This window comes from uncultured Campylobacter sp., from assembly GCF_938017775.1.
Classification (GTDB): Bacteria; Campylobacterota; Campylobacteria; order Campylobacterales; family Campylobacteraceae; genus Campylobacter_B.
Genome location: NZ_CALIIU010000009.1, coordinates 1 through 57,671 on the forward strand (window position 1 = coordinate 1; position 57,671 = coordinate 57,671).

Genomic DNA, 57,671 nt, shown 5'->3' on the forward strand with positions numbered 1-57,671 from the left:
GGTGTTAAAAAGCTCCAACGCTATCGATTGATGAGGCGTGGAATTTCGTAACTTGCGGGCTTTGCAACCCATAAAATTTTGCAGTTTGTTAAATTTTAAAAATTGTGGAATTTTATAGCGCTAGAAATTTATGCCACATTTAAGCCTTATCACCAAAAGGTCGCGATGAGGTTTAAATTTGAAAAGAAAGAAGGGCGAAGGCTCGGGTAAGTTTTAAAATTTAACTCGCGCCTCGCCCGTATAAGCTTAATCTAAAATCTTACTTCCAAATCGACGTAGAAATTTCGTCCAGCGCCTACTGCTACAGTATCGCGTGTGCGGTTTGCGTTGATATAATGCTTATCGAAAATATTATTTACGCCAAAGCTCACGTCCGCGCCGTCAAGGACCGGGATAATGCCGTTTTTGATCTTGTAGCTTCCTCTGAAATTTGCGATCGTAAAGGACTTATCTACATAAAAATACTCCCTCCCGCGTGCAAAATATGAAGCGGGTTTGGAGTGAGGTTTGAAATAGTGGCTCACCTGAAATCCTAGACTCAAATCTTGCAGCGGCGAATAATCTATGTTCGCGCTTAGTTTTTTGGCGTGGTTATTGATGTTTTCGTGCGTCTTTTTATTGTAAATTCTAAGTCGCTCGAAGCTCGCGCCGAAATCAAAGTCCTGCGTTTGGTAGTTTGAGCTTAGCTCAAAACCATGCCTTTTGGCTTGATCGATATTTTGATACTGCCCGTATTGTTGCGAAAAGCCGCCCGGCGGCACGCCTAGATGTGGTAGCGGCTTAACGTCAATCATATCTTTGATATTGCCGTTAAAGTAGATAAATTTCATATCGAAGTGATCATCCGTAAAAATTTCATCCTGTTTAAAGCTAAATCCGACCTCGTATTCCTTGACGGTCTCGGGCTTTAGATCGGGATTTGGGATGTAATAATACATTCGGTTGATAGGCCCTGATTGCGATGTTTCGTGCGGCGTAGGCGCGCGGAAACTCTCGCTATATCCCGCTAAAAGAGTAAATTTATCAAAGAGCGTATAGGCAATTGCCGCGCGTGGAGAAAATCTGGAATCTTTAAATTTAGCGGGTTTGCCTTTGATGTCACGATCGAATCTATCGTATCTACCGCCCAAGGTAAGCTCTAAATCATCGTGCAAGCGGATCAGATCCTGCGCAAAAAGTCCGTAGCTATTGTATTCGTTCGGAAAGGAGGCAAAATCTCTTAGCGCTCCATTTTGGATAAAGATCGCATCCTCCTGCCTATTTTCGTAATCGCCGCCGAAAGCGAAGCTATGATTTAAAAAGCCCGTATCAAATTCCGAGATATTTTTGATCTCTAGTCCCTTACGATCGTCTTTGTTCGTGTAGCTGCCGGTATCTGCGCCGTCGATGTAGCCGCGTTTATACTCAGCTCTGCTTTTATAGGCCTTAAAAGACATATCCACTAGCGGGCTTTGCGGCGTGAAATTCCAATCAAAAACATAATCCCTTTGGCTTAAATTTCCGTGCACAAAGAGATCTTCCTCGTTTTTCCATAGCGTTTGCCAGACGGTGTGTAAATTTTCGTCGTAATCAAAGGCGCTGAAGCTGATACGGTGATCGTCTAAATTTGCGCCGATCTTAAAAAATCCAGTATCGATATGCTCGTTATTAAAGCTCTTGTCATACCCCTCGACATAGTGCGTGCCGCCGTCTGCAAACTTGACGTTGCCGTAGCTTGCGCGCTTGCCGTAGAGTAAAACGTCGATCGGAATTTCCTCGCCCTTGCCGTAGACCGCGCCGCGCGTGCTATGCATATTGTTTGATTCAAGCCTCTGTCCTAGCATCAAACCTACGCTTTTACCCTCGCTTAGATAATCGCTCGCGCTTTTTGTCTGCATATTTACGATACCGCCGATCGCGCCCGAGCCGTGAAGCACGGACGAGGCGCCCTTTACGACCTCGACGCGCTTTAGGATGTCGCTATCGGTGCGGAAGGATGAGATCATATTCGAGTACATTCCCGCGCTTCTGCGCACGCCGTCTTGTTTGATGATGACGCGCTCATCGCTTTGATATCCGAATCCGCGGATCTGAAACTGCCTGCCGATTTGCCGCCCCATATCCATACTGCCGTCGACGCCCGGTATCTGCATGATCGAATCGATCACGTTGGTTTTGGCTTTCATATCTTTGGGGGTTAAAATTCCGGCCGAGCCCGCGTATTTTAGGTTATCGACCGCGCTTACCGTCGCTTGCACGACGATTTGGCCTAGATCTTGCGACTTCGTGGCGTTATTTTCGGCCGCATTCGCTCCGCCTATCGCGCCTATTGCAAGCGGCACCAATAAAATTTGCTTTTTCATGCCCCGACCTTTAAAATAAAATTGAAATACATTATTATATATCTACATACTTAAATAAGGTTGAAATTTAATTTCAAAAATATTTGAAATTTGTTTTTATTGGCGGCAAGTATTGTGCCCTGTCTGAGCCGCTTACGCGTTTTGGCTACGTCATGTCTACACTCTATTTGCGCCGTTTCTGTCCCCTCGACTCTGCTCTACCTGTATCCGTTTGTATCGCGTTTCGTCTGACTGCCTCTACGCCATGGCTTCTCGTTGCGATCCGTCTGCGCCGAAATCGAGCGGCTAAATTCGGCGCTTCTATCACAGCAAAGAGTCTAAATTTAAACGCTCGCGATTTGTTTGCGTCTAAATTTAGCGGTCGCCCGCGCGATTTTAAAATTTCGCTTTTCGCAAATTCAGATCGGAATTTATTTGCTTTTTATTTTACAAAGGATAAAATCGCGCCTAAGAGATCGGTCGATCTAGATTATTTCAGGATCTTTTCATGAATAACGTTAAATGGTACATCATCGCAGGCGCCGTGCTGGGCGTGCTGGGTGCGACGCTGGTGCATTTCGGAAACCCGGGCAATATGGGCGTTTGCGTCGCTTGCTTTTTGCGCGACACCACCGGCGCGTTGGGCTTTCACCGAGCTAGCGCGGTGCAATACATCCGCCCGGAGATCATAGGGCTCGTGTTCGGCGGCTTTTTGGCAAGCGTGCTTTGGACGCGCGAGTTCGCGCCGGTTGCGGACAGCTCGCCGTTTGCGAAATTTTTCCTAGGGATTTTCGCGATGATCGGCTGCCTTGTATTTTTGGGATGTCCGTGGCGCGCGTTTTTGCGCCTAGGCGGCGGCGATTTGACCGCGCTAGCCGGATTGGCGGGTCTGATCTGCGGCGTACTCATTGGGTTTTTGCTTAAAAAGCGCGGCTACGAGGCGAGCAAAGAGGCAAGACTTAGCGGCCCGATCGGAATTTTACCCGTGATACTGGGTGCGGCGCTGCTTGCAGCCTTGGTCTTCGGACTCAAAACGGGCGAGGGCGGCGCGCTTTTTATCTCCGCTAAAGGCCCCGGCGCGCAACACGCTGCGGTAGGCATCTCGCTGGCTGCGGGCATTATCGTGGGCGCGGTGATGCACAAGAGCAAATTTTGCAGCGTCGGCGCGTTCGGTAGAATTTTCCGCGGCGATTTCTCGATGTTCTGGGGCGTGCTAAGCGTCATCATGTTTGCTAGTATCGCAAATATCGCGTTTGGACAATACAAGCTCGGCTTCGAAGGCCAGCCTATCGCGCATAACGATTTCGTTTGGAATTTCTTGGGTATGGTGCTCGCAGGTCTTTGCTTTAGCCTAAGCGAGGGCTGCCCGGGCAAGCATCTGGTGCAGGCCGGCACGGGAAATTTAAGCTCGGGCATATTCGTCATCGGCATGGCGGCGGGCGCTGCGGTCGCGCACAATTTCTTGCTCGCAAGCTCGGCTAAAGGTATCACAGAGTTCGCTCCTTACGCGGTCGCGATCGGTTTTATTTTCGCGCTTTACGTGGGGATTTTTCAAAGGCGCAGCGCTTAAGGCTGATATTTAATCTCGGAGATCAATCTATACAGAGGCGGCGTATCTGATCAAGCTCTGGTGGCGTACTTATAAAGAAATACGCTGCCAGAGCGGAGCGCTCGCTGTAAGATTGGCGCAAGCAGCTAGAGATGGAATTTAAAAATTTGTAGCCGTATTCATAACGCGATAAAGCAAATGATAAAATAGATTCCGTGCAAGAAAGATTACGATCAATTTTTAAGAGTCGCTCCTTTAAATTTTAAAATTTAAAGGCTTCTCTGATTACGGTTTCTTTCATCTAAAACTTTTAATTGCTAATTAAAATCCAGCCACACGTGGCGCTGGGTCTTATCCAAATCAATACCTTTTCTCTTTATAAAAAATTCTTTTATCCTAATGTAATCGTCCATAGTTTCTATCGTAAAGGCGATATCTTTATCCTTGCCTCGGATTATTATATTATCGTAGAATATAAATCTAAGTTGAAATTTAAAAACCAAAAAATATATAAATTTTGAGATGAATAAAAACAAAAATGCAAGTATAGATATGAAAAATACTCTGGAACTACCTGTTTCTATATATTTTCTTACGCCGATAGCTAATACCAATATGCAGATCAATAAAAAAGCGATTATCGTAGCATACGGATCAAATTTTAAGAAAAATCTATAAAAAGCGCCTTGCCTCCTAAGCCACTCATTATCTCTTGCGAAATAGGCTCTTTGTACATCCTTAAGGTCATCTAAGAATATAGTTTTTTCGGGCATTTTGTTTGTACAATAAGTAACTCGATCATTATAAAATTTTACAAATTTCTTATTGTAAAAATTTGTAAAATATTCCATTATTATAGGCAATCCGAAAAATGGAAATACTATAAAAAGCTGATTATATCTAGTTTGATTGGGTTCGTATGAATACATAAAAATCATAATCGCAAGCGTGCATACCGTAGCAAGAACTATATAAAAATTCGTCCTATCTTTGAGCACTAAAGGCTCTTTATTGTAATCACGAGCATAACTCGGATTTTGTCTGAACTTAGTAAGACTTATGCTTTCGTTTGAATTTATAGCGGAGTCATCCGTGAGTTTTTCAAATTTAAAATTTTTACTGTCAGAATTTTCGGCATCAAAATTCCGCCCTGAACCCCGTTCTAAATTTTGACGCCGTTCATTTAGAATTTTCTTTAGCTTTTCGAGGCTCTATTTTTTATTCATCTTTTATTCTTTATAGCCTACACAAAAATTTGCGGCGGGATTTTATCTAAATTTTTCCCTGTTTTGAGTAGAAAATAGGCTTTTAGCTCTTTGTATTCTTTGCTTGTTAATATGCTGCTTCGATATAATTACCATTGCTCATAAAAATAAGGCTGTCGTTTCCTATATCAAATCCCAAATTTTTCTTAAATCTAAATATGATTAAGGGCGCAAACGCCAAAAATAAGGAGATCGGCACAATTAAAATTCCATAAGGAATTCTATTTTTAAAAGTTACTACCAAAGATAAAAGGATTATCCACGTAAACGCGACAAAAAATGTTGAAATTTTACCTTTTTCCGTCATTTTTAAAGTGGATGGCCCAAAGGTGCGTTTTATTGCAATTATTTCGGATAAATTTATAGAGTATAGGGTCACTCTCTTTTTCTCGGAATAATATTCGATAACTGAATTTTTAAATTTTATATAACAGGTGCCAAATTTATCCGAAAGTTCTAGCCAGCGTTTAATGGATCTTGGCGAGTCTTGCCTTGTTCCAAAATCTATAAAATTAAGAAAATACAGAAATGGCGAATAAAATTTAATCATCTCTATTGAATTATCTTTTATGATTATCGGCTCTTTGTCGTAATTTCTAGCTTGAGTTTTAAAATTTTGCGAGAGTGTATCAGCGGCGCAAGAGAGATTGCTTTGCGATTTTTGTTCAACGGCATTCGTAAAATTTTGCTCGCTGACATTTATAGAATTTCGCCTGCCATCGCTCGTAAATTTTAGCCCACCACCCGCTAAATTTCGCTTATCGCAATTTTTATCTTGCAAGAAATCCTTTATATTTTTATCATACCGCGTTTTGTTTATGCCAAACCTAGCAATTTCGTCGTTATGCATTTTTTCTCCTTTTTAAGGCGCCATATTTCTGTTTCAAATATAAAGCTCGCACGCAAAGTAGGCCGCGATTTAGCTTCGCGCATCTATGATTTTTAAAATTTCACAAATTTTTTGTGGATCTTTAATGCCTCGCGCGTCCTCCACGCGGCTGTTTAGATCGATAGCGTATGGGCGCAGTGCGAGTGCCTCACGGATATTTTGCGCGCCGATGCCGCCTGCAAGAATAAAAGAGATCGCGCCGCCTTTGGAAGCAGTGCTACACTTATCCGCACTATCATCCTTTGCGGCACCCAACTTGCCCACCTCACTGCCGTCATTTGAAATATTTGGCGCGCCCGCCTCATAGTCGTTTGCACCTTGATTATTGACGCCTTCGCTTGTGGGTCTTACACCACTCAGCCTAGCGGTAGCACACGCACTAAATTTGCACCCATCGTCATTCTTTGCGGCGCGACGATCGGCACTCGTTTCTTGTGTTGTATTGCCCGATCTAATAACAATATCATGTGCGCGTTTTCTCACTTCATTGCTATTAGAGGCACAGCATACGTTGCTTACCATCTTGAGCTTCAAATTTCCGTTTTCGCTATGCTCCGCGCAGGAATTGTTGTAGTCGCCGTTTTTATCGCGCTTCAAATTCCCCTCGTTATATTCGTTACAGATAGCGCTATGTTTAAGATAGCTCCTTGCGCCGTCTGAGTCTTGAGCCATGCCCGCTACATAGCATTTTTCGTCACTTGATGCGTTATTTTTCGTATCGCAGCGCCCGCTAGCCGAGTCGTATTTTGTACCGCCTATGCTTTGAATCGTGCTGCCCGCGCAGTATTTTTCTTCACAGCCAAGCCTTGCGCGTCTCAACAGATCCCAGTCGAAGCTCACGCCGTTGCCGCCCAGGCTCGCTCCTTTGGCATCGAATAAGATTCGATCGCAGCTCAAACCCTCAAGAGGCGGCATCTCAGCGCCGATGCTTAGCACCTGCCACGCCTCGATGCCCGCCGCGTTAAGGCGCGCTTTGAAATCCGCACTTATGCGTCCATAAATCTGAGCGCAGTCTAGCTCACAAATCTCACAAATTTTTAAAATTTGCCCCTCGTTTAAAGCTTCCGCGCCAAAAATTTCAGAATTTAGATCTTTTATCGAAGCAGGTGCGTCAGGGTTTGCGTTTAAATTTACGCTCAAATCCTCGCGCTGCTTTTCGCAGAATTCCGCGGCTTCATAAAATTCTACGCTTCCGCTAGTGCCCGCGTAAAATTTATTTTCACAAATTTCTTCGCCGCGAGTTTTGCCGCTAAAATTTTTACATTCACACGTGGCGGCGCTGTGTTTTTCGGAGCTCAAAGCAAAAACTCCGACGCACTTTGCGCCGTTTTTATGCGCGATGCGTGCAATCTCACGCGCCGTTTCTACGCTAACGCGGCGCTTGGAGCTTGACACAAAAATTACGCCTAAAAATTCCACGCGCGCACCCGAGCCGTCGCCCAGATTTTGTGAATCGCTACTGAAATTTTTATCGCAATCGGAATTTTGCTCGGACGTAAAATTTGCATGATTTTGTGCGTGGCAGGTAAAATTCTCGCCGCCCTGATTAAAATTTTGAGCAAAATTCTTGCTACTGGAATTTCGCGTAGCATTCTCGGCATCCGAATTAAAATTCCGCTCAGAATTTTCGCCGCAAAAATTAGAATTTTTTATTAAGCTCTCGCTACCTGATTGCGGTAAATTTTTGGCGCCGTCCGTGCGCTCTAAATTTACGCAGAAAGCCGAGCCGCACGCCAGCACCGCGCGGGCTTCGGCGGCGCTTTTGATGCCGCAAATTTTGATCTTACTTCTGTACGACATATAAAAATTCAGTCACGTAAAGCTCGCGCGCGTTTAAATTTCTGCTCGCGCGGTAGGTCGGATAGCGGATCTCTATCGTGCGTACAGAGCCGATTTTCGCGAGGTTTTTTAAAAATTCCGCCTTCGAGATAAAGCCCTCGGAATTAAAAGAGATTATTAAAAATTTCGCCGGAAATTTCGCCAGCAGCGCGAAAAATTCCTCGGCAGCGCTTGATTTTTTATTATACGCCGAGCGGTTCCAGCCTGCGGGGATTCCAGAAACTCTGCTAAGCCCCGCAGCATTTGGGCGCTTGCCCTCGTTTATAAAATCCGTGATCAAATTTAGCATAAAATAGTTCGAGCCGTAGGGGTGCTGATTGTAGGGCGGATCGAAATACGCGACGTCAAGCTGCGAAAAGCGCTCGCGCGCGCTCTGTGCAAAGCGCGAGGCGTCCTCTTGAAAGACCGCGCTTTCGCAGGCGAAATTTGAAAGCACGGGCAGGCGCAGAGAAATTTCGCCCATTATGCGAGCCAGCGCGTTTTCGCCGCTGCCGCCGAACTTGCCCACGCCAGCTTTGTCCTTGTAAAACCCCTTAAAAACGCCGCCCGTGTTTGAGTGGATGCTCGCCTCGCTAAGCAGCGGCGCTGTAAAAAAATCGCGAAACCGCTGCGGGATTTTGCTAATCTGTTCGCAAAGCCCGCCCAAAATCAGGGCATTTCGGCGCGTGTAAAAAGCGCGCTCGCCCGCCTTGATATTCTCATCGTCCTTCGGCGCGTACAGCTCGCTAAAAAAGCTCTCCTTCGGCGTAAAATTTCTTAAAATTTCAGCGTGCAGCTCGCTCAAGTCTCGCCACAGCTCATCACTAAAATTTGAAAGATAGCAGGAGTTTATCGCGCGCGAGTAGCCCTCCAGGTCGTTTGCGATCACGAGGCTTGAGTGCGCTTTAGCCAGGCGCGCGACGATGCCGCTGCCGCTAAAGACGTCTGCGAAGCTGATCTTGTCCCGCCCAAGCTCCGCCTTAATCTCGCAGATCGCCCGCTCTATCGGCGCTAGCAGCGAGCGCTTATTGCCCAGATAGCTGATGAGCTGCTCGCTTAAAAACTCCCTCTTTTCGCCACTAGCCATCTAAGCTCTCGCCCCTACGTAGTTTTCGTAAAATTCCCACGTTTTGCCCGATCTGATCGCCTCTAAAATGAGCGGCTTAGCCTCCGCAGGGCTTGATACGACATCCGCGCAGTACAGCGCAAACATCGCGTTTAGCACGACGATATCAAATTTCGGCCCGCTAAGTTCGCCTTTTAAAATTTGCTTTAAAGCTTCGGCGTTAGCCTCGCCGTCGCCGCCTTCGATATCGCTGTGAAATGCCCGAGCGAAGCCGAACTGCTCGGGATCTACGCGGTATTCTAAAATTTTGCCGTCCTTGACCTCGTGGATTAGCGTCTCGTCGCACAGACTGATCTCGTCCATACCGTCCATTCCGTGTACCACCAGAGCGTGCTTGCGCCCCAAAATCATCAGAGTTTCGGCGATGAGCCCGTTTACTTTCTCCAGATAATTGCCCACGATCTGATTGCTTAGGCTTAAATTCGGATTTAGAAGCGGCCCCATTATATTAAAGACGGTGCCGATTTTTAGGCGGTCGCGAACCTCTTTGACCTCGGCAGTGATTTTGTGAAAAAACGGCGCGTGAAAAAACGCTAGCCCGGTGCGATCTAGCAGCGCTCTGATCTGTGCCAGATCGCTAAGTAGCGGCACGCCCAAAGCATCCAGCGCATCGGAGCTGCCCGATCTGCTGGTGATAGCGCGGTTGCCGTGCTTGGCGACGCGCACGCCGAAGCTTGCCGCGATAAAGGCCACGGTCGTGGAGATATTGATCGTCTTTAGCCTATCGCCGCCCGTGCCCACGATGTCAAACATCGGGCTCGGATCGTCGTAGGTGATCGAATATTTTAATATACTGCGCACGAGCGCCGTAAGGCTGCTTGGGTAGAGCGATTTTTCGCTGATCAGCACGAGCAGCCCCGCAAGCTGCACGATGTCGTAATCCTGCTCATAAAGCGCCTTGCAAATGACGGCGTAATCGTCGCTATCTAGCGGGAAGCCCTTTTGTAGCTTCAACATAAACGGGGCGAAATTTACCACGAGTTTCTCCTTTAAAATTATCTTTTTGCCGTAATTGATGAAATTTTCGATGATTTTTTTGCCGTATTGAGTAAAAAAGCTCTCGGGATGAAATTGAATGCCGAAAATAGGCTTACTTCGGTGCTTAATCGCCATTATAATGCCGTCATTTTCGCTCTTTGCTAAAATTTCAAACTCGCGCGGCAACGTCGCTTCGTCCACATAAAGCGAGTGGTAGCGCATTACTTCAAATTTACGCGGCAGCCCGCTAAAAAGTACACCATCTGCGTAAATTTCGATCGCCGAGCTCTTGCCGTGCAGCGGCACCTCCAGCTGCTTTATCTCCGCGCCTGCCGCATATCCGATCGCCTGATGCCCCAAACACACGCCCAAAATCGGCACATCCAAATCCGCGCGCAAAATTTCTAAGCAAACGCCGCTGTCTTTTGGGTGATTTGGCCCGGGGCTTAAGATTATGTGCGATGGGGCAAGCTCGCGCACCCGCTCTAGCGTTATCTCGTCGTTGCGGAAGTAGCGCACCTCCTCGTCGCTTAGCTCCAAAATGTATTGATAAATATTAAAAACGAAGCTGTCGTAATTATCTATCATTAAAATCAAAATTTTATCCTTTTTTAGGGCGTTTACGCCTCTTTAAAATTATAAATAGTTTAAATTTAACCGCTTTGCAGCGGCTAAATTTAGCGCCGTTTTAGCGTCTCTTGCGTGCTAAATTTAAAATTTCGCCCGCGGCTGCGGCATTGCCGCGTCGCGACGTTGCGCGGCTTTACGGCGCCTAATGAAGCTAGCCGTAAATTTTAACGCTCTCACAGCGAACACGCTTTAAATTTAGCCGAATCAAACTCGCACCGAAGCAAACGGCGCGTCTGAGCCGATAAGCTTAAGCGTCTAAACTTCCTCGCATAGTTCCTCGATCACCTTGAGCGGGCTTTTGCGCTTTTTGCAGATCTCTGCGTATTCGCTCTTTGGCGAGCTGTCGTAAACTATACCCGCGCCCGCTCCGATAAATACGAGATTGTTTAGCCCTTCGCAGCCGAAATTCTCCGCGCTAAATTTGGCAGTCTCAAACCGCATCGCGCGGCTAAAACGCGGCTCGCTTTCTAAATTTAGCGCTCCGCAGCCTGCGCGAGCTTCTAAATTTAACGTCGCGTCGCGTTTGCTTGCGCGAGCTGGTAAATTTTGCGCCTCGCTGCCGCCCTTTTGCGCTGCGAAATCACAAAGCCCCGTCGCTTCGGACTTCTCCTCGCCGCAAGCAGCGTTTAAATTTAAGTTGGAATTTCGCTTAGAGTTCTCGTCCGAGCAGGAATTTTGCGCGTCGCGATTTACGAAGATCGCCGAGCGAATCAAGATCGCTTGCATCACGTCGCCACTAAAGCGCCAAAATCCGATTCCGCCGCCGTAGATGCCGCGCTCGTAGCGCTCCAGCTCATTTATGATCTGCATCGCGCGGATCTTCGGGCTGCCGCTTAGCGTGCCCGCAGGAAAGATCGTGCTAAGCACCTCAAACGCGCTTACCCCGCGCGGCTTGCTGCCGTAGACCTCGCTTACGATATGCATCACGCTTTCGTAGCGCACGACGCGCATCGCATTTTGCACCCGCACCGAGGCTGGAGTGGCGAATTTGCCGATGTCGTTGCGAGCTAGATCGATCAGCATCCGATGCTCCGCAAGCTCCTTTTCGTCGCTTAAAAGCTTGCGCTCGAGCGCCGCGTCGGCCTCGGCATTCGCGCCTCTGCTGCGTGTGCCCGCGATGGGAGCGACGAAAATTTCGTCCTTTTTGATCTCCATAATCAGCTCGGGGCTGGAGCCCGCGACGCAGCCGTACGGCGTCGGGAAGTGAAACATATAGGGGCTTGGATTGTTCTTTTTAAGCCGCTCGTAAAACTCCAGGCTGCCCATATTCGTGCCGACTTCTAAAATTTCGCCCAGCACGACCTGAAACACGTCGCCGCTTTTTATCTTTTCTTTTGCGGCTTCGACCATCGCGCTAAAATGAGACTCCTCGGCGCCAAGATCGGTTAAAATTTTAAATTTAAGCTCTTTTTTCTGAGGCTCGGGCTCAGACGCGTCTTGCGATTTCGATCCGCCTTTTATCGCAGCGTCCGCTCTTGCGGCGCTCTGCGGTGCAGCTCCCTCTTCGGCGGAGCTTTGCTGCGAGGCTTGCAAGCTAAGCTCGCGCAGGCTTTCATAAATTTGGGTATCTTTGCCGTAAAAATCGTAAATTTTGCTGATTTTATCGTAGTGCAGGTAGTTTGCGGCGTCGGCGTAAAAAAACGGCGGGAAGTCATACAGCGCCTGCTTCGGCGCGCCGATATTTTCAAACGCGCGCACGATGTCGTAGCCCAAAACGCCGAAAAGCCCGGCAAAGCTCGCGTTTTTAAACTCGCTTGCGCCCGCTTTTGCGCCCTTTACCTCATCAAATTTAAGCCTCAAAGCCTCAAAACTCATCTTAAATCCATCGAAATAATCGCAATCGATGCCGATGATGACCTGAGCGTCGTCCTCTGCGAGGTAGCTTTGCGGATGCGTCTTTAAAATTTCGCGGTAGTAAAACAGCGGCTCTTCTAAAAGCATTTTCGTCCTTGGAATTTTTAGCGCCATTATACGCTGCTTAGCTTAAATTTGAGCGGGCGGCGCGAGCCTAGACGGGCTTAATGCAAGCAAAATTTTAGTAAAATGAGCAAATTTTAAGGAGAGCGTATGAAAATTTTATTTTCCCCAAGCGAGACGAAAAGCGAGCTAGGCGGCGACACGCGCATTTGCAAGCGAAATTTTATCTTTACAGAGCTTTACGAAAAGCGCCTGCAGATGTTGCGCGCTTACGCGGATTTCGTGGATAAAGCGAGCGAGGCGGAGCTTTGCAAGCTTTTCGGGCTGAAAAAATGGGATGCCTCTTTGCGCGAAAATATCTTTGAAAAAGGCTGCGCGAAGGCGCTTTTGCGCTACACGGGCACCGCGTATCGCGCCCTAGGCTACGCGTCGCTAAGCACTGCGGCGCGGGAGTTTGCGGAGCGAAACACGATAATTTTTTCAAACCTTTTCGGCCCCGTGCTGGGCGGCGACGCGCTGCCGAACTACAAGCTCAAGCAGGGCGAAAAATTCGGCGGCATAGACGCGGCGAAATTTTATCGCGACAGCTTCTCCGCCGCGCTGGATCGGTATCTGGCGGATGAGTGCGTCGTGGATCTGCGCGCGGGATTTTACGAAAAATTTTATGAGATGAAGCGCGAATATTTGAGTTTTAGTTTCATCAAAGGCGGCAAGGTGCTAAGCCACTACGCTAAGGCCTGGCGCGGCAAGGTGCTGCGCGAAATAGCTCTGACAGGCGCTTGCAGCGAGGCTGAGGTGCTTGCGCTGCGCTTGGGCGGCGCTTCCGTGCTAGAGATCAAACAGATCGGGCTAAAAAAGGAGGTCGTGCTGGAAATTTCATAAGGCGCGAAAACCACTCGGAGAAATTTACGATAAATTTTGCAGGTCTAATGCGGATTTTTGCGTAAAATTTAGCTCGGAAAAATTTGCCGCGAGTTCAAACCCCACCCTATCCGAAGCAATTTTTCCGGGAGAAATTTGCGGACGAAATTTTATCGTGAGGATTTTGCGGCGGCTTTTTGGTCTTTTGGCACTCTTTTAGCGAACTTTGAGCGGCCTTAAACGAGCTTTTGGCGGTGAAATTTCGTCGTAAATTTTGCAAAAAATTCGCGCTCTTTGCGTTTGCCTGCTCCGCATAAAATTTTGCGGCGATCTTGCCGTGACTTTGCACCGATTTCGCGGCGATTTTTAGAATACAGAGCGCGGAAATTTCGCTGTAGAAATTTTGTCTAAAATTTTACTTTACGGAATTTCGCCGCGATAGAACCCTATCGAAAATTTAATCGCGGCAAAAATACTGCGCCCGCGATCTAAACGTAAAATTTTATTTAAAATTTAAACCGAACCGTGCAGTATAGGCATAAAATTTTGATCCAAAATTCTACTGCAAAGCTGCGATAAAACAGACATAGATCGGGATAGCTCCGTATAAAATTTTAAGCTGAAATTATGGCTTGCGTTCCGTTGCGATAAAATTTTGAGCCAAAATTTCATGCTTTAAAATTCCAAAAATCCGCAAACGCGGCAAAAATACGCCATTGCTGCAAACTCTAGTAACTCCAGTGCATTAAAGTTTCTAGCCGAAATTCTGCAATTAAAATTCCGCGCTCTGAAATCTCGCGCTTTAAAATCCCGTAAATTTCCAAATTTCACAAATCCCACACATAAAATTTCAAACCGAAATCCCGCGATCAAAATTACCCGCCTCAAAACCCCGCAAATCCCCGCTTCCAAATTCAAAATTCCGCAAATTTAGCGAGCTTTAAATTTTAAAGCTATAAACTTCATCTCAAATTTCAAGGATTATAAATGCTAGAACTTCCATTTATCGGCGCCATCGTTGGCTTCATATCGGGCTTTTTCGGTATCGGCGGCGGCACGGTCGTAATGCCCGTGATGATGGCTCTGGGATACGACGTCAAGACCGCCGCGGGCATCTCGGTGATGCAGATGTTCATCGTCTCGCTTTTTGGCTCATATCTGAACTACCGCGCGGGCAAGCTTCGCCTAGATAGCGGCATCGCAGTGGGGCTCGGAGGGCTGTGCGGCGCGAGCATATCGGGCTTCATCGTAAAATACTCGCCAGAAATCATGCTTGAGATCGGCCTCCTGCTGACGCTTGCGATCTCATTTCTCAAACTCTTTAGCACGAACGTAACAAGTGGCGGCAACGCCGATCCCCACGGTGCGGTGCTGTTTTTCATCGGCTTTGCTATCGGCGCGATCGCGCTTAGCATGGGCGTGGGCGGCGCGGTATTTCTGACGCCGATTTTGGTCGGATTTTTGGGCGTCGATATCAAAAGAGCGGTCTGCATGGGGCTGTTTTTCATCGTTTTCGGCTCATTTAGCGCGCTTTTAAGCCTTTCGTACAACGGCCATGTAGATTACGAACGCGGCGCGCTGCTAGCCGTGGGCGGGCTTTTGGGCGTGTATTTCGGCACCTCTCAGGCTCGCCGTGCAAAGCGCGAAACGCAGAAAAAATGGCTGCTCGTCCTCTACGTCGTGCTATTTGCGCTGGCGCTAAAAAAGGTACTACAGTAGCGCTACGGACGATTTTACTACGCTACGTTTTGTCTCGCCTCAGTTTTGCTACAAGCGCGGTTTAGGCGCCTGCTACGGGCGCGTCAGAGCGGTTCTATGTGCGCTGTTTTGCTACGCCGCCCTTTTGCGTCTCGTAGTTTTTGCCTTGCCGTCCTCTTACACTGCGCGCGCTTAGTCGCTATTTTGCGGCGGCGCGTAAAACGTCGCGTTTCGTCGCGCGAGTAAAATTTTAAAACGAAATTTCAAAAAGCGCGAGCAAATTTTAAAAGCTGAATTTTAACTAGCCGCGTTAAAATAGCGAAGTCGCACATCTTTTGTCCTATGGAGGCTAGATAGCGAAATAAAATTTACAAATTTTAAAAGGACTTGGATTGACGAACTTGATTTTAGCTGGGCTAGGCGGCTGTGTAGGCGCGATGGCGCGAGTAGGCTTAAGCGGAGCGATCGCGCGCGCAATGGATCGCGCCGGATTTTGGAGCGCGTTTCCGATCGCTATTTTTTGCGTGAATGCGCTGGGAAGCCTGCTGATAGGGTTTTTGCTCGCACTAAATTTAACGCAGAGCCTGCGGGTATTTTTTGTCGCAGGCGCACTGGGCGGTTTTACGACATTTTCTACGTTCAGCTACGATACGCTGCAATTATTGCTGGCGCGAGAATTTGCTATCGGTCTGCTAAACGCAGTCTTAAGCGTATGCGTTTGTATGCTGTTTTGCTACGCTGGGCTGCTCGCGGGCAGAGCGCTTGCAGGCTAGCTGTGGAGCACGTGAGCTTTAAATTTAAATCGTCTCTATGTTTGCGCTTTTAAATCAAAATTTATTGAAAGTGCCTGCGTTACGGAATTTTATCGCGTGCATGTGCTGCAAAATCTGCGAGCGATGGGCACAATCCCACATGCCGTGCAGCTTTGCGAAAGGGCGCGCAGCAAGTAGTTTCGCAAATTGCAATATCAAGCAGGAATTATAAGACGAGCAAATCGTAAGACGAGCGAAAAGTAAAGCGAGCAAGAGGGATTGTAGCTAAATAATTGTGCTAGGCGTCGGGCGGGCAAAATCCAGATAAATTTAAAATTTGCGTGCATTCTCTGCGTATCTTGTTCGCCGCAGCTTTGTGAAATTTCGCTATCTTGCACCTAGTTATCGCGACGCCCTAAAAATTTCGCTGTCTTGGTGCGGATAAAATAAACCTAAGTCGCGCGATAAATTTTAAAAGCTCCGCGGGCAAATTTTAAGGCCTGAAGCTTAGAATTTTAAAATTCTCGCATAAATTTTAAAAGCTAAATTAAAGCGCGCCGAAATCACGATCTTATATGCCAAATCCTGCAGCGCTATCTTAGATTTATCGCAAGCGACTGCGAGCCCTCTTAATTTCGTTTCTGCAGATTTCATTGACCTGCTCGCCCTCGCTATTTCGCAAGATAACCTCGTAGTCCGTGATCTCGCGACCTTTGTTATACCCCTCGATATATCTGAATCTTGATAAAACTATTTTAAAGGATTCCACATCGTCTAAAGTATACTTATCGCCGAGCTTGACGTAGTTAAAATTCCTACTAGTAAGCGTATGAAAATTATTAAATTTTTGCTTTAAATTTAGCGTATAAATTGCCGTGGATGCAGCGCCGTTATCGCAGCGATTAAATTCGCTTTCATCAAAGGCAAGCGCGAGGCAAATTTCATCTCCGCAGATTACCTTTATATCTTTGGCGCGGCTGTTTATACGGATGGTCTGTCGCCACCCATCGCCCTCTATCTCAAAGACGTTGCGAGCGAGCTTTTTGGCTATTTCATCTCCGACATAGCCTCTGGCTTCAGATTTATCAGCCCAACCAAGCGCAGAGTAGTTCTGCTTTTGCGGAAAATCCGCAAGCGGAGTTTGAAGCTCGCTTATAGCGTTTAAATTTTCCTCGGTGCCTTGCGGAGCTGCAAAAGATGTGCCCCTCATAGAGTGTAGATTAAAGAAACCGATAAATTTCCTCACGACCTTATGCGCCGTTTGAGAAAATATCTTGGCTTCATTTTCAAAAAGCGAAATATCGTAGATGCCGTAGCTATAATATCCAAGCTCTCCACTTACCCACCTTTCGTCCGGCGAACGATCGATCTCGTCGTATCCATAGTAGCGCTCTGGCATATCTTTTTGTAGCAAAAAGTCGTCGCTGTCATTATCTTTGTATCTAAGCCAAACTCCGAATTCGTCCTTGATATATAGGTAATAAAACTCCGCTCCCTTTGCAAAATCGCCTTTGCCTAGCCAAAACACAGGCCTTTTGTCTAAGGACGGCAGAGCGGCGACCGGGGGCAAATTTTGTAGCTCTTTTTCAAATTTTTCATCGATATAATCGCAAGCGCTAGTGGGCATACTAGGATCGCAACCCTCTGGCGTATCGGATGAAAAAAGCAAATTTAAAATCACAAATATATACAGCACAAAAAGCACGCACGCAGCGCTCACGACCAAGGCGGTAATTTTTAAAATTTTTATAAAAGTTTTCATGTCCAAATTTTACCTCGTTGCACCTAAAAAGCATAAAATTTTGCTTTAAATTTGAAATCCTCCGCGTATTATCTGTACGCTTCGCCTATTGCTTCTCTTAGGCTTTTTAGTAGTTTGTCCGCGGCTTCTGCTTTGTTGCGCGTGCCGCGATTTTTACCGTTTGAAGCGCCGGGTCCCGCCCCGCTTACGCAGTCTTGCACGAAATACCACCAAAAATACCCGCCCACGTAGTTTTGCACGTAGCGCGGCATCGTATAATACCGCCTCATCATCGCCTTTCTGCTCACCTGCGTAGCGTCCGACGCCGTGTTTCCGCACTCGCCGATGCCGAGCTTCGAAGCGGGAAAGGCGCTTTGCAGATCTGTAAAAATTTCGCTCCAATCAGGCGCAAAGCCCTCGTTATCGTCCTCGTAGTAACTTACGAAAAGATAATCCAGCCCCTCCTTCATATCCTGCGGCACGAATTTTTGCAGCCACTCGCGCATCTGCGTTTTCTGCGCTCCGCTCGGCGTATAATACGCAGTAAGCGCCGTCTTAGCGCCTTTTTTGTGGATAAGCTCGAATGCCGCGATCATCTTGGCAGCGATGAAATTCGCATCATCCCCTAGCCAGCCCTCGCCGTTTATTTCGTTGCCGATCTCCCAGATCTGCACGTAGGGCGCGAGAGCAGCGAAGGCGTCCGCAAACCTCTTTTCGTAGCTTTTCACGCTTTTGTACGAGCTCATCTCGTAGGAATCCACGGGACAAGCCATCACGTACGAAACCTCGCTAAGCCGCCTAAAAAGGGGTTCGTACTCGCGCGGGCTAATTTCTTTTGACATAACGACGCGCACGGTCGGCTTTACGGGTAGGGCTTGCAGGGCGCGCACGATGCTCTGTAGTTTCGCGCTCGAGGCGTCTTGCGCGTCATCGTACCAGCCGTCGTCGATCGTAACGCCCCAGATGAAGTCAGATTTAAAATTTTGTTTTGAAATTTTATTTGGATTTTCGCCGTAAAGTACGCCGCAAAACAGCGCCCCGCAAAACAGCGCGAGAAATATGTGTTTGAAATAGACCACGGCTTGCTCCTTGATTTGAAATTTTAAAAATTTAGCTCTCTGCTGGTCTTTCTGTGACCGATCAAGCAATCAAAATTTATCTCTTGCCTCTAAGATCATAAGAATAATACGAACGAGAAAAACCCTCTACGCTGAATATAGCAAAAGCGTTAAGCGCAAGAGCCGCTAAGCTGAGCAGCACCGTAGCAGGCAGCGAAAAACGCGCCAAAAACGCATTTGCAATAGCTGCAAGTACAAGTGCGATAAAGCAATATGAAAATATCGCGACTCCGCTAGTGTCGGTAAGTTCCTGATAGAATCTATAAAAAAACAGAAACGATGCGATGAATCCCAATGCAAGTAGTATTTGAGCGATGATGCCGCCCGCTAAAAATATAAATAACAATACGCCTATAAATATTGCCGCAAAGGCAATGGCTACGTTGCGCAAAAGGCTGCGGCTTGCGGTAAGCTTAGAGATATTATAAATGCTAAAGATAAAAAGCACGAATGCCGCTGCGCTTAGTAATACTCCCAATCCGCCGTAAATTCCTAATAGCAATAGCACCAGTTCAGCTATAGCTTTTAAGGCGCAGGCCGCGATGAAGGTGTATTTGATGAGTGCTACTTCTTTTTCTTGAGGGTTTGAGGGCTGCTGATCTTGAGTGTGGAGGTAGTCGTTTAGGTCCATGGTTGCTCCTTGAAATTTATGTAGAAGTATATCTAAAAAACGAATAGGTAAAAATAAATTTCAAAATTTAGCGGCTCGCCGGCGTGGTATAAGGCAAGTGCCGCACAAAGGCGGGTAAATTTAAGAGGTAAATTTTAAAATTTAGATCGGAATTTCGGCGCTGACGCGGCGGGTAAAATTTTAAGCGGGCTGTAAATTTAAAAAAGATGTGAGATAAAATTTCGCGCAGATCTGCAAATTTAAAATCCGCAAATCCGCGCAAACCGCTACAAGCGTGACTCGTAGCGACGTAGCGTGTAAAGACGTTTAAGCATCTTTTTGCGAGCTGAAATTTTTTGCTTTTTGCGGACTTCCGTCATCGGCTCAAAAAATCGTCTCGCGCGAACCTCGGTAACGACTAGGTTACGATCAGTCTGCTTCTTAAAGCGTCTGTAAGCTTCGTCAAATGATTCGTTCGGATATACCTTTACTCCAGGCACTTTCCTCACCGCCTTTCAAAAAAATGAGTCGTGAGTTTAGCGAAAAATTCCTTAAATTTGCTTTTGAAGCGCTTTTTTATACTTCCACACGCTTTTGTTGTTGCGAGTATCTATCATCGAAAGCTCTAAAAGTAGGCTTTCGCTTGCTTGTACGGTAGAATTTTTAGATGCAGAATTTAAGCTTTTTAGTTTTTTAGATCCTGCCTTACCGTCGTTTGTCGCAGCGGGGCTTTGCGGTAAAATTTTACCTACCAAGATGTAATCCGGTGCGTAGATCGAGCCGCTTTCTACGGCGTGATAGCCACGGCTTACACCATCGTTGCTAAATACGAGTTCATCTTTACTTGGGGCGTCGGTGACGACTGCTTTGCCTGAATGCAGCAATGAAATTCTAATTTTTTTGCTTAAAAATTCCGCATCCATGCCGTGTGCGTTTGTCCCGTCCAGTGGCTCGATGCCGACGACGCTGAATCTACCGCCTTTCTTACCGACGATACGCTTTGAGAGCAGATCAGCGATGCTTTCGCCCGCGATGCGCTCTAGGTACGCGTTTGGATATCCAGTATGATCTATGCCTCCGGCAAGCACCGAATTATCAGTACTTTTGGAGCCTTTAATCGCAGCGCAGCCCGCTAAAAAGGCACACAGCAAGATCACGAAAAAACTTATTTTAAAATTTTTCATAGCATTTCCAAATTTTATAAAATAAACTCCGCGATTATAGCGAGATTTGGTTAAATTTCGTTTTTTATAAGCAAAATTTGTAACGGATATTCCGCTCGTTCCTTTAATTTTGAGTTAAAGATTCCTTGATATACTTTCTGCCAATTTATTCAGAAAATTCGCGGGGTTATTATGAAGAGAATCATTAAAAGAGACGGAAGTTTTCAAGAATTTCAATCCTACAAAATAAAAGATGCTATCAAAAAAGCCTACAAAAGCGTGGGTAGCGAATTTGACGAAAAAGTCTTTGATAATGTAATGAGCGCGATCGTTTTTAAAGATAAATTAAGCGTCGAAGATATTCAGGATCTCATCGAGAAAAAGCTCTTTGAAGCGGGCGATTTCGCCGTTTTGAAAAGTTTTATGATCTACCGACACACGCACAAGATGCAGCGCGAGCACATTTTGGGGCTTGAGGAGGATACGACCTATATCAACTGCACCCAGACGGTCAATGAATACATCAGCAAGCAGGATTGGCGAATTTTGGCAAATTCCAATACCAGCTACTCAAACGCAGGCCTGATAAACAACACCGCCGGCAAGGTCATCGCAAACTACTGGCTAGATAAAATTTACTCTCGCGAGGAGGGCGCGGCACACCGAAACGGCGACTATCATATCCACGACCTGGACTGCCTTACGGCGTATTGCGCGGGCTGGAGCTTGCGCGTGCTTCTAAACGAGGGCTTTAATGGCGTGCGCGGCAGGGTCGAGAGCAAGGCGCCGAAGCATTTCCGCGAAGCGCTGTATCAGATGGCGAATTTCCTTGGAATTTTACAAAGCGAGTGGGCGGGCGCACAGGCGTTTAGCAGCTTTGATACATATCTGGCGCCATACGTTTTCCGCGATAAATTAAGCGACGATGAGGTTAAAAAGGCGATTACGAGCTTCGTATTCAACCTAAACGTTCCGGCGCGCTGGGGTCAGAGTCCGTTTACCAACGTCACCATCGATATGACCTGCCCGGATGATCTAAAAACGCAGATCCCTACGCATAACAATGAGCATCTATTTAAAAATTTACGCGACGAGGAGCTTTTAGCAGAGGCTAAAAGGCGCGGCAAGGACTCGCTTGAGGCGATGACTTACGGCGATTTCGAGCCTGAGATGAACCGCATCGTGATCGCGTTTTACGAGGTTTTAACGACAGGTGATAAGTGCGGCCAGCCGTTTACCTTCCCGATTCCTACGGTAAATTTGACGGAGGAGTTTGATTGGGATACTCCTGCAGCCGATGCGGTTTTTGAAAACACCGCCAAGGTAGGCTCGAGCTATTTTCAAAATTTTATCGGCTCGCAATATATCACGAACGAAAAGGGCGAGCGCGTACCCAATCCAAAGGCGTATAAGCCGGGCGCCGTGCGCTCGATGTGCTGCCGCTTGCAGCTTGATCTGCGCGAGCTTCTTAAGCGCGGCGGAGGGCTTTTCGGGAGCGCGGAGATGACGGGAAGCATCGGCGTCGTAACTATAAATTTAGCCCGCCTAGGCTATCTGTATAAAAATAACGAGGAGGCGCTATATGCGAGGCTGGACGAGCTTTTGGAGCTTGCTAAATCGACGCTTGAAAAGAAGCGAAAATTTGTTACCGAGATGTTCGAGCGCGGCTTGTATCCATATACGAAGCGCTATCTGCCAGGCTTTAACAACCATTTCAGCACCATCGGTATCAACGGCGCAAACGAGATGATCCGAAATTTCAGCGGCAACAAAGAGGATATTACGACGGAATTCGGGCGTAAATTTGCCCTTAAAATGGTTGAGTATCTGCGCGAGAAGATCCGCTCGTTTCAGGAGCAGACGGGCAATCTATACAATCTCGAAGCCACGCCTGCCGAGGGTACGACGTATCGCTTCGCCAAAGAGGATAAGAAGCGCTACGCAGATATCATCCAAGCGGGATTTGATAAAAACATATACTACACCAATTCGACGCAGCTTCCGGCAAATTTCGGAAGCGATCCGTTCGAGGCTCTGGCGATGCAGGACGAGCTGCAAAGCTCCTATACAGGCGGCACGGTGCTGCATCTGTATATGAAGGAGCGCATCAGCTCGGCTCAGGCGTGTAAACAGCTCGTAAAAAGCGTAGTGCAAAACTACAAACTTCCCTATATCACGATCACGCCGATTTTCAGCGTCTGTCATAAGCACGGCTATATCGCGGGAGAGCACGAATATTGCCCAAAATGCGACGAGGAGCTGCTGGCGGAATACAAAGCCAAGCAGAGCAAGGGCGCCTAAATAGCGATTTAAATTTTAATCTTAGTGAAAGGATGGAGAATGGAATTTCCAAAAGAGTTAGAAGCAAAACGCACAAAATGCGTCGTTTACACAAGAGTGATGGGCTATTTGCGCCCAGTAGAGAGCTTTAATATCGGAAAGAAGGGCGAACACAAAGAGCGCGTCTTTTTTGAAGAGAAAAAAGACAAAAAACAAATAGCCTAGTCGCCGCTACCGGCCAAATGCAGCAAACGCATACGAAGCCGCCGCAAGCCTTAAACCTGCGTAATGCGCAGATTTACGAGATCACGCCGTTTACGATGCTTGATTTTCCTGACCACATCGCCGCGATCGCGTGGTTTTGCGGCTGCAATATGCGCTGCAATTACTGCTACAACCCTCAAATCGTTACTTCAGGGGGTAAAATTTCAAACGAAGAGTTTCTGCGCTTTTTGGATGCGCGCACGGGCAAGCTTCAGGGCATCGTATTTAGCGGCGGCGAATGCACCTGTGCGAGCGATTTTATCCCGCTGGCGCACGAAGTTAAGCAGCGCGGCTTTTTGCTCAAGGTTGATACCAACGGCTCGAATCCGCAAAAGATCGAAGAGGCGCTAAGCCTAGGGCTGATCGATTATATCGCGCTTGATTTTAAGGCGCCGCGGCAGGATTTTGAGCTCATCACGAAGTCAAGCTTATACGATAAATTTCTGCAAACTCTTAGGCTTTTGCTGCGGCAAAATTTTAAATTTGAGGTGCGCACGACCGTGCATGCCGATTTTTTAAACGAAGTAAAGATCGAGCAGATGGCGCAAATTCTATGGAGTGAGGGCTACCGCGGCGTCTATTATCTGCAAAACTTCCTGCCTACAGGCGATAATTTCGGTAATTTAGACGCACCGCTTGCGAGCTTTGATCCAAGCAAAATCCGCACCGATCTAAAGATCGAACTTCGAAATTTTGATTAAATTTACGCCGTCGCGCGCGTCTTGCTGCGATGAATGCGATGAAATTTTATTTAGCGCGCCGCGCATTGTTTGGCGTATATTGAGCTGCGATAAAATTCGCCTCGCCGTTTGCCGCAGGCATTAGCACGAAGCAAATAAACGAAATCGCACCGTAGTTCCACCTTTAAAATTTCTTTTCAAAGCTCCGTCATAAAATTTTATCATAAAGCTTTGCCGTAAAATTCCATCTCGAAATTTCGACCGTTCAGCTAGCATAAAATTTCGCCTCACTCGGCTGGCTACGGAATTCCGCCATGTGCTCCTGCCGAGCTGTGCGCGTTTTATAAAATTCCGCGCAAATTTTACGGGTGAAATTTCACGCCTTTAAATTTTACCCGCAAAGCCTTCGATAAGATTTTTTTCGTTACAATACGCCCTAAATTTTTAAAAAGGCAAAAAATGGATAGGAAAAAAATCTACAACCCCTTCTCCGACGAGACGCTTACCGATCGTAAGGTCTTCGGCGGCAATCCGCAGGGAATTTTAAATTTTACCAAGGCGAAATATCAATGGGCGCTGAAGCTTTGGGATCTGATGGAGGCCAACACCTGGTTTCCTAAAGAGGTCGATACCACCGACGACGTGCGCGATTATAACTTCAATCTCACAAGCGCCGAGAAGCGGATGTACGATCTCGTGTGGAGCCAGCTGATATCGATGGATAGCTTTCAGACCAACAATCTCGCCGATAATATCAACCCTTATATCACGGCTCCGGAGATCAACGCCGTTCTCGCTCGCCAAGCCTACGAGGAGGCCAACCACAGCAAATCCTACGCCGTCATGGTAGAAGCGATCTGTGAAAATACCGATCTCATTTACGAGATGGAGAAGCACGACGATATGCTCCGCAGGAAAAACGACTACATCTCAAGCGTCTATGAGGAGCTTGCGGGCGAGGTTAGCGATGATAAGCTGCTGCTGGCGATGGTGGCGAATCAAATTTTAGAGGGTATCTACTTCTACAGCGGCTTTACCTCGATCTATGCGCTCGCTCGCGCGGGCAAGATGCTAGGCAGCGCGCAGATGATCCGCTTCATACAGCGCGACGAGATCACGCATCTACTGCTATTTCAAAACATGATAAATTCCGTCCGCAAGGAGCGCGCCGATCTGTTTAACAAGCGCAACGTGGATAAAATTTACGAGATGTTTGAGACGGCGGGAAACTTAGAGATCGATTGGGGCAAATACATCACGGACAATCAAATCATGGGCTTTACGGACGACATCATCGAAGAATACATCCACTACCTGGTCGATCAGCGCCTGCTCGCCATCGGGCTTGAGAAGCGATACGGCGCGAAACATCCGATAAAATGGGTCGATGATTTTTCTAAATTTAATGATCAAAAGAGCAACTTTTTCGAGAGCAAGGTCACGAACTACAGCAAAGGAAGTTTGAGTTTCGATGATTTTTAGCGGATTTTGCGGTTTGAAATTTAGAGCCGTCGCGACTAGGCGCGCAGAGAGCTTTTTGATAAAATTTAAAGGTGCAGCGACGACTTTAGCGACGGGCACTTATGGATCGCGCGCCCGCACGATTTTTACGGGCGCCTGCGCGGCAGAGGCTTTGTCTGTGCGGCCTGCAGATCCAGCGCGTGCTCTTTTACCCGAGTTCAAACGCACGCAACAAATTTTATTAGGGCGCGATTTTGCGGCAGGGTTCGGATACTCGGCGCAAATTTCATCGTTGCAGCGCGGAAGCAAAGCTCAAATTTTATCGGCCGAGCTCGGCGTCGCGGAGCGAATTTTTTCGGCGCGACGCGGGGGCGCGACGGGCGTTATATCGTCGCGATATGATCGCACAGCAAGTATCTCCTCAGCAAAATTTTTAAAATTTAGCCGCGCTATGTACCGCAAAAATGCAGCATACGCTCCTTCGGCGCGGCTTAGGCGCTCGGGCAGCATTTTTCAAAATTTTAACAGCTTAGAATTTAAACGGAGTGAAAATTTCCGCGGCTTTAAATTCGGATCAAATTTAATCGGGAGCGCGTTATGGTCTCGCTAGAGCGGCTTCGCTGTGAAAAGATGGCGAACGACATCGCCGAGCAGGTGAGTTTAAATCCGGCGCTTTTTGAGGCGTTTTGCAGCGTCGCTAGAAGCGAGTTCGCCCCACTCGGCGCGCACGCTTTCAGCCTTAACGCGCAGCCCATTTTGGCCAGCCAGTGGATCAGCTCGCCGCTGACGGTCGCGCGCATGACGATGGCGCTAAGCGTGGATCCGAAGGTCGAGAAAATTTTAGAGATCGGCTGCGGCAGCGGCTATCAAGCGGCGATTTTAAGCAGGATGGTTCATCGCGTCTTTGCCGTCGAGCGCGTCGAGCGGCTGGTGGGCGAGGCGAAAAGGCACTTTGCGAATCTTGGGATTTCAAATATCAGCCTGCGTCACGACGACGGCAACGCGGGGTGGAAAAATTTCGCCCCTTTCGATAGGATATTGCTCTCCGCGTGCGCCGAGCGGATCGACGAACGGCTGTTTGCGCAGCTGGCAATCGGCGGAATTTTGGTTGCTCCGATGAATAGAGGCGGCTCGCAAAAGATCGTTAGATTTAGTAAAATTTCGCCGTCCGAGATCAAAGAAGAGGAGCTTGGCGCCTGCGAGTTCGTCCCGCTGGTGCAGGGTCGCGGATAGATCTAGCGCGCAGTAAATTTTAAAATTTCCTACCGCTTCCTAACGCGTAAATTTAATAAAATTTGCTTTCGCGCTCCGTCGCGAGATCAGAGTTTTATTAATTATTTATTTAAATTCAAGTACAATACACAATTTTAATCTTTCAAGGATGAGTCATGCAAGATTTTAGCAAGGAAAAGATAGAGTCGCTGGTCGCCAGCTGGAAAAATCACAACAAAAACCAATTCTGGCTTAAAAAACAAACCGCGATTTCAAAGTATTTAGGCGAGATAAAGCGCTGCCTGGCGAGCTTTGATGAGACCGAGAACGAGTTTTTGCAAACTTTATATATAAATCTCAGTGACGGCAATCTTAGAAGCTGCAAAATTTTATCTTTGGGCGAGAAGTTCGCGCACGCCGAGTATTTCTTTATGGATCAGTTTTTTGATTCCAATATCAGCGCGTTTTATTACGATTTCGCTTTCAAAGACCGCATCGTCGGCAAAAAGGAGCTGTTTCCTAAAAATGCCGTAAAAAGCGTAGATAGCGTGCTTAGCGGCGAGGATAAAAACATCGTATCGCTTTATGTTTTCATCGAAAATATCGTAAAAAATTTCAATAGCTATTCGCAGGAGCGTACCGCGCGCGATATTTTTAAACAAAAGCTAGTCAATTTCTACGACGAGCTTTACAGGCTTCTTACGGCGGTGGACAGCGCTTTGGCGATCGATTTTTTCGACGTCGCGCTGCATAATCAGCCCTTCGTGCTGATGGAATTTTTAAAATCCGCGATAAATGCCGATAATTTCTATCTGATCGATAGCTACCTAAGCGATGACGGGATGCTAAATTTAGGACTTGCCGAGGGCGGCGATTTTGCGCAAATTTCGCGCGAAAAGCTCTATCTGCTAGCTAGCATATTTGCGCAGTGCAACGATGAGTTTCCGACTCTCGTTTATCGCGATGAAACCGCACAAATTTTATCTTTGCTCTATGACGAAAAGGTTGAAATTTTCGAAGAATTTTACGAAGTAAGTTCGCGATTTATCGCGGAATTTACCCCGTATCCGCAGGATGTCGTGGGTGCGGCTAGGATCGTGTACTCCTCGCTATTTTTTGAATACGTCAAAAACTACAAAAGCGAAGAGGTCGCGAAAAATACGATATTTTACGGCGCAATCGGCACCGGCAAGACCCGCAGATTGCGATCTTTGATCACCGAAAAGAAACTTGCGACCAAAAATTTCCGCTACATTTGCCTGCACGAAGGCTTTGAATACAGTGATTTCATCGACGGATTTTACGGCAAAAGTTTCATCAATGGCGAGTTTAAGGCGCTTTGCAAAGAGGCGCTAAACGATCCGAAGGGCGAGTATTATTTTCTGATCGACAATGCAGGTGCTGCGAGCTTGGATAAAATTTTAGGCGAAGCCGCGGTGCTTTTGGATCGCCGCTACGACGAGGAAGACGAGCTTTCGCTGATCCGCACGAAAAATTCCCACGTAATCGACGGCTTTGAAGAGGTCGAAAAAGCGCGCACCAGCGTCGTTTTAAAGGACGGCCACTCATATTTTGCGGTGCCTAAAAATTTATACGTCCTATGCACTCTAAATGAGCACAAATGCGTTTCGCCGTCGATTGCGAAGGCGTTTAGATGGATCAGATGCGAGTGCGATTACGGCGCGCTTGAGGATTATTTAAGAGATCGCGAGATCGTAAATGCAAGCGCGGTCGTTGCAGTTTGCAAGGCGCTGAATAAATTTATCGCCGATGAGGCAAAGGGCCTCGGCACGATCGGACATGGCATATTTATGGGGCTAGCGCGCTATCAAAACAATGCGCAGATCATGCAAGAGGGGCTAAACGGCTTTTTTGCTGAGGTGCTTGAGCCGATCTTTAGGTGCGCAGCAAGTGGCGAAGATACCGCTACGAACCTTGGCGAGCGCATCGCTGAAGCCAAGGACGTGTTTAAATTTTAGCCGCCGCTTAGCAGAGATGGTTATATTTGCGATGAAATTTTAAAATTTCATTGCACTGCGTTTCATTTGTGCTTGCAGATACCGCGCGCGAATTTGGGTTTAATTTTATTTATGCTACACGGGCTTACAAGACGATTGTAGCGCCATTTTATTTGCTGTGCAGCACGCCCACTGGATTGATTAAATTTGCTATAAATTTAGATTTGAAATTTTAGTTCTCGCTTGCCATGCTTATCGGAGCGCAGGCACGGAGTTGGATTGAAATTTTGAGCTTTAAATTTAGCCTCAGCCGCTAAATTTACACAAAATCTTTATTTTGAAATTCTGCAGTATCTCTACGCGGAATTTTGCTTGTCGGCGCAATCGCCGTTTTGATTAAATTTGATTGAATTGAAGCAAGCCTGTGGGGATAAAACAGCGCATGCTTTTAAATTTAGCCCAAAAGCCCTGCGCCTTTTACTCTGTGCGAGCGATCCGCTGCGTAGATCCTCTTCCCGTCTACTACCTTGCCGCTCTCGATTTTGCCGCCCTTTACGTCGTATTTCCAGATCGGCGCGGCCGCCTTGAAATCCTCCACAAACTCGTTTATTAGCGCCAGAGCGACCTTACGCTGCGGACTTACGACGCCTGCGGCGTAGGAGCTTTCGTGGATCGGCACATCCCCGTTTGCATGTGCAAAAAGCACGAATGCACCCTGCGCCGCGGCCTTTTGCTGCCACGCTTCGAACCAAGTCCGCAAAATCGGCTCGTATATATCGAAGCTCAATGCGCAGATGCCGCCCTCATCGCGCACGATGCCCACGAAGGTGATAAACGCGCCGCAATTTACGTCCTTAAATTTAGCGTACCAGCGCGATAAAATCGCATCTACGTTCAAGCTGCCCTCATAAATTTCAGGCTCGATCCCGCTTAAAATTTCCGGATTAAATTTAGCCTCGCTCATCGTCGCTTCCTAAGTTTAGCCGCCGCAAACGGGAGGCAGAAGGCTCACGCGATCGCCGGATTTAAGCGCGAAATTCGCATCATAAATCATCTTATCGTTTACCGCTACGGCGCAGTTTGCGAGCCACTCCCGCAGACTTTCGTCCTTTTGCAGCTCCGCTTTTACCTCCTGCAAGGAGTTTGCGTTTAGGCGCAGGGGCTCGCGCCCTATCGGTCCTAAAAATTCTATCTCTACCATTTTTATCCTTTTTTAAAGATTGGGCGATTTTAACCAAAAATTCATAAAATTTTATATAATTGCGTAAAAATTTAATGAGGAAAAACGATGAAAATCGATGAAATTTCAACCCCCGCTTACGTGTGCGAGGAGCAAAAACTGGTAAAAAATTTAGAAATTTTACGCGGCGTAGGCGAGCGAAGCGGCGCAAAAATTCTATGCGCGCTAAAAGGCTTTGCGTTTGGCTTCGCGATGCCTTACGTTGACAAATACCTCTGGGGCGCCACTTGCAGCGGTCTGCATGAGGCGAAATTTGCCGCGGAATTTATCAAAAACGGCGAAATCCACACATACTCGCCCGCGTTCAAAGAGGATGATTTGAATGAAATTTTAAAAATTTCAAATCACGTCGTATTCAATAGCGCCGCGCAGTGGCAAAAATACCGCGCAAAGGCGCTCGCTGCGGGCGCGTCGTGCGGCTTGCGGCTAAATCCGCAGACCTCCTTCGCGCCCAAAGACGCTTACAATCCGTGCGGCAGCTTTAGCAGGCTCGGGATGAGCCTTGAAGCGCTGCAGCGGGCGATCTTGCAAGACGGCGAGTTTTTGCGCGGCATCTCGGGGCTGCATTTTCACGCGCTGTGCGAAGAAAGCGCGCAGAGCCTAGAGCGGGTGCTCGAGGTTTTCGAGGCGAAATTTAGCAAGTATTTCGGAGGGCTAAAGTGGCTAAATTTCGGAGGCGGTCATCATATCACGCGCGCAGGCTACGACGTGGAGCTACTGATAGATTTGATCAAAAAATTTCGCGAAAAATATGAAGTCGAAATTTATCTCGAGCCAGGCGAGGCAGTCGGCTGGGAGTGCGGGTATTTAGTCGCTAGCGTGCTTGATATTGTAGAAAATGGCGCTAAAATCGCTATTTTAGACGCTTCCGCTGAAGCCCATATGCCCGATACCGTGCTGATGCCGTATCGTCCTGCGGTGCGCGGCGAGAGCGAGAGCGGTAAATTTAGCTATCGTTTCGGCGGCAATACCTGCCTCGCAGGCGATATCGTGGGGCTTGAGAGCGGGCAGCCCGAGTATAAATTTGATGCGCCGCTAAAGATCGGCGATCGGGTGATTTTCGAGGATCAGATCCACTACACGATCGTGAAAAACACGACCTTTAACGGCATCAAGCTGCCCGATCTCGTCTTAGCGGACGAGCACGGAGAGGTTTTGGCAATCAAAAAATTCGGCTACGACGAGTATGCGCGGCGAAACTAGCGCCGCACTTAATGCAAAAATGTAATTTTGCTTTGTAAGAAAATTTTTTGCAAAAAATGATATAATCGGCTTGAATTTTATATCTAAGGAAATCCATGAAAAGATTGTTTCTCGAGCTTTTTGCCTGTATTTATGCGCAGGCCGAAGAGAAAAAATATGCCGATATCGTGCAGGGGAATAGCGATGTTTGGGGCAATGCAAGGCTTGAAAACATCGATAGCTACGGCAACGGCTTCGGTCCGATTTTTCTGCAATTTCAAGGACATCTGCAAAGCTCGGGCTTTTTTGCTTGGTTGGCACTGGGCGCGGTTTTGGGCGTAATCATAGCTTTTATTGGGCACTACGCGATCATAGGACCGAAGCCCTTCGATCATCATGCGGGCAAGCCGATCTATGCGTTTAATAAATTTGAACGACTATACCATCTTGTAGCGGCCGTCGCATGGGCGATTTTGGTTCCGACCGGCTTGATTATGATGTTTGGCGAAGAATTCGGCGGTGGCGCTTTCGTGAGATTTTGTAAAAACGCTCACGGACTAGCTACGATAGCCTTTGCGATCGCCGTTATGCCTATGCTAGTGACATGGTTTTGGCGTATGCTACCGCGAGCTTACGATATCAAATGGATGATGATCGTGGGCGGTTATCTAAGCAAAAAGAAGCGCACGATTCCCGCGGGTAAATTTAACGCCGGCCAAAAAGCGTGGTTTTGGGTCGCGACTTTAGGCGGCATAGTGATGATAGCCACGGGCGCATCGATGTTTTTCTTAGATTACAATATCCCTGAGATGAGAAGCGCGCTAGGTATGAGCCAGATCGAAATTTTAAGAGCAAGCGCGATTATTCATAATTTTTTGGGTGCGGTCTGCGCGGTATTTTTGCTCGTGCATATCTATATGGCGGTCTTTGCGATCAGCGGCGCTATCCACTCGATGATCGACGGACACAAGCCGGAGGAGGAAGTTTACGTACTTCACCACTACTGGTATCGCGAGCTGCTCGATAAAGGGCAGATTGCTAAATCGCAATTTGAAGCGAAGTACCCGCGCTTATAACTTGGGTAAATTTTATGCGGGTCTGCTTGCGTGCGGCTCGCATTAGCTTTGAGGTTCAAAGAATTTTATTTTTAAGGATTACATATGCAACTAGATTGTCGCAATTTAAATTGCCCGGAACCGCTTTTACGCGCTAAAAAAGCCCTCGGCGAGCTAAAAATCGCAGAGAGTTTAGAAATTTTAGTAAACGACGTAGCGCCACGCGAAAACATAAAACGCTTTTTGGCTAAAAACGGCTTTGAGGCGAAAATTTCACAAGCGGGCGCCGATACGCTTATAAAAACCGTAAAAACGGACGAGCTTAAAGATGAAAGTATCGACGATATTTATTGTAATGTCACGGCGCCAAAAAGAGGCAAGGTGATATTCCTAAACGAGGAGCAGTGCGGAAGCGGCCCGATCGGAAAGAGCTTGCTTGCTAAATTTTTAGGCGCGGCGCTAAACCTAGACGAAAAGCCAGTGAAGGTCATCTGCGTAAACAACGCCGTGCACATAACTACCAACCGCGGCCACGAATGCTTTGAGGCGATCAAAAAGCTAAATGAAGCGGGAGCTGAAATTTTAAGCTGCGGAAGCTGCCTAGAGGGTTACAAACTGGTCGATAAGCTCGCGATCGGCGAAATTTCAAACGCATACGAAATCATGGACGTCCTATCAAAATACGAAGTAATCAAACTATGATCTACAGAGATTTTAACCTCACGAAATTTATTGCAGCCGCCGGTTGAGCCGCCAAGCTTGACCCGGCGGGTCTAACCGAAAATCTTGGAAATTTAATCGAGCCCAATGCAAGCCTGCTTTCGTCCATCTGCAGCAACGAAGATGCGAGCGTATTTCGTTTAAGCGACGATCTTGCGCTCGTGCAGACGCTCGATTTCATCACCCCTTTGGTGGACGATCCGTTTATTTTCGGACAGATCGCAGCGGCAAACTCCCTAAGCGACGTATTTGCGATGGGCGGCGAAGTGATAAACGCCCTAAACATCGTGGGTTTTGACGATTGTCATTTCTCAAACGAAATTCTACGCGAAATTCTGCGCGGCGGCAAAGACAAGATCAAAGAGTGCGGAGGGGTCTTGGTGGGCGGCCACACCATCTCTACTCCCGAAATTTATTACGGACTTAGCGTTACGGGGCGCGTGAATCCGCGTAAATTTTGGAGCAATAATACAGCGCGCGAAGGCGACCTGCTGATCCTAACAAAACCCCTCGGTACGGGCATCATCGCTACGGCTATTAAGGCGAAATTTCTTAAATTTGAAGAATTTCGTGACGCGATAGAGAGCATGATTTTGTTAAATTTTTATGCCGTGGGCGCGTTAGCGGGTCTAAAAATACATGCCGCGACCGATGTGACGGGCTTTGGACTACTTGGACACGCGCTTGAGATGATAAATGAAAGCGTGAGTTTTAAAATTTATCCCAGTAAAATTCCGCTTTTAAAAAGCGCCCTCAGATGCCTTGACGAGGGGCTAATCCCCGCCGGAAGCTATAAAAATTTAAAATTTATCGCGCCTGGTGTCGATTCCGAGCCGGACATAACGCTTTGCGACGCGCAAACCAGCGGCGGACTTCTGCTTGCCGTAGCGGAAAAGGACGCGGCGCGAGCGCTTGTAAATTTAAAAAACGCAGGCTACGCTAGTAGCGCTATCATCGGCGAAGTTATAGCACATGCCGAACATAAAATTTATTTAGTTTAAAATCTTTTATATTCAGCCCCCTTTAAGCATCACTCTTGTATAATCACAATTCTGTTTCGCATCGAGCCGAACCTGCTTTCTTAACTCTTAAGTCCTAGTAGTTTTAGCCTTTTAGCGAACGCGTTTTTTAAAATTTTAACTGTTAAAAACAAATATCTTTAGTCAATCTTTGAAATCTAAACAAGTGATCGATTGAGCCTATGGATTTAAGATTTAGATCGCCGGATCGAAATTTAGATTATTTTTTACATCCGTAACGAATATCTAATTAGCATCTAGCTTTAACTAAACCTATCCATAAAAACAATGTTACAAAAACATAAAGTTTTTAGATTAAAAACTTCATAATCGTATCTACCTGTATAAGTATAAAGAGTTTAAATCATAGATTAAATTTAAGACGCAGAATAGACCAAAGCTAAGCTTCGGTTTTAATGCTATCCTTAGAAATTTATGATTTGCAAAAAACTTGTTTTTTGCAAATCTTTGTAACTTTAGGTGGGTGCAGGGAGCGAAAGCTCCCGCTCGCAGTAACGGCTTTGCCGTTGCGAGAAGTATAAATATGGAGAGTTTGATCCTGGCTCAGAGTGAACGCTGGCGGCGTGCCTAATACATGCAAGTCGAACGGAATTTAAAAGAGCTTGCTCTTTTAAATTTAGTGGCGCACGGGTGAGTAATATATAGCTAATCTGCCCCTTGCTGGAGGACAACAGTTAGAAATGACTGCTAATACTCCATACTCCTTTTTACCATAAGATAAATCGGGAAAGAATTTCGGCAAGGGATGAGACTATATCGTATCAGCTAGTCGGTGGGGTAACGGCCTACCGAGGCTATGACGCGTAACTGGTCTGAGAGGATGATCAGTCACATTGGAACTGAGACACGGTCCAAACTCCTACGGGAGGCAGCAGTAGGGAATATTGCGCAATGGGGGAAACCCTGACGCAGCAACGCCGCGTGGAGGATGACACTTTTCGGAGCGTAAACTCCTTTTGTTAGGGAAGAATAATGACGGTACCTAACGAATAAGCACCGGCTAACTCCGTGCCAGCAGCCGCGGTAATACGGAGGGTGCAAGCGTTACTCGGAATCACTGGGCGTAAAGGACGCGTAGGCGGATTATCAAGTCTCTTGTGAAATCTAACGGCTTAACCGTTAAACTGCTTGGGAAACTGATAATCTAGAGTAAGGGAGAGGCAGATGGAATTCTTGGTGTAGGGGTAAAATCCGTAGATATCAAGAAGAATACCTATTGCGAAGGCGATCTGCTGGAACTTAACTGACGCTAATGCGTGAAAGCGTGGGGAGCAAACAGGATTAGATACCCTGGTAGTCCACGCCCTAAACGATGTATACCGGTTGTTGCTGTGCTAGTCACGGCAGTAATCCACCTAACGGATTAAGTATACCGCCTGGGGAGTACGGTCGCAAGATTAAAACTCAAAGGAATAGACGGGGACCCGCACAAGCGGTGGAGCATGTGGTTTAATTCGAAGATACGCGAAGAACCTTACCCGGACTTGATATCTAACAAATCATCCAGAGATGGAAGAGTGTCTGCTTGCAGAAATGTTAAGACAGGTGCTGCACGGCTGTCGTCAGCTCGTGTCGTGAGATGTTGGGTTAAGTCCCGCAACGAGCGCAACCCACGTCATTAGTTGCTAACGGTTCGGCCGAGCACTCTAATGAGACTGCCTTCGTAAGGAGGAGGAAGGTGTGGACGACGTCAAGTCATCATGGCCCTTATGTCCGGGGCGACACACGTGCTACAATGGCATATACAATAAGACGCAATATCGCGAGATGGAGCAAATCTAAAAAATATGTCCTAGTTCGGATTGGAGTCTGCAACTCGACTCCATGAAGCCGGAATCGCTAGTAATCGTAGATCAGCCATGCTACGGTGAATACGTTCCCGGGTCTTGTACTCACCGCCCGTCACACCATGGGAGTTGATTTCACTCGAAGCGGGAATGCGAAATTCGCTACCCTCCACAGTGGAATCAGCGACTGGGGTGAAGTCGTAACAAGGTAACCGTAGGAGAACCTGCGGTTGGATCACCTCCTTTCTAGAGTACAAATAGATATCCTCTCACAAGGTATCTATCATAAAGTCTTAGCGCTAACATATTATTTATTAGCTCTAAGCATGCTCAATCGAGCTTGTTTAGGTTTGAGAGATTGACGGACAAGATTAAATTTTAGTCTTGTATTTTATAAGCTATTTTCCTTAATATATTAAAGTAAGAATTAATTGCTTAATACAATTTATTTTATATTTTTAAAATAGATTTGTTTAGATTTTTTTCTTAGACGAGCAAGTTTTAAGAAAATCAAGAGCGTATTATATATACGCAACGATGGTTTTTGCAAAAACTGACGAAGTATAAGGAAAAAAGATAAACGAAGATGGGGAATTAGCTCAGCTGGGAGAGCGCCTGCTTTGCACGCAGGAGGTCAGCGGTTCGATCCCGCTATTCTCCACCATAAGATATTTGTAATGTAGATCTAAATAGAGAATTTTAATTCGGTTTTATCCAAGCAGATCGGTTTGTTAAATTTAACAAATTTGATCAAACTGCCATAACTTAAAATTTTCTATTTAGGTTTACCCTAAACGTTCTTTAAAGTACCATTGTTAAAGTCACAATCAAGTTTTAATAAAACAATTTTACAGGACTTGTTAAAGCTTTGATTATTCGAAGTGATGCCAAGCCTTTAGCTTTTTATGTTATCCAAAGCTAAAAGCTAAGATCAATACACGCTTATAGAGCTTAACTTACTTTATAAGTTTGATCTCTTTCCGTCTTAATTCGAGTTAATCAAATACTATAGAATAAATTTAACGCTTAGGTTTTAAAGATAAAGCAATTCAAAAATGCTTATCCGTAAACCAACTAGCTTAGTTAGATCGATTTTATCTTTAACAAGGAAGTAATGCGAATTAGAATATATAAATAAAAATAGTCTAAGTATTTTTTACGAATCTAATCCTAAATGATTTCTTTTATAGAAATTTTACGGCAACGCCGAAAGCGTTGCTGTGCTTTAGGTGGGTCGAGGGAGCGAAGCTCCCCGTCGCAAAGAGCGGCTTTGCCGGTCTGCGAAGTAAAAAATATATAAAAGGTAAGCTACTAAGAGCGAACGGTGGATGCCTTGGCTAGTAGAGGCGATGAAAGACGTGCCAGGCTGCGATAAGTCTCGGGGAGCCGTCAAGGGGCTTTGATCCGGGAATTTCTGAATGGGGCAACCCAATACATAGCGATATGTGTTACCATTAATGGAGCCAACGCGGGGAACTGAAACATCTAAGTACCCGCAGGAAAAGAAATCAATAGAGATTACGCTAGTAGCGGCGAGCGAACGCGTAAGAGGGCAAACCACTAGTTTACTAGTGGGGTTGTAGGACCGCAACATAGACTAGGATCTGATAATAGAACAATCTGGAAAGGTTAGGCATAGAGGGTGATACTCCCGTATATGAAATCACATCCTTACTTAGCGGTATCCTGAGTAGGACGGGACACGTGAAATCCTGTCTGAAGCCGGGTCGACCACGATCCAACCCTAAATACTACTACTAGACCGATAGCGTACAAGTACCGTGAGGGAAAGGTGAAAAGAACGGCGGTGAGCCGAGTGAAATAGAACCTGAAACCGTTTGCTTACAATCATTCAGAGCACTATGCTATACTCTTTAAAATTAATCCAGCTTGGCTTTTTAGCCCTTTTTTATGAAACTGCGACTGCGGCAGCCGAATCTGGCTAGCCTTGCCTTGTTTCATAAAAAATCATCTAAAAATCCTGCGTATTTGAAATTCTAAATTTTGATCTGATAAAATTTAATCATAAATGACACAAACAAAATTTTATGGTCTAAATTTAGAGATAATGATTAACGATTAGTTTTAATGAGTATAGCAGTGTGATGGACTGCCTTTTGCATAATGAGCCTGCGAGTTGTGGTGTCTGGCGAGGTTAAGGAAACCCGGAGCCGTAGCGAAAGCGAGTCTTAATAGGGCAATTAGTCAGATGCTGCAGACCCGAAACGATGTGATCTATCCATGAGCAGGTTGAAGCCGGTGTAAGAGCCGGTGGAGGACCCAACCGACGGCCGTTGAAAAGGCTCCGGATGACTTGTGGATAGGGGTGAAAGGCCAATCAAACATCGTGATAGCTGGTTCTCTCCGAAATATATTGAGGTATAGCGTCGTGTAGTAGTTATAAGGGGTAGAGCACTGAATGGGCTAGGGCATACACCAATGTACCAAACCCTATCAAACTCCGAATACTTATAGCGTAACCACGGCAGTCAGGCGGCGAGTGATAAAATCCGTCGTCAAGAGGGAAACAACCCGGACTAACAGCTAAGGTCCCCAAATCTCATTTAAGTGGAAAACGATGTGAAGTTACTGAAACAACCAGGAGGTTGGCTTAGAAGCAGCCATCCTTTAAAGATAGCGTAATAGCTCACTGGTCTAGTGATTTTGCGCGGAAAATATAACGGGGCTAAAATGAGTACCGAAGCTTTAGACTTGCACTTAATCATTTATACTAGCTCGTCTTTTGGCGATAAATTAATGAGTTTGATTTTTTCTCAATCGATGGGCTAAAAGCCTTATCTCAATCGAAAAAATCTTCACAACATTAATTTCTCATCCAAAATACTTCGCTTTCTATATTCAAATTTTAAATATTTCGAACTTTGTTAATTTTAAAATCCCAACTTAGATATTTAAAATTTAATAACCAAGAAGCGAAGAAAGACAAACAAAACTTTAAGATATCGGATAAATTCTTAAATATCTTAAGTTTTAAATTTGAACAAAGCCGCAAGAAAAGTATAAATCATTAAGTGCAAGTGGTAGGAGAGCGTTCCAATCAGCGTTGAAGCCGTACCGGTAAGGAGCGGTGGAGCGGTTGGAAGTGAGCATGCAGGCATGAGTAGCGATAAAATACGTGAGAATCGTATTCGCCGTAAACCCAAGGTTTCCTACGCGATGCTCGTCATCGTAGGGTTAGTCGGGTCCTAAGCAAAGTCCGAAAGGGGTATGCGATGGAAAATCGGTTAATATTCCGATACCGATATCAGTGTGCGACGGAAGGACGCTTAAAGTTAGTGGAGCTAGCGGATGGAAGTGCTAGTCTAAGGAAGTAGGTTGAGTTATAGGCAAATCCGTAACTCTTTATCCGAGATCTGAAAGGCTTCTGACGCTCTTCGGAGTAGATGAAGAATCCATGATACTATCGAGCCGAGAAAAGTTTCTAAGTTTAGCTGATATCGCCCGTACCGTAAACCGACACAGGTGGGTGGGATGAGTATTCTAAGGCGCGTGGAAGAACTCTCTTTAAGGAACTCTGCAAAATAGCACCGTATCTTCGGTATAAGGTGTGCCTAGCTTCGTTAAGAATTTACTTCGTAAGCGAAGAAGGTTACAACAAAGAGTCCCTCCCGACTGTTTACCATAAACACAGCACTCTGCTAACTCGTAAGAGGATGTATAGGGTGTGACGCCTGCCCGGTGCTCGAAGGTTAATTGATGATGTTAGCTTATGCAAAGCATCTGATCGAAGCCCGAGTAAACGGCGGCCGTAACTATAACGGTCCTAAGGTAGCGAAATTCCTTGTCGGTTAAATACCGACCTGCATGAATGGCGTAACGAGATGGGAGCTGTCTCAAAGAGGGATCCAGTGAAATTGTAGTGGAGGTGAAAATTCCTCCTACCCGCGGCAAGACGGAAAGACCCCGTGGACCTTTACTATAGCTTGACACTGCTACTTGGATAAAGATGCGCAGGATAGGTGGGAGGCTTTGAGTCGTAGATCTTGGTTTACGATGAGCCATTGTTGAGATACCACTCTTCTTTATTCGGGTAGCTAACTAGCCTAAGTTATCCTTAGGTAGGACAATGTCTGGTGGGTAGTTTGACTGGGGCGGTCGCCTCCCAAAATGTAACGGAGGCTTACAAAGGTTGGCTCAAAGCGGTTGGAAATCGCTTGTAGAGTATAAAGGCAAAAGCCAGCTTAACTGCGAGACATACACGTCGAGCAGAGACGAAAGTCGGTCTTAGTGATCCGGTGGTTCTGTGTGGAAGGGCCATCGCTCAAAGGATAAAAGGTACCCCGGGGATAACAGGCTGATCTCCCCCAAGAGCTCACATCGACGGGGAGGTTTGGCACCTCGATGTCGGCTCATCGCATCCTGGGGCTGTAGTCGGTCCCAAGGGTTGGGCTGTTCGCCCATTAAAGCGGTACGCGAGCTGGGTTCAGAACGTCGTGAGACAGTTCGGTCCCTATCTGCCGTGGGCGTAAGAAGATTGAGGAGAGTTGACCCTAGTACGAGAGGACCGGGTTGAACCGACCACTGGTGTACCGGTTGTTCTGCCAAGAGCACCGCCGGGTAGCTAAGTCGGGATGCGATAAGAGCTGAAAGCATCTAAGCTCGAAGCCGACTCCAAGATGAATCTTCTTTTAAGAGCTCTAGTAGACTACTAGTTTGATAGGCCGGATGTGTAATGGATGAAAGTCCTTTAGCTGACCGGTACTAATAGCTCGTTTGCTTATCTTTTAAGCATTACTTCCTTGTTAAGGATAAAATTGATTCCTAATTTTTCACTATGCTTCGTTAAACTTCGTTGCAGACTTCGGTCACATACCATACGTATGCTCCCTTGTCTTTGCTCGTTTGCCTCGCCTAGCAAAAAATTAGTTCTCAATTCGAAATAGTAAATTTTTACTATACCTTATCAACCTTTGTTTTTATAAAACAAGATCTGACTTTAACGATGAACGCAGTGTTAAATAAGAGATTATAAAAGATATTCGTAATCTACGATTAATCCAAATTAGATTACGAAGTATTTTTGATATGAGGCGAATAGGTAGGAACGAGTAAAGCTCCTATGCTACGAGGTCAAAATTCGTATAACGTATTCGCAAGATATTACTATCAAACAATAAAATTAATCCCTTATTTAACACTGCCTGTGGCTATACAGACGAGGAAACGCCTTGCTCCATCTCGAACCAAGAAGCTAAGCTCGTCCTGGCTGATGATACTATCCGTTACTCGGACGGGGAAAGTAGGTCGCTGCAGGCTTTGTTAAAATTCCATAACTTTCCATGCAATTTTTAATTTAAATTCTATTCCGGTATCTTTGGCTTATCGCTTTTTTTATCTAATAATATTGCTTGATAAATTTAAAATTCTATAATCTCTTTAGAATTTTAGAACCTTCTGCAAATACAAATTTTAAATCTAGCCCTCCATCAATACAAAATCTCAAAACTCTGCATTAAATTTGACTTATATTGAGTGAAAAATGATACGGATTGAGATTTTTCTATAATACTTGCTTGTTTGTATCGTTTTTTCATACTGTCCTGTTGCATTTGCTTTTTAACTTCTATGGCGCGATCTTTATTTCTAACCTCTACGAGCCTCATTTATGATTTATACGTTCGTTTTTTAATACATTGCCACGTTTTTATATCTAAATTATAAAGCCGTCGGCAACTTATAAAGCTTTCGTATGATTTAAACTATATGCCAAATAAAGCTTGGCAAGTGCTGTTACTTAATATAATGAAACGTTCTATAAGCAGATAAAACCCTATTAAAAATCAAGCCAGTAAAAAGCATGTCCTACAAAAGCAAGCTTATTGATCCGGCTAAATTTTATGAAGATCGCTCGTATAGCTTTGCACGTAAGGTATCCGTGCCCTTTCATAACACCAGTATCCCGTCGCCGTATGCGTCTAGTATCGCACGTAAAAAGTCTCTGTGCACAGCAAGGTAGGACTAAATTTCATAAATACCGTCGCTTAGCCTTTTAGATGATTTAAATCCAAATCCAGTTTCAATGCTTGCGGTATTAAATTTAATCTATCTAGCTTTATCCTTTTCGGTCTCCAAAGAGGAAGCAAAAAGGCGCTGTTAAATTTAATCTATCTAGCTTTATCCGCGCCTATCTGCTTTTTAAGATCAAGCTTAAATTTAAGGTATTTATTTAATAAAACGATCAAAGCAGATAAAATTTCAATATATCCACTTAAATTTTATCTCCCTTTAAGCCCGCTGCAAATATAATCCTTACCGTATTGCAAGGTAGCGTAATAGCATATGGGCGCATTCCTTTTCTAGCACTGACGCGGGATAGGTATGCAAAAGCCTCAATGCTAATAGACGTTTTATTTGGCAATACAAATATCTCAACCTCAAAGGACTTTTAATGAAAAACCTATTTAAATCCGCACTATTTCTATCGCTTCCTGCATTTATGCTAGCAGCAGTAAATTTAAACACCGCAAGTAAAGAAGAGCTTATGGCACTTCCCGGTATCGGAGAGGCAAAAGCTCAGGCTATCATAGATTACCGCAAGGATAATAAATTCAAAGATATCGAGGATATCAAAAACATCAAAGGCATAGGCGATAAGAGATTCGAAGCCATTAAGGACGATCTTGCCGTAAGCGGACAGACCGACATTAGTGATCTAAAATCTGCCAAGAAAAAAGCAAGTAAAAAAGCTAAAGATACCGTCAAATCTGCTAAAGCTAAGGCAAATGCCAAATCAGAAAAGATGCAAGAGAAAATGGATGATAGCATGGATAAAGCTATGAATGAGGATGGTAAAGTAAAAAGCTCTACGGCTAAGATGAAAGACGAAGCTAAAGAAGAGGGATCATCTAAGGCTAAAGGTAAGAGGGGCAAAAAGGGTAAGGGGGAGTAAAATTTCTCCCGATCTTAGCTTATTATTCTATAAGCCTAGCGCTTGCGGCGATTGCAAGGGTTAGGCAGCAAGTATATAGATTTAGGCGGAGCTATGGAAGTGTGCAAGATTTCAATTCGAATCTTGCGTAATTAGCTTACTAGACTATACTGTAGATTTAGAAGTTTACAGTTCGATTTAAACTTGTGGATGCGATTTTATTTTATGGTACGGTGAGCCGATATTTTTTGGAATTTTAAGGTGTAAATTCTTGATTTTTCATAAATTTTAATCTCACTACTTTTAAACAGAACTAAAATTACCCTAAAGACCGCCTAACTATAGCAAGGTATCGGCAAATCGATTACCGGCGCGTTTCAGGTAATGCCTAGAAATCGTGTAGGCTAAAGTCAAGCCATAAGAAATCATAGCGGTTTAGGGCGGCAATTTTGCAGAAACCGGCAGTGGGTTTATCTGATCAAAGTGTATGGCGTAGTGCAAGCGTGTAATGCGAGAAAGCCCATAATAAGATCCTTATTTTTTCAGTAATAATTATATTACTAACAATAAAAAGAAAGAAAAGTAATCGAAATATGAAATAAGCACCTATATATCGGAATTAAATGAAAGTAAAAAGAAAAGACTTAATGGTGGTTAGAGGCGACTTGACGATGTCATTAATAGGCCCAACAATACATTATTTCGACGATAAAAACGGCAAAAATATTTTTCAAATATTTTTTGGGCGATTAAGTTTTTAAGCCTCAAAAAGGCGATAATGAAAAGTTTACTTTTCAATATTAAACGCGAGTAAGCGCCCTAAAATAGGACTTTGCATTTTAGAAATTTTCAGTTTTTAAGTTTCGCTAGCTTAAACGGCTAGATTTCTCTTAAGAATTGAAAAATTTTACGGCTTTTTTAGCTCGAAACTTAATTAAGGTTTCTTTGTGAAACTAGGGCCGTTTCAATCGTTTCACTCTTGCCACTCATTCGCGCCGTAAATACCTAAGACGTAAATCGTCTCGCTCTCTATTAGATACGGGATAACGTAGCCTTTGAAAATTAAATCCCTAGCGTTGTCTTTCTTAACCTTTTGGCTAAGCCTATGCGCTAAGGGCATATTTTTTAAATCTAGGCACTTTCGAAAAACCTCATCGACGAAATTATCCGCTCTGTTTGAGCTGTCTTTAGCGATGAAGTCTTTTATCGCGTCAAGCTCATCAAAAAAGCGACTATGAAATTTTACGCGCATATTTGCCCGCTTTTATCCGCTCTATCGTATCGCGTGCAGTCGCTTCGTCTATTAGCCCTTTGCCTTTTAGGGCTTCGTCCGCGCGAGCGTTTAGCTCTTTAACATATTCGTCCGTTAGTTCGGTCGTAAGCGTCTCAAAACTCGCATTCGCACTGCTAGCTAAAATCTTGCCTATGGCGACGAGCTGGCGCATTATGGTCTCGTCCGTTCGTATGGTTAGAGTTTGCATTTCTTAGCCTTTGTTTTAAAATCCACTTTATTTTAACTTCTTGCTGCTTAGGGTTTGATAAGACATCGCTTTTTTTGTTCGCTCCCGCTCGCGAAATTGCGCCTAAAAGCGAAATTTTAAGCGTCGTCACTCCCTGCCTGCGTTCGTTTTTTGTCATAACTTCGATTAAATACGCTGTAAGCTTCCGCGTTAGCGAAATCGTCGCGGTCAAATATCGGACTTTTGTCTTTAAATTTTATCAGCAGGTTTAAATAGGCTTTTTGCGGGTTGTTCTTTGCTTCTTGTAGGGCTTTTAAATATTCCTCTTTGTAGCGCCCAAACGTAAAATCCTTGTATATTACTTTGGCGTCTAAATTTAGCGTATAGGCTACGGCGTGAGCCATTAGGCGCAAATCGTCGTTAAAAAATATCGATAGCTCGTAAAATAGGTCAATATCATAAGTTTTCAAATATCATCACGCCTTATTACGATTTGGGTTATGGCATTTGTTGCCCCTTGCTCTTGTAGCTCGTAGTTTTTGCCGAGCATCGTTTCTTTATTGCGCGCGGTTATCCTGCTATGAAGTTCGATATCGCTTAGGTTGCTCGCTTCATTTAGTAGCCTATTAGCCATTATTTGATTTTTAATCGCCGTTTGTTTAAAAAAGGTTATCGCCCGTGCGTTGTCGCTTACTGCTTGCGTTACGGCTTCACGCTCGTATTCGTTTAAATCCGATAGCTCCGTTAGATACTCCGTACCTTTGGCTATCGTGCTTTTTAAATTTTTGGTTATGCCTTTAGTGATTTTATTGACCGCGCCCGCGCTTAGGTTAAAAAGCTTTTGTAGCTCTCTTTGGGTTGCACCCGCCTTATGTTTGGCCAATATTTGCGCTCTGATCTCGGGTGATATTTTCATTTGCTCGCCTTTAACTCTTTTATAGCTTGATTAACCGCCTCGCGCTCGTATCTTACCGCGCGCCCTATCTTGATAAAGGGCAAAACGATATTAAAGCGCCCTTTGTATTTGTCGCTCCTCATTTTAGAAAGCGTGCTTCTGGATAAATTTAATATCTCGCCTACTTGCTTTGGCGTTAATAGTTCCATTGGTTTGCCTTTGATGACGTTTTAAAGTATTTTAACGCGTTTTTAAATATTGCTTGGTTTCGCATAAAGGAGGGCGATTAAGCCCCCTCACGCGCCCTTTAGCGGAGCGCGCCACCTGTAGCTACCTCTCGGCTCCGCTTTGTCTTGTAACGCGTCTATTTGCTCGCAAAGATAGCTTATGCGCTCTTGTAGCTTTTCGCATTCGCTCGCGTAGTAGTTAAATAGGCAGTAAGCTTGTAAGCCTGCTTCAAATGTCGCCTACGCTTCGTTCATATCCTGCGCTCGCTTAACTATCTCGGCTTTAAATTCAGCCCTTTGCTTATCGTCTGCGGCTCGCTCTAGCTCGCGCTTATGCAGACTAGTCCATAGCCTAAAGGCGAAATCTTTTAGCTGTTCGTAGCTGGGCGCGTCTGCGCCCTTAGCCAAATACTTCAAAGCGATGTTAAAGTCTCTTTTATTCATCGCGCGCCCTTTCGCCTAGCTTGTTTTTAAGCTCGTCGCGCTCTTGTTGCGCTTCGTAAAGCTCGTCGCAGGTTTCGCACCATTTTAGGTGCAGTTCATTGTAGAGCTTGCTTAGTTTGTTGTATTTATCCTCTAGGATTATCTTATCTGCTAGCAGGGTTTGAATTTTAATCCTATCCTCGCCCAATATTCTTAAAAAATATTCGTGAGCCTCCTTTGGCTCTGCGTTTTGTTCCTCTGCTTCGGCAGTGCGTCTATGCAATACGCCGTTACCTTTTAATACTCTTTTGTTCTCGTTTTGTATGTGGTTACGCTGGTAAAATAGCGAATAACCCACATCATAAAGCACCTGTTCGCTTACCTCATCGCTACCTGCCGTTTGTTTAAGTAGCTCGTGAAAGCTTTTAATTACGGGTCTGTCCGTTCCGGTTAAAATCATCTTAAGCTCCTTGTGGTTAATTTCTCATCTTTAATTAAATATCTAGTAAAATAATATCATCTTTGATTTAATAAGTCAAGCATTTTTACAATCTTTGATGAAATATTTAGATAATATTTTACATTTCTGATTAAAAATGATACAATTGTCTAAAATTCTTAATAAAGAGGGCTAGAGTGTTAAAAAGTGATTTTTTAAAAAGGTTGAACGATTTAGGTTTATCGGTTAATGATTTTGCAAATTTAACAAAACTAAACGCGGGCAGCATTTACAATTGGAACGATGAAAAAAAACCTATCCCGTCTTGGGTCGAGCCATTTTTAATATGCTATGAAAAATCCACCCGTTACGAAAAAATTAAAGAGCTAACTAAAGACCTTTAACCTAATCGCTCCGCGCGTGCTAAATTTCCTTTTTCCTTTCCCTTTTCTCTCGCTCTTAGTGCGTTAATTCCGATATGTTGAGTATTCTTACGTTTTTTTGACTTTTCCTTTTGCTTCTGCCGACCTAAAATAATGAAAGCAAGTCGAAAATAAAAACAAGGTATTCACTTTTATTGTCCGTCGTCCTATTTATCGTTATTTGCTCTTTCGCTTAAATTTTGCAAAAAATGCGCGTGAGATTGTTTAAGGTTGAAAGCTCTGTTTTATCAAAAAGGGGGCGGAGGTGAGAAAGGAAAAGTAAACGACTACCCCTATGCTAAGGGGTTTGAAACTTAAATAGCGTTTTTGGGTTTTGATTTTGAGGTGGAGCGAAGCGCCAAAACATAGGGGCGGGCGGCTACTTTTTTAAAAAAGTAAAATGGGCGTTTGTATTTTCGTTTACTATGTGCTTTAGTTTTGCTTCCTATACCGATTTTATGAAACCTTAAAGTAAATGAGCGGAGTAAAAATCGGCTTAAGGTTTGGGCGTGATTTTGAGTAAATTTTGGTCGAGTAAATAGGCGATGAGGTAGGCGGATAGAAATAGGGCGGTTAAACGGCTAGGTCTATTATCTGTCTGAAGTCGCTTAGGGCTTGGCGTAGCTGTAAATCAAGCCGTTCAGCCTTGGGAAGTAGCGCAGGTTTGTTTAAATCGATTATGGGCGCGGTCGCCTCCGCTCGATACAAAGGAAAGCCTAAATCGTTCTTTAACGCCTTGTCGTAAAAATAAATCCTTTGCAGCACGCCAAATTTTGCTTTTACGTAGGCGGTGTTTCCGTTTCTGATTATCTCGAATGCTCTCAAATTGAAAGGCGTGCGGCTATCGAAACAAAGGTCAATACTTGAGACGTTATTAACGGCGTCTAGCAGCTCCGCTATTAAATCGAGAGGCGGGGCGGGCTTATGATATTGCCTTAGCCCGTAAAACTCGATAACCGCTTTTTTATCGCAGCTATTCGGGCTTTTTGTAGTGGCGTAAAATATGCTTAGGTTTTCGAGTTCGTAGATATTGATTATTTTCAGCCCGCGAAACTCATAACGCCCCGCGACTTTAATCTCTTTGGTATCTTGCATTTTCCGCCATTTTAAGCCGTGATTTTTGGCTATGCTTTTTAAAAGCCCCATTTTGCTAAACCGCTTTTTGGTTACGGCGTTTTTAAAAAAGCTCGCGCGGATTGTGTCGATATGGATATTCGGGGTTTCAGCCAAAATTTGGCTAACGTAAGGTAATATTTCCACGTTTTAATTTCCAAAGGGCGGTTTTGCTTGATACTAGCCGCCCTTAAATATTTTGATTTAATCTTTATGGGGCGTATTCTTAGCTTTTGCCTCTTTGTCGCCCCAATCCCCTATTTTCTTTTTGGCTTTATCGAAATCCACGATATACCACCATTTAAACCGCCGTCCGTCCTCTTGCGTCCACCGGTCTTTAATGGCACCCTCCCGCTTAAGCTCGCCTAGATACTGGTTGGCGTTGCTTATGCCGAATACTCGCCCCGCCGTTACGCGTCCTTGCTCTAGCATTATTTTTAAAAGCGTTCTTTTATGATTGTTAGCTTTCATTTTTTCCGTTCCTCTCTTATGCCCGCTTTGACCTCTAGGGCTTTGATACTCTCCCCTTGCGTCCTCGTGATATGGAATAGGTCATAAGCGCAGTCTAACAGCTCCTGCGACGCTCCGTCTAGGCTCTGCACCCTGTAGATATGTAGTTGCCTTTTAAATGCCTTTAGCATATCCTTATCGTCCGCGCTGAAACAAAACGCGCTAGGTGTAAAATTTAGCTTACTTCGCCCCATTGCTTGCCCCCGTTAAAAAGGTTTGGATTAGCCTTTCGTTTTCGCTTTGCAACTCCTGCATTTGTTCGCGTTGAGCCGATAGCGCTAGGAATAAATCAAAGGCTATGTCCTTAAAATCCGCCGTTTTGCTTCCGTCTCGCTCGTTCTGCAAATATTTGAGATAAATATCGGGGTAGCACGCTTTCAACATCTTTTCGTAATGCTCGGGTGCGCTTTTTAGGTCTTTGCACTCGCTCGCAAAGTCCGCGATAGCCTTTTGATTTATCTCGTTCTCGCGTTCCTCGAATAGGTCAAACGCTACGCTTAGGGCTTCAATCACGCCCTTTCGTCGCTCGTCTTGCTCCTGAACGTCCGCCTACGCGTATATCGCCCTAATATCGGGATATTTAGATAAATAGGCGTAAAAACGCAAATATCGCCTTTTCTCGGCTTCGTCCTTAAACAGCGGCTTCATCTTGCGCCGCCTTTCTCATAAAAAACGCCTCTACTTCGGCGGGGTTGAAAAAGGTAATATTTTTGCTAAATTTTATCGGTCTTAGAAAGCCTTGTTTGGCAAAATACCACACCGTGCTTAAGCCTATGCCGTAGATACTAGCAATCTGCGCCGCTCTTAGATACTTTGGTTTAACTTCGCTTTTTTTCATTGCTTAGCCTTTATTATTTAGATTATCTTTGCAAAGATTAGGTGAATTATGGCGAGAGTTAAAAAGTTAATCAACGAAAAATATTTTTAGCCAGGTAGGTAAAAATGGTTGTTTTGAATTAAATTTACGGATATTTGATGAGGTTTGAAAAACCTAAAAGCCCTAAAAATAGGACTTTTATAGTGGCTAAAAATATTTTTAGGCGGATTATGCGTCTTTATCGTTGGGGTAAAAATATTTGTAAATTTTATTTGCTAGCGTAGCTTTTTTGTTTTTATCCACGCCGACAATCTGATACATTCTCGCTTTTAAAATCAAGGTATCTGAAAATTTATCTCTTATCTTTTGAGTGTTGTTTAAAAGATCGTATCTTTCTTTTTGCTCTTTAAACGGCGCAAAATATTCGATTGCTGCTCTCATAAATCTTTCGTATTCTGGATAAGGGTCACAATCGCAATTGCGACCAAAAGGGTCGCGGATATACGGCTCGCCAGTTGAATACTCGCTAAAACAAAAAGCGTGATTTAAAAGCTCAATAGCTTCTAGGTAGTTTTCATATCTTATGATGATATCATTTTTCTTAGCTTTTGCCTCCATAATATTTTTAAAAAAATCTACGAAAGCGGTTAAAATTTCGTCTTTTGCCTCCTCTGATTGATAAAAGTGAGTTAAAATTTTAAACTCTGGGAATAAATTGGGGTCGTGTGTAATGCAAAAAGACTCATCAATGGTTTCGTTCATCATCCCATTAAAGGCTATTAACAAATCAAAATTACGATTTGCTTTATCAGCAATTCTTAATCTTTTTCTGATATCAATTAGAACTTGTTCTATCGCCTCTGTCTCTCGTTTTTCTCTCTCGTCTTTTGCACTTTGCGTATCTCTTGGCTCTGATAACTTCGCCATATTGCCTCCTAGTTATTTTTTATTTCGAGTATGTAGCCGCTCCACCAGTCCAGCAAGATTTTAAGCTCGTCCAAAAAATCGGCTTTTTCGGAATAGCTTAAATCCACTTTATCGCCGTGTAGGTGGTCTAGCGCCTTTTTGATAGCCTCTTTGCTTACTCCGTGCTTTTGCATATTATTAAACGCCTGCGTCATAAATATGCCCCGTAGGCTATGCAGGGTTACGACGCGTCCCGTCTGTCTGTCTCTAAAGTCAAAGCCCTTAATCGCGTTCGTGGCGGTGTCTTTGTGGATATGCCCCGTAAAGTGCGAGTTAATAAAAATATACTCGTATGCCCTGCTTAATTTCGCCTGGTTCTCAAGTATCCGCATAACCTCATCGCTAAGCGGCAATTTGAAATCGCCTATCTCGCTGCGCTTGATTTTCTGCTCGGCGCGTGGAATGGTTAAAAGCCTCCTATCGAAATTTACGTAATCCCATTTAGACGCGACAGCGGTGCGGCTCTTAGCGGCAGGTGTAGGCATAGCTTCATCGCGTTTTTAATCGTCTCAAAATGAGGGTAATCATAAATGGCGTTAAAAAATGCCTTTAAGTCCTGGCGCTCGGTTAGCTTGGCGTAATGCTCGACTTTGGTTTTAGGTATCAGACTTTTGGCGTCAATATTCGCCATAATATTAACCTCGGCGTAGCCGCTCGATACGGCGAATAAAAAGACGCGGTTTAAAATTTGGTTGATTATCTCAGCAGTTTGCGGCGTAGTCTTTGACGTTTCTTTAAGGATGTCCGCTATCTCGCCGTGAGTAATGCTTTTTATGCCTCTATCTTTTAGTATCGGCATTACGTGGTTTTCAATGCGTCTGCGCTTGGTCTTTAGCGTTTGGGGCAGTATGCTTTTAGCTTCAAGCTCTAGCCACTCGTTAAAGACCTTTTCAAAACTGAGATTATGCTCGCTTATTCTTTGAGCTTTGGCGCGCTTCTTTTCCGTGATAGGGTCGATACCTCTCATCACTAGCTTTTTAAGCTCGGTTCGCTTCTCTCTCGCTTCGGCTAGCGATAAAACGGGGTAGTTGCCTAGCCCCGTGTTATTCAGCTTGCCAGTATCGGGGCTAATGAAAGCGAATACCCAGCGCTTGCGCCCGCTCTTGCTTACTATCAGCCCTAAGCCGTCGCCGTCCGTGAGCTTGTAGTCTTTGGCTTTCGGCTTTGCCTCTTTGATTTGCTTATCGCTAAGCGGTTTGACTATCCTAGCCATTACGTTTTAACTCCCTTAAATGCGTTATTTGAGACGATTTAAAAATATTTTTTCAGTTTTTAGCTCAAAATCCCGCGCAAAAATATTTTTAAAATCGCCGCCTTTTTGCTCTCTGCGTGCCTAAAATTGGGGATTTGATGAGGTTTAAAATATTTTTTGCCTCGAGGGCGTTTTTTTAAGCTTCACAAAACCCTATTTTAGGCGTTTCAAGCGTTTTAAAACATTTTTTGGAGTGCTTTGTAAGCCCGTTAAATAGGGCATTTGGTAAGTTTTAAAAATATTTTTTCGCTTGACTTTTGGAATTTTGCCAAAAATATTTTTAAAATGTTTTTAAATTGCTAGCTTTGCTTGATTATTTTAGACTGCTTTAGAGGGCTAAAATCGCTTGAAGTCCGTATTTTAGGGGTTTTGTTAGATTGTGTTAGATTGTAAAAAATAGGCAATGGTGGTTAGAGGCAGAATCGAACTGCCGACACGCAGATTTTCAGTCTGCTGCTCTACCGACTGAGCTATCCAACCACCAAAAAGAAAAAGTAATTTTAGCCATGCAATACTTAAATCTCGGTTAAAATCCTCGATTTTCGCTAGATTTTTGCACGTCGTATCCCAAAGCTGCCAAATTTACTCAGTTGAAATTTTCTAAATTTTAGTGGCAAAATATTGCTTGTGCAATGGCTTGCAACAATCAAAACGAACGAACGATTTAAAAGCGAAGCGAGTAAAATTTTACCGTTTAACCGGCTTTGTAAGCCGTATGCATAGTTTTAGGCTGTGCAAAGTAGATAAATTTACGCCAAAGGATCGCGGCATCGTTTTAAATTTGCGCGCATAACGGGCGATAGCTGCGATTGGTTAAATTAGCATCGAAAATCCACATTTAATCAAACTTAGTAACGGCATTTTTATAAACATTGCGCCAAAGCCAATGGCGTGATGCTGCGAGGCATGCTCCAGCTAGATTTACTTAGATATATCCGCGCAGCAGAAGCGTTGAAATTTTAAAATGCGATTGCAAATTGTATTTTAAAAGCCTAGCCCGATCCGACTAGCCCCGATAGGTCTGTTTATCCGAGCTGTGCAACTTGTTTTTTAAATAGCTCGCCGCGTTCGGCATAGCTTTTAAACTGATCCAAGCTCGCACAAGCAGGGCTTAGCAGCGCTATTTCGCTCGCAGAATGTATGGAATTTTTAAAATTTTCGAAATTTTTAGAATTCTGCGAATTCCGAGTTTCACCGTCGTTTGTACGGCGTTTCGGCGAAGAGGCGTCGCCGCTTGCGGCAGATGAGCCGCCGTCATCGCCTTTTTGCAGTGTATTTTCGCCGATCTTTGCATTTTCTTTCGCCTTGCCGCCGTTGCATCCGCCATTCGCGCTTAAATTTTGTACTTTCAATTCGCTTGCGCCGCTTTGTTCAAAGCCTACGTCTCGGTAACGCTTCGAAATTTCGCTCACCGCCGTTTGTAAAATTTCGCAGCGCACGCAAGGAAGTTTGTATTCGTCGCACAAACGCACGATTTTATCGGTGTTTGAGCCGATTGCGTAAATTTGCAGATCGTATTTTTTAAACTCCGCAAAAAGCGGGTGCAGATCCACGCCTTTATCGTCGCCGCCGAGGATTAGATGTATTTTTCGTCCTGCGTAACGCTTTAGCGCCTGCACGCACGCATCGATGTTGGTGGCCTTCGTGTCATTGACCCAGATCCTGCCGCGCGCGTCGGTAAATTCCTCAAGCTTGTTGCCCTCGATCACGAATTCGTTCAGTCGCGTGACGTCGCATCTGTCGAATAAAATTTTCTCCACGCACAGCGCCAAAAGCGCGTCGATCAAAAAGGGGGTGCGGAATTTTATCTCGCCCAGGTCGATGCCGAATTTTTGCGCCAGATCCGCTTCGTCCTCGTAGCAGATCACGCGAGCTAGGCTGTTTTGCACAGCAGCGGAGCTTTCGTAGGCGCGCGGGATCAGCGCCACGGAGCCTTCGCGCATCGCTAGTAGCGGCGAGAGTTTAGCGCGCTCATACTCCGCGAAATCGCCGTGCCAGCTGAGATGATCGGGCGTAATTGCGAGCAGCACGTAGATGTCGGGGCGCGCGTGCTTGGTGTAGTGTAGCGTAAACGAGCTCGTCTCCAGTACCCAAATTTTGGCGCTTTTATCAAGCTTTGCAAGCGGGACGCCCACGTTGCCGCCCATTTGCGAGCCGTATCGCTCGAGCAGGTGCTGCATCATCTTCGTCGTCGTCGTCTTGCCGTTCGTGCCGCTGATCCAAATTTTAAGACCTTTGTAATCGTCGAAATAATCGTATTCGCTGATTAAATTCCGCGCCTTTCGCACCAGCTCGTGATGCGGCGGAAAGCCGGGGCTTGGGATTTCAAGCTCGCTTGCGGCGGGATCGAACTCGCTCGGGTTTAAAAGCGCGTTGCCGAACTCATCCAGCTTCGGTGCGCCCGAAGAAATTTCAAATTTATCGTCGTAGATCTCCCAGCAGCCGTCTTTTTGACAGTGCTCGGCGATCGCTTTGGTCGTAAGCCCGTAGCCAAATAGCGATTTTTTCATTTTTCTCCCCTTTCGCCCCATAAAATTTGAGTTATCTCATCGGCGCTAAGCTCAGCCGTTTCGCCGTATTTTTCGCGCGCCGTTTCGAAGTCGGGTTCAATTTGCGCTCGCATTTTATCTCAGTTTCAGCGACGTCAGCGCTATGATATTTGCGATCAGCGCGATGATCCAAAAGCGGATGATGATTTTGTTTTCGACCCAGCCTTTAAGCTCGAAATGGTGGTGTATCGGCGCCATCAGGAAAATTCTGCGTTTGAAAATTTTAAAGCTGCCCACCTGTAAGATCACGCTGAGCGTTTCGATGACGAAGACGAAGCCGATCATTATGAGCAAAATTTCATTTTTCGTGATGACTGCACAGTATCCTAAAAACGCGCCCACGCTGAGACTGCCGCTATCGCCCATAAAGACTTCGGCGGGGTAGCAGTTAAACCACAAAAACCCAAGCAGCGCGCCGATTAGCGCCGAGACGATGATGCAGACCTCGCCTGCGCCCGCGACGCGCGGTAGCAAGAGATACTGCGAGTAGATCGCGTGCCCGCACAGATAAGCAAATATGCCCAAGCTGCAGAGCGAAAACACCGATGGAATGGTCGCTAGTCCGTCCAAGCCGTCGGTTAAATTTACCGCGTTTGAGCTCGCGCTTATCACGATCGTCCAAAACAGCGGCGCGAAGATCCATAAATTTAGCAGAGGGTATTTAAAAAACGGCACGAAAAATTCCCCGCCCAGATCGCTAAAAGCATAAAGCGTAGCCCCGATCAGAAACGCCAAGAAATTTTGCAGCGCAAATTTAGCCCGCGCGCTAAGGCCTGCGTGGTTTTGGCGGCCTAAAATTTTAGAGATATCATCCTTAAAGCCTATGTAGCCGAAGCCTACCAAACAAAGCAGTCCGCAGAGCACAAATACGTTGTTTAGCTTGGCGCACAGCAGGCTTGCGAGCACCGCGGCGGTAACGAAAACAAGCCCGCCCATCGTTGGGGTTTTGCTCTTTTTCTGATGGTTTTGCGGCGCGAGCTCGTATATGGGCTGCGCGGCGTGTCTGGCTTGCGCCCAGCGGATAAACCGCGGCATAGCCCAGACCGAAAAACAAAAAGCGATAAAAAACGCGATTCCTGCGCGAGCGGTGATGTATTGGAAGAAATTTATATTCGTAAGATGGTAAAGATAATAAAACAAAGTTTGCCTTTTAAATTTTATGAAATTTTATACGAAAACGCGCATTTTAGTATAAAAGAGGTAAAATTTAGCTTTTAGGGCGGATGAAATTTTGCCGCATTTGCTAAAAGAAAGTATAATGCCGCTCGTAAAAACAGCGCCGCAGATCCGTTTCAAAAGACCTGTGCGGCGAAATTTAGACGAAATTTAGGAGCCAAAATGGGGCAAAAGACGATTTTACTTATCACCGACGGCATCGGCTTTAACGCGAGCGATAAATTTAACGCGTTTGCAAACGCAAAAAAGCCCGCCTATGATTATCTTTTTAAAAACGTGCCCGATACGTTGCTGCACACCTCGGGGCTTGCCGTGGGCTTGCCGCAGGGGCAGATGGGAAACAGCGAAGTAGGGCATATGACGATCGGAAGCGGTAGAATTCTGTATCAAAACCTAGTCAAAATCGATCGCGCGATCGATGAGGGCTCGCTCGAGAAAAACGAAGCGCTGCAAAGCCTGCTTTCAAAGTGCCGCAGGCTGCACGTCATAGGGCTTTACAGCGACGGCGGCGTGCATTCTCACCTGCGCCATTTCGACGCGATCTGCGAGATAGCGCAGAATGCGGGTTGCGAGACATGGGCGCACGCTATCACCGACGGGCGCGACGTTTCGCCGAGCAGCGGGGCGGAATTTTTAAAGCACCTACAGGCTAAATTTAAAGTCGGCAGCGTTTGCGGGCGCTTTTACGCGATGGATCGCGACAAGCGCTTTGACCGCGTAAAGCGCGCTTACGACGTGCTTTTGGGTGAAGCGGCGCCGCTTGAAATTTCGCCTAGCGAGTACGTGCTGCAAAGCTACGAGCGCGGCGTGAGCGACGAGTTTATCGAGCCTGCGAGCTTTAACGGCTTTGGCGGTATCGGCGCGGATGACGGAGTGATTTTTATAAATTTTAGAAACGATCGCGCCAGGGAGCTTTGTGCGGCTTTGGGCGATGAGAGCTTTAGCGAATTCAAGCGAAATTTCGTCGTGCAAAATTTAATCACGATGAGCGAATACGATGCGAGCTTTAAATTTCCTCTGCTATTTGAGAAGCCCGTGCTTAAAAACACGCTTTGCGAAGTGATCGCGGAAGCCGGTCTTACGCAGCTTCACACCGCCGAGACCGAAAAATACGCACACGTGACGTTTTTCTTTAACGGCGGCGTCGAGGAGCCGCTGCCGAACGAAATTCGCGTGCTGATACCAAGCCCGAAAGTAAAAACCTACGATGAGCAGCCGCAGATGAGCGCGCCCGCGGTGTGCGATGCGGTGATCCGCGGCATCGAAGCGGGGATCGATTTCATCGTCGTAAATTTCGCAAACGGCGATATGGTCGGTCACACGGGCAATTACGATGCCGCGGTAAAGGCGGTCGAAGCGGTGGATGAGTGCATCGGTAAAATTTTAAGCGCGGCGAGGGCGCACGATTACGCCTATGTGCAGATTAGCGACCACGGCAACTGCGAGGCGATGCGAGACGCTGACGGCGAAATTTTAACCAACCACACGACCTTTGACGTATTTTGCTTCGTGCTGGGGCGCGGCGCGCGCGAGCTAAAAAGCGGACTTGGGCTTAGTAACGTCGCAGCTACCGTGCTAAAGCTAATGGGGCTACCGAAGCCCGCGGAGATGGACGAGGCGCTGTTTTGAAATTTAAACGGCACGGGTTGCAGCTAAATTTAAACGGCTAAAATTTAGGTAAATTTGGATAAATTTATGCTAGGCATTAAAATTTTAATAATAAGGACAAGTATGAAATTTAGTGGAAAAAACGTTTTAATCACGGGCGCGAGCCGCGGTATCGGCGCACAGATCGCAAGGACTTTAGCCGGCTACGGGCTTAAGGTGTGGATCAATTATCGCTCTGCACCAGAGCCTGCTGACGCGCTGCTAGAGGAGATCCGCGCAAACGGCGGAGAGGGCGCCGTGATAAAATTTGATGCGACGAACGAAGCGGAATTTAGCGAGGCGATTGCCCTGATCGCGCAAAGCGACGGCAAGCTAAGCTATCTCGTAAATAACGCGGGCGTTACGAACGACAAGCTCGCGCTTAGGATGAAGCTGGAAGACTTCATGGGCGTGATCGAAGCAAATTTAAGCAGCGCTTTCATCGGCTGCCGCGAAGCTCTAAAACTAATGAGCAAAAAGCGCTTCGGCGCGGTCGTAAACATCGCCTCGATCGTCGGCGAAATGGGAAACGCCGGGCAAGTCAATTACAGCGCGAGCAAGGGCGGAATGATCGCGATGAGTAAGAGTTTCGCAAAAGAGGGCGCAGCGCGCGGAATTCGCTTCAACTGCATAACTCCTGGCTTCATCGCCACCGATATGACGGACGCGTTAAGCGACGACGTAAAAGCAAGCTACGAAGCGAGCATCCCGCTTAAGCGCCTCGGAAGCACGAGCGACGTTGCCGAAGGAGTTGCGTTTTTGCTTAGCGACGGTGCGGGCTACATTACGGGCGAGTCGCTTAAAATCAACGGCGGGCTCTATATGTAGCGTTAAATAGCGGAATTTAAGGTTAAATATTATAGAATTACGCGGTATTTTTTTAAAGGAGTGCTAAAATGGCAGTATTTGAAGATGTAAGAGACGTAGTTGTAGAGCAACTAAGCGTAAGCCCGGATCAGGTTAAACTTGACTCTAAAATTATCGAGGATTTGGGCGCGGACTCTCTTGATGTAGTTGAGCTAGTAATGGCTTTAGAGGAGAAATTCGGTATCGAGATCCCTGATAGCGAGTCCGAAAAATTAGTAAGCATTAAAGACATAGTAGATTATATAGAAAATTTGCCTAAGAAATAAAATTTTAAGGAAGCGGTTTTGAAACGAGTCGTAGTAACGGGCATCGGGATGATAACCTCTCTCGGGCTTGACAAACAGAGCAGTTTTGAAAATATCTGTAACGGAAAAACCGGGGTTGATAAAATTTCGCTCTTTGACGCTAGCGAATTTCCGGTTCAAATTGCAGCTGAAGTAAAAGGTTTCGATCCAAGCAGCATAATCGAGGATGGAAAAGAGATAAAAAAGATGGATAGATTTATCCAACTCGGGCTTAAAGCTGCGGGCGAAGCTATGGATGACGCTAAATTTAGTAGCTTTGATAGCGACGAATTCGGCGTTAGCTCCGCTAGCGGTATCGGCGGTTTGCCGAATATCGAGATAAATGCCAATACCTGCTTGCAGCGCGGCCCTAGGCGGATTTCTCCGTTTTTTATCCCCTCTGCTTTAGTAAATATGCTC

At 45.6% G+C, this 57,671-nt stretch carries 48 protein-coding genes, 2 tRNA genes, 3 rRNA genes and 2 pseudogenes (1 of these 55 running past the window's edge); 22 read left to right on the plus strand and 33 right to left on the minus strand.

Annotation, left to right across the window (positions count from 1 at the left end):
- Positions 1-251: 251 nt before the first annotated feature.
- Positions 252-2,342, minus strand: a complete 2,091-nt coding sequence (locus Q0537_RS01275; RefSeq protein ID WP_299224443.1) for a TonB-dependent receptor — start codon at positions 2,340-2,342, stop codon at positions 252-254.
- A gap of 487 nt (positions 2,343-2,829) precedes the next feature.
- Between Q0537_RS01275 and yedE the strand changes: the two genes are divergently transcribed.
- Positions 2,830-3,891, plus strand: a complete 1,062-nt coding sequence (gene yedE, locus Q0537_RS01280) for a YedE family putative selenium transporter (RefSeq protein WP_299224445.1) — start codon at positions 2,830-2,832, stop codon at positions 3,889-3,891.
- A gap of 296 nt (positions 3,892-4,187) precedes the next feature.
- On the opposite strand, the gene Q0537_RS01285 is transcribed toward yedE, so the two are convergent.
- From Q0537_RS01285 to Q0537_RS01310, 6 genes are all read right to left on the minus strand, one after another.
- Complete coding sequence (locus Q0537_RS01285; protein ID WP_299224447.1) at positions 4,188-4,721, minus strand: hypothetical protein; 534 nt, start codon at positions 4,719-4,721, stop codon at positions 4,188-4,190.
- A gap of 481 nt (positions 4,722-5,202) precedes the next feature.
- A complete protein-coding gene (locus tag Q0537_RS01290) occupies positions 5,203-5,985 on the minus strand; it encodes a hypothetical protein (RefSeq protein WP_299224449.1) in 783 nt (260 codons plus the stop codon).
- A 69-nt stretch (positions 5,986-6,054) separates the two neighbouring features.
- Positions 6,055-7,824, minus strand: a complete 1,770-nt coding sequence (locus tag Q0537_RS01295; RefSeq protein ID WP_299224451.1) for a hypothetical protein — start codon at positions 7,822-7,824, stop codon at positions 6,055-6,057.
- The gene (locus Q0537_RS01300) at positions 7,808-8,929 is read right to left on the minus strand and encodes a DNA adenine methylase (protein WP_299224453.1); all 1,122 of its coding nucleotides are present in this window, start codon (positions 8,927-8,929) and stop codon (positions 7,808-7,810) included. The genes Q0537_RS01295 and Q0537_RS01300 overlap by 17 nt, the downstream gene beginning before the upstream one ends.
- Positions 8,930-10,543 carry an anthranilate phosphoribosyltransferase gene (trpD, locus tag Q0537_RS01305; RefSeq protein WP_299224455.1) on the minus strand — a complete coding sequence of 538 codons (1,614 nt, stop codon included), beginning with the start codon at positions 10,541-10,543 and terminating at the stop codon, positions 8,930-8,932.
- Between the two features lie 288 nt (positions 10,544-10,831).
- Positions 10,832-12,517 (minus strand): anthranilate synthase component I family protein, encoded by a 1,686-nt coding sequence (locus Q0537_RS01310; protein ID WP_299224457.1) that lies wholly within the window; start codon positions 12,515-12,517, stop codon positions 10,832-10,834.
- Between the two features lie 126 nt (positions 12,518-12,643).
- On the opposite strand from Q0537_RS01310, the gene yaaA reads away from it, so the two are divergent.
- Positions 12,644-13,375 carry a peroxide stress protein YaaA gene (yaaA, locus tag Q0537_RS01315; protein ID WP_299224459.1) on the plus strand — a complete coding sequence of 244 codons (732 nt, stop codon included), beginning with the start codon at positions 12,644-12,646 and terminating at the stop codon, positions 13,373-13,375.
- Positions 13,376-13,481: 106 nt separating this feature from the next.
- Here yaaA and Q0537_RS01320 read toward each other — a convergent pair whose 3' ends face one another.
- Positions 13,482-13,703 carry a hypothetical protein gene (locus tag Q0537_RS01320; protein ID WP_299224460.1) on the minus strand — a complete coding sequence of 74 codons (222 nt, stop codon included), beginning with the start codon at positions 13,701-13,703 and terminating at the stop codon, positions 13,482-13,484.
- A 638-nt stretch (positions 13,704-14,341) separates the two neighbouring features.
- On the opposite strand from Q0537_RS01320, the gene Q0537_RS01325 reads away from it, so the two are divergent.
- The gene (locus Q0537_RS01325; protein WP_299224461.1) at positions 14,342-15,073 is read left to right on the plus strand and encodes a sulfite exporter TauE/SafE family protein; all 732 of its coding nucleotides are present in this window, start codon (positions 14,342-14,344) and stop codon (positions 15,071-15,073) included.
- Between the two features lie 371 nt (positions 15,074-15,444).
- Positions 15,445-15,825, plus strand: coding sequence for a CrcB family protein (locus Q0537_RS01330; RefSeq protein WP_299224462.1), 381 nt, complete (start codon positions 15,445-15,447; stop codon positions 15,823-15,825).
- Between the two features lie 583 nt (positions 15,826-16,408).
- Here the strand turns inward: Q0537_RS01330 and Q0537_RS01335 are convergent.
- From Q0537_RS01335 to Q0537_RS01355, 5 genes are all read right to left on the minus strand, one after another.
- Entirely contained in the window at positions 16,409-17,566 is a 1,158-nt protein-coding gene (locus Q0537_RS01335) for a hypothetical protein (RefSeq protein WP_299224463.1), read from the minus strand.
- A 68-nt stretch (positions 17,567-17,634) separates the two neighbouring features.
- Positions 17,635-18,624, minus strand: a complete 990-nt coding sequence (locus tag Q0537_RS01340) for a hypothetical protein (RefSeq protein ID WP_299224464.1) — start codon at positions 18,622-18,624, stop codon at positions 17,635-17,637.
- Between the two features lie 76 nt (positions 18,625-18,700).
- Positions 18,701-19,294 (minus strand): hypothetical protein, encoded by a 594-nt coding sequence (locus Q0537_RS01345; RefSeq protein ID WP_299224466.1) that lies wholly within the window; start codon positions 19,292-19,294, stop codon positions 18,701-18,703.
- A gap of 266 nt (positions 19,295-19,560) precedes the next feature.
- A complete protein-coding gene (rpsU, locus tag Q0537_RS01350; protein WP_005869392.1) occupies positions 19,561-19,773 on the minus strand; it encodes a 30S ribosomal protein S21 in 213 nt (70 codons plus the stop codon).
- Positions 19,774-19,824: 51 nt separating this feature from the next.
- Positions 19,825-20,457: a hypothetical protein gene (locus Q0537_RS01355; RefSeq protein WP_299224468.1), complete on the minus strand. Its 633-nt coding sequence runs from the start codon at positions 20,455-20,457 to the stop codon at positions 19,825-19,827.
- Between the two features lie 171 nt (positions 20,458-20,628).
- Between Q0537_RS01355 and Q0537_RS01360 the strand changes: the two are divergent.
- The 5 genes and pseudogenes from Q0537_RS01360 (at position 20,629) to Q0537_RS01380 (ending at position 28,312) form a co-directional block, all read left to right on the plus strand.
- Positions 20,629-22,941: pseudogene (locus Q0537_RS01360) on the plus strand (ribonucleoside triphosphate reductase).
- 17 nt (positions 22,942-22,958) lie between these two features.
- A complete protein-coding gene (locus Q0537_RS01365; RefSeq protein WP_299224470.1) occupies positions 22,959-23,681 on the plus strand; it encodes an anaerobic ribonucleoside-triphosphate reductase activating protein in 723 nt (240 codons plus the stop codon).
- A gap of 438 nt (positions 23,682-24,119) precedes the next feature.
- Positions 24,120-25,142 (plus strand): ribonucleotide-diphosphate reductase subunit beta, encoded by a 1,023-nt coding sequence (locus tag Q0537_RS01370; protein WP_177387058.1) that lies wholly within the window; start codon positions 24,120-24,122, stop codon positions 25,140-25,142.
- Between the two features lie 576 nt (positions 25,143-25,718).
- Positions 25,719-26,354 carry a protein-L-isoaspartate(D-aspartate) O-methyltransferase gene (locus tag Q0537_RS01375; RefSeq protein ID WP_297896800.1) on the plus strand — a complete coding sequence of 212 codons (636 nt, stop codon included), beginning with the start codon at positions 25,719-25,721 and terminating at the stop codon, positions 26,352-26,354.
- Between the two features lie 155 nt (positions 26,355-26,509).
- A complete protein-coding gene (locus tag Q0537_RS01380) occupies positions 26,510-28,312 on the plus strand; it encodes a hypothetical protein (protein ID WP_299224472.1) in 1,803 nt (600 codons plus the stop codon).
- Between the two features lie 433 nt (positions 28,313-28,745).
- Here Q0537_RS01380 and Q0537_RS01385 read toward each other — a convergent pair whose 3' ends face one another.
- Positions 28,746-29,255, minus strand: a complete 510-nt coding sequence (locus Q0537_RS01385) for a molybdenum cofactor biosynthesis protein MoaE (protein WP_299224474.1) — start codon at positions 29,253-29,255, stop codon at positions 28,746-28,748.
- A 15-nt stretch (positions 29,256-29,270) separates the two neighbouring features.
- The gene (locus tag Q0537_RS01390; protein WP_298758293.1) at positions 29,271-29,492 is read right to left on the minus strand and encodes a MoaD/ThiS family protein; all 222 of its coding nucleotides are present in this window, start codon (positions 29,490-29,492) and stop codon (positions 29,271-29,273) included.
- 87 nt (positions 29,493-29,579) lie between these two features.
- Here Q0537_RS01390 and nspC point away from each other — a divergent pair, with 87 nt between their 5' ends.
- The 9 genes and pseudogenes from nspC to Q0537_RS01435 all read left to right on the plus strand — a co-directional run.
- Positions 29,580-30,734, plus strand: a complete 1,155-nt coding sequence (nspC, locus tag Q0537_RS01395; RefSeq protein WP_299224477.1) for a carboxynorspermidine decarboxylase — start codon at positions 29,580-29,582, stop codon at positions 30,732-30,734.
- A 95-nt stretch (positions 30,735-30,829) separates the two neighbouring features.
- Positions 30,830-31,789, plus strand: coding sequence for a formate dehydrogenase subunit gamma (locus tag Q0537_RS01400; RefSeq protein ID WP_299224479.1), 960 nt, complete (start codon positions 30,830-30,832; stop codon positions 31,787-31,789).
- Positions 31,790-31,873: 84 nt separating this feature from the next.
- Positions 31,874-32,470 (plus strand): sulfurtransferase-like selenium metabolism protein YedF, encoded by a 597-nt coding sequence (yedF, locus tag Q0537_RS01405; protein WP_299224480.1) that lies wholly within the window; start codon positions 31,874-31,876, stop codon positions 32,468-32,470.
- Positions 32,470-33,489: a selenide, water dikinase SelD gene (gene selD / locus Q0537_RS01410; RefSeq protein WP_299224614.1), complete on the plus strand. Its 1,020-nt coding sequence runs from the start codon at positions 32,470-32,472 to the stop codon at positions 33,487-33,489. The genes yedF and selD overlap by 1 nt, the downstream gene beginning before the upstream one ends.
- A gap of 559 nt (positions 33,490-34,048) precedes the next feature.
- A 16S ribosomal RNA gene (locus Q0537_RS01415) occupies positions 34,049-35,561 on the plus strand.
- Positions 35,562-35,903: 342 nt separating this feature from the next.
- Positions 35,904-35,979: transfer RNA gene (locus Q0537_RS01420), tRNA-Ala, on the plus strand.
- 637 nt (positions 35,980-36,616) lie between these two features.
- Positions 36,617-40,061 (plus strand): 23S ribosomal RNA (locus tag Q0537_RS01425).
- Between the two features lie 414 nt (positions 40,062-40,475).
- Positions 40,476-40,592 (plus strand): 5S ribosomal RNA (rrf, locus tag Q0537_RS01430).
- The 16S, 23S and 5S rRNA genes sit together here with 1 tRNA gene alongside, the layout of an rRNA operon.
- A 1,132-nt stretch (positions 40,593-41,724) precedes the next feature.
- Positions 41,725-41,964: pseudogene (locus tag Q0537_RS01435) on the plus strand (helix-hairpin-helix domain-containing protein); the annotation flags it as partial.
- Positions 41,965-43,177: 1,213 nt separating this feature from the next.
- Here the strand turns inward: Q0537_RS01435 and Q0537_RS01440 are convergent.
- From Q0537_RS01440 to mraY, 18 genes are all read right to left on the minus strand, one after another.
- Positions 43,178-43,456 carry a type II toxin-antitoxin system RelE/ParE family toxin gene (locus tag Q0537_RS01440; RefSeq protein WP_299224482.1) on the minus strand — a complete coding sequence of 93 codons (279 nt, stop codon included), beginning with the start codon at positions 43,454-43,456 and terminating at the stop codon, positions 43,178-43,180.
- Entirely contained in the window at positions 43,437-43,685 is a 249-nt protein-coding gene (locus Q0537_RS01445; RefSeq protein ID WP_040304509.1) for a hypothetical protein, read from the minus strand. Before Q0537_RS01445 ends, Q0537_RS01440 begins: the two co-directional genes overlap by 20 nt.
- A gap of 116 nt (positions 43,686-43,801) precedes the next feature.
- Positions 43,802-44,134 carry a hypothetical protein gene (locus Q0537_RS01450; RefSeq protein WP_299224485.1) on the minus strand — a complete coding sequence of 111 codons (333 nt, stop codon included), beginning with the start codon at positions 44,132-44,134 and terminating at the stop codon, positions 43,802-43,804.
- Positions 44,131-44,580 carry a hypothetical protein gene (locus tag Q0537_RS01455; RefSeq protein ID WP_299224487.1) on the minus strand — a complete coding sequence of 150 codons (450 nt, stop codon included), beginning with the start codon at positions 44,578-44,580 and terminating at the stop codon, positions 44,131-44,133. Before Q0537_RS01455 ends, Q0537_RS01450 begins: the two co-directional genes overlap by 4 nt.
- On the minus strand, positions 44,577-44,768 hold the full coding sequence (locus tag Q0537_RS01460; RefSeq protein WP_005873374.1) for a helix-turn-helix domain-containing protein: 192 nt from the start codon (positions 44,766-44,768) through the stop codon (positions 44,577-44,579). Before Q0537_RS01460 ends, Q0537_RS01455 begins: the two co-directional genes overlap by 4 nt.
- Positions 44,769-45,026: 258 nt before the next feature.
- A complete protein-coding gene (locus Q0537_RS01465) occupies positions 45,027-45,230 on the minus strand; it encodes a hypothetical protein (protein ID WP_299224489.1) in 204 nt (67 codons plus the stop codon).
- Positions 45,223-45,669, minus strand: coding sequence for a hypothetical protein (locus tag Q0537_RS01470; protein ID WP_299224491.1), 447 nt, complete (start codon positions 45,667-45,669; stop codon positions 45,223-45,225). Before Q0537_RS01470 ends, Q0537_RS01465 begins: the two co-directional genes overlap by 8 nt.
- 974 nt (positions 45,670-46,643) lie before the next feature.
- The gene (locus tag Q0537_RS01475) at positions 46,644-47,330 is read right to left on the minus strand and encodes an aspartate carbamoyltransferase (protein ID WP_299224493.1); all 687 of its coding nucleotides are present in this window, start codon (positions 47,328-47,330) and stop codon (positions 46,644-46,646) included.
- 57 nt (positions 47,331-47,387) lie between these two features.
- Complete coding sequence (locus tag Q0537_RS01480) at positions 47,388-47,654, minus strand: hypothetical protein (RefSeq protein ID WP_299224495.1); 267 nt, start codon at positions 47,652-47,654, stop codon at positions 47,388-47,390.
- Complete coding sequence (locus Q0537_RS01485; RefSeq protein ID WP_299224497.1) at positions 47,651-47,887, minus strand: hypothetical protein; 237 nt, start codon at positions 47,885-47,887, stop codon at positions 47,651-47,653. Before Q0537_RS01485 ends, Q0537_RS01480 begins: the two co-directional genes overlap by 4 nt.
- Positions 47,874-48,206: a hypothetical protein gene (locus Q0537_RS01490; RefSeq protein WP_299224499.1), complete on the minus strand. Its 333-nt coding sequence runs from the start codon at positions 48,204-48,206 to the stop codon at positions 47,874-47,876. The genes Q0537_RS01485 and Q0537_RS01490 overlap by 14 nt, the downstream gene beginning before the upstream one ends.
- Positions 48,207-48,324: 118 nt before the next feature.
- Positions 48,325-48,531 (minus strand): helix-turn-helix domain-containing protein, encoded by a 207-nt coding sequence (locus Q0537_RS01495; RefSeq protein ID WP_005873361.1) that lies wholly within the window; start codon positions 48,529-48,531, stop codon positions 48,325-48,327.
- A gap of 207 nt (positions 48,532-48,738) precedes the next feature.
- The gene (locus Q0537_RS01500) at positions 48,739-49,437 is read right to left on the minus strand and encodes a hypothetical protein (RefSeq protein ID WP_299224500.1); all 699 of its coding nucleotides are present in this window, start codon (positions 49,435-49,437) and stop codon (positions 48,739-48,741) included.
- Between the two features lie 8 nt (positions 49,438-49,445).
- Positions 49,446-49,961 (minus strand): tyrosine-type recombinase/integrase, encoded by a 516-nt coding sequence (locus Q0537_RS01505; protein WP_299224501.1) that lies wholly within the window; start codon positions 49,959-49,961, stop codon positions 49,446-49,448.
- Entirely contained in the window at positions 49,904-50,689 is a 786-nt protein-coding gene (locus Q0537_RS01510) for an integrase arm-type DNA-binding domain-containing protein (RefSeq protein WP_299224502.1), read from the minus strand. The genes Q0537_RS01505 and Q0537_RS01510 overlap by 58 nt, the downstream gene beginning before the upstream one ends.
- 443 nt (positions 50,690-51,132) lie before the next feature.
- Positions 51,133-51,208: transfer RNA gene (locus Q0537_RS01515), tRNA-Phe, on the minus strand.
- A 545-nt stretch (positions 51,209-51,753) separates the two neighbouring features.
- Positions 51,754-53,238: a UDP-N-acetylmuramoyl-L-alanine--D-glutamate ligase gene (murD, locus tag Q0537_RS01520; RefSeq protein WP_299224503.1), complete on the minus strand. Its 1,485-nt coding sequence runs from the start codon at positions 53,236-53,238 to the stop codon at positions 51,754-51,756.
- 114 nt (positions 53,239-53,352) lie between these two features.
- Entirely contained in the window at positions 53,353-54,417 is a 1,065-nt protein-coding gene (gene mraY, locus Q0537_RS01525; RefSeq protein ID WP_299224505.1) for a phospho-N-acetylmuramoyl-pentapeptide-transferase, read from the minus strand.
- 198 nt (positions 54,418-54,615) lie between these two features.
- Between mraY and gpmI the strand changes: the two genes are divergently transcribed.
- The 4 genes from gpmI to Q0537_RS01545 form a co-directional block, all read left to right on the plus strand.
- Positions 54,616-56,082 (plus strand): 2,3-bisphosphoglycerate-independent phosphoglycerate mutase, encoded by a 1,467-nt coding sequence (gene gpmI / locus Q0537_RS01530; protein ID WP_299224507.1) that lies wholly within the window; start codon positions 54,616-54,618, stop codon positions 56,080-56,082.
- Between the two features lie 102 nt (positions 56,083-56,184).
- A complete protein-coding gene (fabG, locus tag Q0537_RS01535; RefSeq protein ID WP_299224509.1) occupies positions 56,185-56,928 on the plus strand; it encodes a 3-oxoacyl-ACP reductase FabG in 744 nt (247 codons plus the stop codon).
- Between the two features lie 68 nt (positions 56,929-56,996).
- On the plus strand, positions 56,997-57,233 hold the full coding sequence (acpP, locus tag Q0537_RS01540) for an acyl carrier protein (protein WP_299224511.1): 237 nt from the start codon (positions 56,997-56,999) through the stop codon (positions 57,231-57,233).
- An 18-nt stretch (positions 57,234-57,251) separates the two neighbouring features.
- Positions 57,252-57,671: the 5' end (the start) of a beta-ketoacyl-ACP synthase II gene (locus Q0537_RS01545; protein ID WP_299224513.1), read on the plus strand. The gene runs 798 nt beyond the window's last position; the window shows 420 of its 1,218 coding nt (coding positions 1-420); its start codon is at positions 57,252-57,254; its stop codon lies off the right edge, out of view.

What these genes read in the sequence shown, in the direction of transcription:
- gpmI (WP_299224507.1), top strand. Translation starts at nt 54,616, where the DNA reads ATGGGGCAAAAGACGATTTTACTTATCACCGACGGCATCGGCTTTAAC.
- acpP (WP_299224511.1), top strand. Translation starts at nt 56,997, where the DNA reads ATGGCAGTATTTGAAGATGTAAGAGACGTAGTTGTAGAGCAACTAAGC.
- Q0537_RS01370 (WP_177387058.1), top strand. Translation starts at nt 24,120, where the DNA reads ATGGATAGGAAAAAAATCTACAACCCCTTCTCCGACGAGACGCTTACC.
- Q0537_RS01290 (WP_299224449.1), bottom strand. Translation starts at nt 5,985, where the DNA reads ATGCATAACGACGAAATTGCTAGGTTTGGCATAAACAAAACGCGGTAT.
- Q0537_RS01275 (WP_299224443.1), bottom strand. Translation starts at nt 2,342, where the DNA reads ATGAAAAAGCAAATTTTATTGGTGCCGCTTGCAATAGGCGCGATAGGC.
- nspC (WP_299224477.1), top strand. Translation starts at nt 29,580, where the DNA reads ATGAAAATCGATGAAATTTCAACCCCCGCTTACGTGTGCGAGGAGCAA.
- fabG (WP_299224509.1), top strand. Translation starts at nt 56,185, where the DNA reads ATGAAATTTAGTGGAAAAAACGTTTTAATCACGGGCGCGAGCCGCGGT.
- Q0537_RS01365 (WP_299224470.1), top strand. Translation starts at nt 22,959, where the DNA reads ATGCAGCAAACGCATACGAAGCCGCCGCAAGCCTTAAACCTGCGTAAT.
- yedE (WP_299224445.1), top strand. Translation starts at nt 2,830, where the DNA reads ATGAATAACGTTAAATGGTACATCATCGCAGGCGCCGTGCTGGGCGTG.
- Q0537_RS01335 (WP_299224463.1), bottom strand. Translation starts at nt 17,566, where the DNA reads ATGAAAACTTTTATAAAAATTTTAAAAATTACCGCCTTGGTCGTGAGC.
- Q0537_RS01485 (WP_299224497.1), bottom strand. Translation starts at nt 47,887, where the DNA reads ATGGGGCGAAGTAAGCTAAATTTTACACCTAGCGCGTTTTGTTTCAGC.
- Q0537_RS01310 (WP_299224457.1), bottom strand. Translation starts at nt 12,517, where the DNA reads ATGCTTTTAGAAGAGCCGCTGTTTTACTACCGCGAAATTTTAAAGACG.
- Q0537_RS01510 (WP_299224502.1), bottom strand. Translation starts at nt 50,689, where the DNA reads ATGGCTAGGATAGTCAAACCGCTTAGCGATAAGCAAATCAAAGAGGCA.
- Q0537_RS01345 (WP_299224466.1), bottom strand. Translation starts at nt 19,294, where the DNA reads ATGGACCTAAACGACTACCTCCACACTCAAGATCAGCAGCCCTCAAAC.
- Q0537_RS01325 (WP_299224461.1), top strand. Translation starts at nt 14,342, where the DNA reads ATGCTAGAACTTCCATTTATCGGCGCCATCGTTGGCTTCATATCGGGC.
- Q0537_RS01295 (WP_299224451.1), bottom strand. Translation starts at nt 7,824, where the DNA reads ATGTCGTACAGAAGTAAGATCAAAATTTGCGGCATCAAAAGCGCCGCC.
- Q0537_RS01495 (WP_005873361.1), bottom strand. Translation starts at nt 48,531, where the DNA reads ATGAAAAAAAGCGAAGTTAAACCAAAGTATCTAAGAGCGGCGCAGATT.
- Q0537_RS01470 (WP_299224491.1), bottom strand. Translation starts at nt 45,669, where the DNA reads ATGATTTTAACCGGAACGGACAGACCCGTAATTAAAAGCTTTCACGAG.
- yaaA (WP_299224459.1), top strand. Translation starts at nt 12,644, where the DNA reads ATGAAAATTTTATTTTCCCCAAGCGAGACGAAAAGCGAGCTAGGCGGC.
- yedF (WP_299224480.1), top strand. Translation starts at nt 31,874, where the DNA reads ATGCAACTAGATTGTCGCAATTTAAATTGCCCGGAACCGCTTTTACGC.
- Q0537_RS01385 (WP_299224474.1), bottom strand. Translation starts at nt 29,255, where the DNA reads ATGAGCGAGGCTAAATTTAATCCGGAAATTTTAAGCGGGATCGAGCCT.
- Q0537_RS01355 (WP_299224468.1), bottom strand. Translation starts at nt 20,457, where the DNA reads ATGAAAAATTTTAAAATAAGTTTTTTCGTGATCTTGCTGTGTGCCTTT.
- Q0537_RS01445 (WP_040304509.1), bottom strand. Translation starts at nt 43,685, where the DNA reads ATGCAAACTCTAACCATACGAACGGACGAGACCATAATGCGCCAGCTC.
- Q0537_RS01375 (WP_297896800.1), top strand. Translation starts at nt 25,719, where the DNA reads ATGGTCTCGCTAGAGCGGCTTCGCTGTGAAAAGATGGCGAACGACATC.
- Q0537_RS01480 (WP_299224495.1), bottom strand. Translation starts at nt 47,654, where the DNA reads ATGAAAGCTAACAATCATAAAAGAACGCTTTTAAAAATAATGCTAGAG.
- murD (WP_299224503.1), bottom strand. Translation starts at nt 53,238, where the DNA reads ATGAAAAAATCGCTATTTGGCTACGGGCTTACGACCAAAGCGATCGCC.
- Q0537_RS01460 (WP_005873374.1), bottom strand. Translation starts at nt 44,768, where the DNA reads ATGGAACTATTAACGCCAAAGCAAGTAGGCGAGATATTAAATTTATCC.
- Q0537_RS01505 (WP_299224501.1), bottom strand. Translation starts at nt 49,961, where the DNA reads ATGCCTACACCTGCCGCTAAGAGCCGCACCGCTGTCGCGTCTAAATGG.
- Q0537_RS01300 (WP_299224453.1), bottom strand. Translation starts at nt 8,929, where the DNA reads ATGGCTAGTGGCGAAAAGAGGGAGTTTTTAAGCGAGCAGCTCATCAGC.
- Q0537_RS01465 (WP_299224489.1), bottom strand. Translation starts at nt 45,230, where the DNA reads ATGAATAAAAGAGACTTTAACATCGCTTTGAAGTATTTGGCTAAGGGC.
- Q0537_RS01440 (WP_299224482.1), bottom strand. Translation starts at nt 43,456, where the DNA reads ATGCGCGTAAAATTTCATAGTCGCTTTTTTGATGAGCTTGACGCGATA.
- Q0537_RS01500 (WP_299224500.1), bottom strand. Translation starts at nt 49,437, where the DNA reads ATGGCGAAGTTATCAGAGCCAAGAGATACGCAAAGTGCAAAAGACGAG.
- Q0537_RS01400 (WP_299224479.1), top strand. Translation starts at nt 30,830, where the DNA reads ATGAAAAGATTGTTTCTCGAGCTTTTTGCCTGTATTTATGCGCAGGCC.
- Q0537_RS01390 (WP_298758293.1), bottom strand. Translation starts at nt 29,492, where the DNA reads ATGGTAGAGATAGAATTTTTAGGACCGATAGGGCGCGAGCCCCTGCGC.
- Q0537_RS01285 (WP_299224447.1), bottom strand. Translation starts at nt 4,721, where the DNA reads ATGGAATATTTTACAAATTTTTACAATAAGAAATTTGTAAAATTTTAT.
- Q0537_RS01380 (WP_299224472.1), top strand. Translation starts at nt 26,510, where the DNA reads ATGCAAGATTTTAGCAAGGAAAAGATAGAGTCGCTGGTCGCCAGCTGG.
- Q0537_RS01455 (WP_299224487.1), bottom strand. Translation starts at nt 44,580, where the DNA reads ATGAAAATATCACCCGAGATCAGAGCGCAAATATTGGCCAAACATAAG.